The organism is Kitasatospora sp. NPDC048662 (assembly GCF_055587065.1).
Genome location: NZ_JBVJHA010000002.1, coordinates 629,567 through 685,943 on the forward strand (window position 1 = coordinate 629,567; position 56,377 = coordinate 685,943).

A 56,377-nucleotide genomic window follows, 5' to 3' on the forward strand; every position below is an offset into this window, starting at 1 on the left:
GCCTGACGGGCCAGCGCAGCGAACTTCGACGCGGACTCAGTGTTCTGAACACCCATGACAGGACTCCTTCGAGAGGGGGATGAATCGGGAGGTTTCGGGCAGCGCGGGGCATGGTCGTCCCCGGGTGCGGCCCGAGAGTGGGATCAGGTGGTCGGGATCCGTAGGGCCAGGGGTTCGGCGCCGGGGCGGCACTGGAGGTCGCAGCCGCAGCCGGGGGGCAGCAGCAGCCAGTGGCCGGGGAGGAGCCGGACGCCCTGGTGGGTTCCGGTGCCGGCGGGGTGGACCCGGCTTCCGCCGTGGTGCTGGAAGAGCAGCAGGCTGCTGTCCTCCGGGGCGGCGAGCCGCCGGACGGGCCGGCTCGGGGCGGGTTCGACGGGGCGGCCGAGGTGGTGACGCAGGGTGTCGGCCCAGCGGGCCGCGCCGCGGGTCGGGGAAGCGTCCGGCGGGGTGCCACCGGGAGCTTCGCTCTCGGTCCACAGGAGTGCCGGGCCGGTGCCGAGTCGGCGGTTCAGGAAGGCGACGACCTCGCGTTCCGGGTCGGTCGGACGGTCTTCGTCCTGTCCCCACTGCATGTCGTCACCTCCGTTTCCGCTGTCCGGCGGGGCCCGGTGTGCCCCGCTGACATCAATGTTGCGGCGTGGCGGCATTGACGGATAGTCACGGCTTGGCGGTCCCGGGCGGCCGGTAACGGGGCCACGTGACACCCGGGGGCAGTTGTCGGGTCAGTCGTCGAGCAGCCCGGCCCGGGCGGCGGCGACGCCGGCCTGGAAACGGCTTTCGGCGCCCAACTCGTCCATGATGTCGGCGATGTGGCGGCGCGCGGTGCGCAGTGACATGCCGAGGCGGCGGGCGATGGCCTCGTCCTTGAGGCCGGCGGCGAGCATCCGGACGATGGTGCGGTCGAGTTCCTGGGAGACCTGTTCGAGGCCGTCCTCGGCGGCGGCGGCGAACGGGCGGGCGAGCGACCAGGCCTGTTCGAAGATGCCGCAGAGGTAGGCGAGAAGAGCTTCCTGACGGACCACCAGCGCGCCCCACGTGCCGTCGCTGAGGGGTAGGAAGGCGAGTTCGCGGTCGAAGACGATGAGCCGCCCGAACAGCTCGTGCGCGGTGCGGTATTCGGCGCCGAGGGCGGTGGCGGCCTCCACGTAGGCCTGGCTGGGGCCGTTGAAGCGGGCGGTGTGGTGGTAGAGGGTGCGCATCCGGACGCCGCGGCCGAGCAGGGCGCGGTCGCGGCGCAGGGCCTCCTCCATCGCGGCGGGGACGCGGGAGCCGCCGCCGGGCTGGCTGGTGAGCACCTCGCTGCGGCAGTCGGCGGAGGCCCGGTCGAGGGCGGCGCGGACGTCCTGGAGGTCGGCGATCACCTCGATCTCGCCGGCGCCGCCGGTCTCCCTGACCTGCCGGTGGTAGGCCAGGAAGCCGGCCACCTGGGCCTGGCGATGGGCGAGTTCGGCGCGGCTGCGCTGGATCTCGGCCTCGACGGGGGCGGCGAGTGCGGCGATCGCGGTCTGCGGGGGCAGGGCCCGGCAGCGCCCGGGGTCGGCCGGGTCGGGCTGGAGCAGTTGCCAGGCCGTCAAGCGGTCCAGGGCGGTGGTGGCGGCGGCCGGGTCGAGCCCTTGGCGGGCGAGGTGCCCGGCCAGCGCGTCGGGGTCGAGGCGGCCGTGTTCCAGTACCCAGGAGTAGGCCGCTGCGTCGGCCGGATCGGGCGCGAACTCGGCTCCGGTGAACGGAGCTTGGGCCGATAGGTCCATTTTCGTCCCCCGGTCATCTTGCTGCCAGAGCAGTTGGTGAGGTGGCCGCGCGATGGTTCGGGCACCCGGCGCTCGCCATGCTAGTTCCCAGGCGCCGGACCCCGGTTCGGGGCCCGGACACCAAGATCCCCCGTCTCTTCCCGTCCTCAGGAGGACTCTGCCATGAAGCGGTTCGCTCGCACCGTCGCGTTCGCCGGTCTGCTGCTCGCGCTGGCCGGCGCGGCCCCGGCCGTGGTCGCGGCGACGCAGTCCGGGCCGACGGCGGCGGTGCGGGCCGGCGGCGCCGAACTGGACGGCGACACCTCCTGGGGCGGAAGCTGCGAACTGCCGCTGTGCCAGCCCGAGTTGTACTGAGCGGGAGCGGAGGCGACCCGGATCAGAGCGGGCGGACGTTCATCGGCAGCCAGTCGTCGGTGGTGTCGGTGAGTCCGATCCGGGCGGTGTCCCACGTCCCGTAGCGCGGGTTGACCTGGATGTGCAGCGCGGTGCCCGCGTCCACCAGGGCCTTGCGGATCGCGGCGTCGCCGGCGGCGCTGGTCGGGTCCTGTCCGCCGGCCAGCTTGGTGAGGCCCACTTGCTGGCGGTAGAAGTCGTCGATCCCCTCGGCCGGGACACCCCGCTTGACCCGCAGCAGCTCGGCCAGCTTGGCGTCACCGCCCGCGGTGCGGCTGTCCGCGGACCGGGCGGCGCCGATCTCGGCGGCGTCGACCTTCAGCCGGCGGTCCGCCAGGGCCCGGCCGATGACCTTGTCGAAAATCAGGTCGTTGACGGCGTGCCGGGCCAGCCCGGACTGTTCGTTCGCCGCCGGGGCGCCTGCCTGCACGGTGCCGCCCGCGCGAACCGCCGACATCCGCGCCTGCACCTGCGCGATGGTGATCCGCTCGTCGCCGACCACGGCGGCGGCCCCTTGGTGCGCCGGTGCCCCGCCGCAGGCGGAGAGCGCGGCGGCGGCGACCGTCACGCCCAGGGCGGCGCGAAGTCGGCGGACGGAGCTGGTGCGGGTCACTGGGGCCTCCTGGTCGATGGAGCGCGTTCCGGTGGTGCTTCGCGTACGTGGCTGGGACGAACAATAGGGAGCCCCGACCCCGGGTGCCAGACCCCGCGCGCACGGTCCCCCGTCCGAGATCGTCCGCTTCCCCCGCGCGTGGACGAACGTTCGCCCAGGATCTGCCGCGATTCGTCCTACTCGCCTGGGGGGAAAGGGACATGACGACACGACGGAACCTGCTGCGGGCGGCCGCCGCGAGGGCGGGAATCGGCGCGGCGACCGCGGCGGGCACCGGGACCCGCAGAACGGCAACTACCGGATCGCGAAGCCGCTGTTGGTGCCGACCGGCGTACGGATCCAGGGCAGCGGCTCCTCCTTGGTACTCGGGCGGCGGCAACGGCACCACCGGCCCCGGGTTCATCGCAGGCCGCAGGGCGCAGGTCGCAGGTCGCAGGTCGCAGTTCGGCAACGAGGAACGGGATTGACGGCGGGCGGGGTGTCGGGGGCCTGGCAGGCTTGGGATTCTTGACTAGCTGTCATGTCAGGCCGAGTCATGGGGGAAGCATGATGTGGGGACCGGGCACGGTACTGGGCGGGCGCTACACGCTGGGCGAGCGGCTGGGCAGTGGCGGCATGGGCGAGGTCTGGCGGGCCGAGGACGGGGTGCTGGGCCGGGCGGTCGCGATCAAGGTGATGCATCCGGGGCTGGGTGACGAGCAGGACTTCATCGAGCGGTTCCGGCGCGAGGCCCGGATCCTGGCGACGGTGCGGCATCCGGGCGTCGTCCAGGTGATCGACTACTGCGAGCCGGCCGAGACCGCGGACGTCCGGGCGACGTACATCGTGATGGAGCTGATCGAGGGCCGCCCGCTGCACCTGGTGCTGGCGCAGGACGGCCCCATGGTGCCGGCCCGGGCGCTGGGGCTGGTCGCGGAGGCACTGGACGCCTTGCACGCCGCACACGCGCGGGACATCGTGCACCGGGACCTGAAGCCGTCGAACCTGATGGTGCGGGACGACGGCGGCGTGGTGGTCACGGACTTCGGGATCGCCCGGGCGTTGGCGGGCACCAGGCTGACGACCACCCACTCGGTACTGGGCACGGCCCTGTACGCGGCGCCGGAGCAGGCCGGCGGCCAAGCCGTCACGCCCCGCTCCGACCTGTACTCGATCGGTGTGGTCTGCTTCGAACTGCTCACGGGACAACCGCCGTTCACGGGTGAAACGGTGCTGGAGGTGGTGGTCAAGCACCTCCAGCAGCCGCCGCCGGGACTGGCCGAGGCGTTCCCGGCGCCGGTGCGGGAGTTCGTCGCGCGGGCGCTCGCCAAGGACCCGGCGGACCGCTTCCCGGACGCGGCGGCGATGGCCGCGGCAGCGCGCGCGGCAGCCGAACTCCCCGCCTCGGCAAGGGCGGTGGCGGCGGACACCCTGCTGGCCACCGTGCCGGACACCCCGCCGCCGAGCACCGTCCCGGCCACCCCTCCGGCGGACACCGGCGGGCGGACCGAGGAGACCCCGCGCCCGGAAAGCCGGCGGCGCCGACTGCTGCTGCCGATCGTCGTACCGGTGGTGATCTCGCTGGGCACGGGCGGCGTGTTCCTGGTCCAGGCCGCGCCGTGGAAGTCCGACACCTCGCAGACGGGTTCCGGCCCGATCTCGGGACCCGGCGACGGATCGCCCCTCCCGGTGGCGTCGGCGTCGAGCAGCTCGCCCGGGTCCGCCTCACCGTCCGCTTCCGACTCCGCCTCGGCCCCGGCCTCCGACTCGCCCTCCCCCGGCCCGCAGCAGCCCTCGCCCGAGCAGCCGGGCACCACCGGCACGCACCCGTCCCAGGGTGGCGGTGGCGGAGGCGGCACCAGTGGCGGCAGCGGCGGTGGCAGTGGCGGCAGCAACGGCGGTGGCAGCAACGGTGGTGGCAATCAGCAGCCCGGCGGCACCACCACCCCGCCGAACACGCCACCCGCCGGCGGCGGCACCGGCGGCACGACCTCCGGGCCCCCGGCAGGCTGCGGGGGCGCCGGCTGGGGATACCTGACCTCGGTGGGCAGCGGGCAGCGCCTCGGCCTGGCGACGAACACTCTGGCGGGCGGCACGGCGGCGGTGATGGACCGCAACACCTCGTTCGGCTGGTACCGCTCCGGCCCGGACCCGGGCGGCTGGTACGCGCTGTACCCCTGCAACATGAGCAAGCCGATCCTGGTCCAGAACGACACCGGGACACCGGTCACCCTGCGCTCGGGATTCAACGTCCTGACCAGCTGGTCGGTGGTCCAGGCGCCCACGCAGGGCGCGTACTACCTCAAGGACTACATGGCCAGCCTCTGCCTGACCGACAACGGCTCCGGCAACGCGGCCACCATGGAGAAGTGCACCCCGGGCAACACCGCCCAGCAGTGGCGCATCCCCCCGGCGGGCTGACAGCCCCCGCCACGGCGACGGCGGATCGTCGTGGATCGACTGTCAGACCTGTCCGGCAGGCTCCGGCCATGGAGATGACCGTGCAGCTGACCATCGACTGCTCCGATCCGCAGAGGATGGTGGCCTTCTGGGCCCCGGCCTTGGGCTATGTGCCCGAGCCCGCGCCCGACGGGTACGCCACCTGGCGCGCCTATTGGGAGGCGATAGGGGTGCCTGCGGAGGAGTTGCCGGCCGGGGCCGGCGACATTCCGGAGTCGATCGTCGATCCGACGGGTCGTGGACCGCGCGTGTGGTTCCAGCAGGTTCCGGAGCCGAAGACCGCCAAGAACCGGTGGCACTTCGACCTCACGGTCGGCGGCGGTCGTGACGTCCCGCTGGACGTCCGCGCGCAGCGGGTCAGGGCCGCGGTGGAGCAACTGGTCGAGGCCGGCGCCACCGTGCTGAAGATCAAGGACGAGCCGAGCATGGGGCTGTACGCCGCGGCCATGCAGGACCCCGAGGGCAACGAGTTCGACGTCGTCTGACGGCTGTGAGATCCCCCGACCCGGGACCGCCGCTCGGTCAGGTCGCGTACGGGTTGGTGGTGGTGCGGTGGCTGCCGAGCTGCTCCAGGTGGCTGCGCAGGCGGCGGACGTCCGGATGGTGGGGGCCGTGGCGGCGCTCGGTCTCCAGCAGGAGTTCCAGCAGGCTCTGCCAGGCGGCCTCGACGTGGCCGGTGGCGGCGAGCAGGAGACCGATGCGTTCGCGCAGGTCGGGGGCGTGGGCGGAGCCGGGCGGGAGGGCCGCGAGGACGGCCTGGTATTCGGCGAGGGCCTCGCGGGTGAGGCCCAGTTGTTCCAGGCAGCGGGCCGCGTGGCGGCGGTGGTCGAGGGCGGCCGGGTCGTGCGGGCCGCGTTCGGCGGCCGCGGTGGCGGCCAGTAGGCGCAGTTCGGGCAGTGCTTCGCCCCACTGCCGTTCGGCGAGCAGGGTACGGGCCCGGATCGCGCGCACCGTGTGCACCAGCGGCGCGGCCTCGCCCTGCTCGGCGACGGCCCGGGGCAGCAGGCGGGCGGACAGGTCGAGCACCTCGGCGTGCCGGCCGGCCGCGACCAGGTCGGAGAGCCGGGCGCAGGCCCCGGCCAGGGTCTCCTGCTCGGGCCTGACGGGGGCGGGGGCATGGACGGGCGGCGCGAACACGGGCGGCGGTGCCGGTGTGTCGGCGGCGCCGGTGGGCTCCGGGTGGTGCGGGTAGCGGTACGGGTCCGCCGGGTCGGGGACGGCGGGCAGCCGGGTGCGCGGACGGCCGGCCGGGGCGGGCAGCAGCGGCAGCAACAGGGCGTGCACCTCGGCCGCGTCGGCGGGCCGCCGGTCGGGTTGCTTGGCGAGCAGCCGCAGCACCAACTCCTCCAGCATGGGCGGCACTTCGGCCCGCAGCGCGCGCAGCGGCTGGGGCGGGTCGTCGACCTGGCGGCGCAGCACGCCGAGCGCGGTGGGCGCCGGGAACGGCGGGCCGCCGGCCAGCATCTCGTGCAGCATGCAGCCGAGCGCGTACAGGTCGCTGCGCCGGTCGGTGTCGGTCGCCATGGCCTGCTCGGGGGCCATGTACGCGGGGCTGCCGATCGGGCTGCCGGTGAGGGTGAGGCGGGTGGCGGTGGGGTCGATGGCGGCGGCGATGCCGAGGTCGAGCAGGATCACCCGCCCGTCCGGACGGACCATCACATTGCTCGGCTTCAGGTCGCGGTGGACCACCCCCGCCCCGTGCACGGCGGCCAGCGCGGCGCACAACTGCCCGGCGACCGCGACGGCCCGATCGACGCCGAGCGGGCCCTCCTCGGCGATCAGGTCGGCCAGGCTCAGGCCGGGAACCCGCTGCATCACCAGGTAGAGCTCGTCCCCGTCGGCTCCCGCGTCGTACACGGTGACCAGACCGGGGTGGTCGAGGGAGGCGCCTATTCGGCACTCGCGCAGGAACCGCTGCCGCAGCAGGTCGCCCTGACTGTCACCACGACCGGCCGGGTACGGCACCGCGTCGGTGCGCAGCAGCTTCACCGCGACCGGCCGCCCCAGCTGCTGGTCCCGGGCGGCCCAGACCTGTCCCATCCCGCCGTGCCCGATCTTCTCGTCGAGCGCGTACCGTCCGCCGACGGTGCGGCTCACGGCTTCCCGTCCCCGGCCTGACGGCGCAGCAGCTCACCGAGCTCGCGCAGCTCGGCGGCGCCGGTCACACCACCCGGTGCGGCGGCGGGCGGCGGGGTGGTGACGGCGGGCGGTGCGACCGGGGGCGGGTACGGGGCGCCGGTGGGGTACGTGGTGGCCGAGGCCGGGTACCCGGGGTACGCCGGGTACGGGTACGGCGGCGGGGCGGCAACGGCGTCCGGCCAGAACCGGCGCTGGTTCATCAGCAGGAAGTGCACCGGCGTGCCGATCCACAGCGGGAGCAGCACCAGCACACCCACCAGGGTGTTGATCTTCCCGCCCGACGGGGTCAGCCCGGCGGCCACGTAGAGCCCCAGCTGCATCAGCCCGATGACGATCGCGCCGACGATGTCGGCCCGGCGCCGCCGCCCGACCGCCAGCACCAGCGAGGGCACCATGCCGAGGATCCCGAGGGTCAGCACCGGCACCGCGGCGCACAGCAGCGTCACCCAGATCCGGTACGGGCCGGACACGGCGCGGGCGGGCATGGAAGCTCCTCGGCGACGGGAATGTGCTGCGCACACGCTACCCCCACCCCCCGCGCCTTGGTCCGACGGTGCGTCAAGCCGGTCCGGAACTCCCGGCGGCGAGGGCGTCGGTGAGGGCCCGGGTCAGGGTGCGGGCCTCGGTGGTGGCGCGGGTCAGGGCTGCCTCGTACTCGGCGAGCCGGCGGAACGCCGCACCCAGGGCCCGCTGTTGCTCGACGGGGACGCGCGGCACCTCGACCCGGCGGATGTCCAGGCGGCTGGTGGTGGACGCGTAGCTGCTGGCCCGCCGGCCGGCGCCGGTGGCGCGCAGTTGGCCGGCCAGGAAGTCGGGGTCGAGCAGGGCCGGGTCGGGTCGCAGCAGGTGCAGCCGGGCCCCGAGGGCGGCGTCCGCGTACGGGCTGCCGGGGTGCACCGCCTGTGCGCCCTCGCCGCCCAACGCGGGTACCAGGACATCTCCGTGGCGGATCGTCAGCGCGTCGGTGGCGTCGGTGGCGGCGCTCGGCGGTGCGGCGGACTGGAGGTCCTGGTCGGTGAGCAGCGGGGTGCGGCCGCCGGGGCGGGCGGGGGCGCCCTGCCCGGAGGAGTGCACCTCCAGTGCGCCGGAGCGGGCGAGTTCGCCGATGCTGACCTGCGGGGGTGCGGCCGCGCCGGTGGCGGCGAGGGTGGGCAGGGCGGCGTCCAGGTCGGCCAGCCGGGCGAGTTCGGCGGCCAGGTGCTCGCGCAGGGCGGTGAGTGCGTCGGGGGCGGCCTCGGCGGGCAGTGCGGGCAGGTGGCGGGCCGGGGTGAGGTCGGTCTCCTCGTCCAGCAGGTCGAGCGCGGGCACCGCCCGGGAGCGGCCGGGCCGGTCGGCGGGCAGCGGGCCACCGGTGCGGGCGGCCGTGTCGAACGCCTGCCAGGCCGTCAGGACGTCCTGCTGGAGCGCGGCGCGGTCGATCCGTTCGCGGCCGCCGTCGGTGGCGGCGTCCAGCAGCAGCAGGTGCCGGAAGTCGTCGCCGGGCTCCGGGCCGCGCAGTACCCACACATGCAGCGGCACCCCGTACGGCGGGGCGACGCCGGCGGGCAGTGCGATCACGGCGCGCAGCGTGCCCGAGCGGACCAGTTCGGCCCGTACCCGGCGGCCGGCCCGGCGGGACGCGACGGTCGGCGGCAGCAGCAGGACGGCCGTCCCGCCGGGGCGGGTGTGCGCCAGGCAGTGCAGCACCCACGCCAGTTCGGACTCGCCGCGCGGCGGCACCACCCCGCCGGGCCAGCGGCTGTCGTACTGCAACTGGTCGTGGCCCCAGTCGCGTTCGTTGTACGGCGGCCGGCACAGCACCGCGTCGGCGGCCAGGCCCGGGAAGGCGTCGGCGCGCAGCGCGTCCCCGGCCCGGACGTCCACCGGCAGCGGGCCGGGCCGGTCGGCGGGGGCGGCCAGCGCGAGGCGCAGCAGCGCGACGCCGGCCAGGCCCGGGTCGGCGTCCTGACCGCGGCGGGCGGCGGGCGCGGCGGCCAGCAGCACCCCGCCGGTGCCGCACGCCGGGTCCAACACGGTCCGGTCGCCGCCCGGCGTTCCGGCGAGCGCGGCCAGCAGGGCGGCGGTCTGGGCCGGAATCGGCTGCTGGAGGCGGGGGTTGGCCTCGGTGTACCTGGTCAGCAGTTGCTCGTACGCGGCGGCCGGGGCGCTCTCCGCGGTCAGTCGGGCCAGCAGCCGGGCCAGGTCCAGGTGGGTGGCGCCGGCGATCAGCGGCAGGTCGAGCGTCGTCGTCGCGTCCGGCCCGAGCAGGGCGCCGACGGTGCGGCGCAGTGCCTTGGGCAGCGCGGTGGCCAGCCGGGTGTCCGGCTGCTCGGCGAGTTCGGCCCACGCGGACGGAGCGCGATGCAGCAGGAGCAGCAGCGAACCGGCCGTCACCAGCGGGGCGACGGCCGGGCCGGACGGGTCACGGAGCAACTCCAGCTGCTGCCAGACCCGCTCCAGCAGCGGCAGTTCGGCGAGCTTCCCCTGCGCGCGCAGCCACTGTTCGACCTGGTCCAGCCGGAACGTCGGACTGGTCTCGGTGCCGCCGGCGGGCCTCGGAAAGTCGGTGTGGCGACGGCGCCAGTTGGACACGGCGGCCCTGCCGACCCCGGCGAGCCGGGCGATCTCGGCGGCCGTGACCTCGGGACTTTCCGACATGCGCGGGCTCCTCAGCAGCGGGGTGTGGCCACACAGCATAGCCAGGCGGTCCTCCCCGCGTGTTCACACGTGAACAGAGAGGTTTCGTGGACTGGCATTGACACTGTTCACACCCGAGGCTTTACTGGAGTCATCGCCGGAACCCCGGCCCACCGCAGAATCCCTGGGGGAGAGCCCGTCATGTCTGTCCGCATCAGCACCCGCCGCACCGCCGCCGTCCTCCTCGGCGCCTGCCTGCTCGCCGCCGCGACGGCCTGCGGCCCCGACAAGAGCTCCGTCTCCACCAGCCCCAAGGCCGCCGACTCCGCCCCCGCCGCAAGCGCCTCCGGCGGCAGCGGCGACCAGGGCAAGGCGGCCGGCTCCTCCACCGCCAAGCTCGGCGACACCATCGGGCTGAAGGGCATGGAGAAGTCCAACACCGCGGACGTCACGCTGGTGAAGGTCGTCGACAACGCGGAGGGCGCGGACGAGTTCACCAAGCCCGCCGACGGCAAGCGCTTCGTCTCGGTCCAGTTCCGGATCAAGGCCACCGGCAGCGCGGCCTACGCCGACGCCCCGGCCAACAGCGCGAAGGTCCTCGACGACAAGGGCCAGGGCTACAGCTCCTCCCTCGACGAGACGAAGGCCGGCCCCGAGTTCCCCGTCCCCGCGAACATCGCCCCCGGCGAGAGCGCCCTCGGCTTCATCACCTTCGAGGTCCCGTCGGACGCCAAGCTCGACAAGATCCAGTTCGCCATGGACAGCGGCTTCGCCCAGCAGACGGGCCAGTGGAAGCTGTAAAGGTACGCAGGCGTCGCGAAACGCGGGTGGGTGCGAAACGCGGGTGGGTGCGAACACAGGGGCGCGGGGAGAGCTGCGCGAACGCAGGTGGGCGCGAAGACAGGGGCGCGGGGAACTGCGCGACAAGCGCACACCACGTCCGCAAGGTCGCGATCAAGTGCAAGTCAGTGCCCTGCATCGCGATCTTGCGGTCGGGTCCTTCCGCTGCGCGCAGTTCCCCGCGCCCCTGGTTGCGCTCTACCGCTTCAGGTCGTCGAACATGGTGCTCAGGAACTCCGTGGACCAGGACAACAGCTCCCGCCCCACCAGCGGCTTGCCGCCAATGCGTCCGCCCGAGCTGGGCCGGGGCACCAGCAGTTGCTGGGCGGCGGACTTGATCTGGGTGCGGGGGTAGAGCCGGTTCAGCCGGAGTTGCTGGGACTCCCGCAGATCGACCGGGCCGAAGCGGACGAAGTTGCCCTGCAGGGTGATGTCCCCGATGCCGCAGCGCCGCGCGAACAGTCGCAGGCCGGCCACCAGCAGGAGGTTCTCGACCGGCTCGGGGAGCTTGCCGTAGCGGTCGGTCAGTTCCTCGCGGACCTGCGCGATGTCCGCCTCCGAGTTGACGGCGGCGATCGACCGGTACGCCTGGAGTCGCAGCCGCTCGCCGGGGGCGTAGTCGTGCGGGACGTGCGCGTCGACCGGCAGCTCGATCTTGACTTCGAGCGGCTCCTCCTCCGGCTCGGCGCCCCCGGCCTCCAGGGACTGGCGGAAGTCGGCGACGGCCTCGCCGACCATCCGCATGTAGAGGTCGAAGCCGACGCCCGCGATGTGGCCGGACTGTTCGCCGCCGAGCAGGTTGCCCGCGCCGCGGATCTCCAGGTCCTTCATGGCGACGTACATGCCGGCGCCCATCTCGGTGTGCTGGGCGATGGTGGCGAGGCGCTCGTGCGCGGTCTCGGTGAGCGGCTTCTCCGGCGGGTACAGCATGTACGCGTAGCCGCGTTCGCGTCCTCGGCCCACTCGTCCCCGGAGCTGGTGGAGCTGCGAGAGCCCGAAGGTGTCGCCGCGTTCGACGATCAGGGTGTTGGCGTTGGAGATGTCGATGCCGGATTCGACGATGGTGGTGGAGACCAGGACGTCGAACTCCTTCTCCCAGAAGTCGACGACGACCTTTTCGAGCTGCGTCTCCCCCATCTGCCCGTGCGCGGTGGCGACCCGCGCCTCGGGCACCAGGTCCTTCAGTCGCGCCGCCGCCTTGTCGATCGACTCGACCCGGTTGTGGATGTAGAACACCTGGCCCTCGCGCAGCAGTTCGCGCCGGATGGCGGCGGAGATCTGCTTCTCGTCGTAGGGGCCGACGAAGGTGAGGACGGGGTGGCGCTCCTCCGGCGGGGTGGTGATGGTGGACATCTCGCGGATGCCGGTGACCGCCATCTCCAGGGTGCGCGGGATCGGGGTGGCGGACATGGTGAGCACGTCCACGTTGGCCCGCAGCTTCTTCAGCTGTTCCTTGTGCTCGACGCCGAAGCGCTGTTCCTCGTCCACGATGACCAGGCCGAGGTCCTTGAAGCGGGTCTCCGAGGAGAACAGCCGGTGCGTGCCGATGACGACGTCCACCGAGCCCTCGAACAGGCCCTCCAGCACGGTCTTCGCCTCGGTGTCGGTCTGGAAGCGGGACAGCGCCTTCACGTTGACCGGGAAGTTCGCGTACCGCTCGGCGAAGGTCGAGAAGTGCTGCTGCACCAGCAGCGTGGTCGGCACCAGGACCGCTACCTGCTTGCCGTCCTGCACGGCCTTGAAGGCCGCCCGGACGGCGATCTCGGTCTTGCCGTAGCCGACGTCGCCGCAGATCAACCGGTCCATCGGGACGGACTTCTCCATGTCCGTCTTGACCTCGGCGATGGTGGTCAGCTGGTCGGGGGTCTCGGCGTACGGGAAGGCGTCCTCCAGCTCCCGCTGCCAGGGGGTGTCCTGGCCGAAGGCGTGGCCGGGGGCGGCCATCCGGGCCGAGTACAGCTTGATCAGGTCGGCGGCGATCTCCTTGACGGCCTTCTTGGCGCGCTGCTTGGTCTTGGCCCAGTCGGCGCCGCCGAGGCGGTGCAGGGTCGGGGCCTCGCCGCCGACGTACTTGGTGACCTGGTCGAGCTGGTCGGTGGGCACGAACAGCCGGTCGCCGGGGTGGCCGCGCTTGGCGGGCGCGTACTCCAGCACCAGGTACTCGCGGGTGGCGCCCTGCACGGTGCGCTGCACCATCTCCACGTACCGGCCGACGCCGTGCTGCTCGTGCACCACGTAGTCGCCGGCGGCCAGCGCCAGCGGGTCGATGGCGTTGCGGCGGCGGGACGGCATCCGGCGCATGTCCTTGGTGGAGGACTTCTGGCCGGACAGGTCGGTCTCGGTGACGACGGTGAGCTTGAGGGTCTCGTCGACGAAGCCGTGCTCGATCGAGCCGCAGGAGACGTACACGACGTCCCGGGTCGGGGCCTCGCCGAGGTCGGCGACCAACCGGGCCGGGATGCCCTCGTTGCCGAGCACCTCCGCCAGCCGGGCGGCCGGGCCGTGGCCCTCCGTCACCAGCACCACGCGCCAGTCGGCGGCCAGCCGCTCCCGGGCGTCGGTGATCGCCCGCGCGGTGTCGCCCCGGTACGCCTCCACGGCGTGCATCCCGAGCATCAACGTGTCGGCGTCACCGTGCCAATCAGCGGCTCCGCCGCGGGCCAGGATCTCCGACACCGTGGAGTCACTGGTCGCGAACGGGCTGACCGACCACCAGGGCAGCCCGATCCCGGCGGCGTGCTCGCGCACGTCGGCCAGCGACCGGAGCGACGCGGCGGAGACGTCGATCGCCTCCAGGTCGATCGGCCGGTCGGCGCCCGCGGCGGCGGCCACCCAGGACGCGGCCAGGAACTCCTGACTGGTGGCGACCAGGTCCGCGGCCCGGGTGCGGACCCGCTCGGGGTCGCAGACCACCGCGATCGAGCCGGCCGGCAGCACGTCGAGCAGCAGCTCCATGTCGTCGACCAGTACGGGGGCCAGCGACTCCATGCCCTCGACCGCGACGCCCTGCGCGATCTTGTCCAGGATCTCGCCCAACTCGGGGTGCCGGGCGGCCAGTTCGGCGGCCTTGGCGCGCACCTCGTCGGTCAGCAGCAGCTCACGGCAGGGCGGCGCCCACAGGCCGTGCTCGGCGATCTCCAGCGACCGCTGGTCGGCGATCTTGAAGTAGCGGACCTCCTCGACGTCGTCGCCCCAGAACTCCACCCGCAGGGGGTGCTCCTCGGTCGGCGGGAAGACGTCCAGGATGCCGCCGCGGACGGCGAACTCGCCGCGCTTCTCGACCAGTTCGACCCGGGCGTAGGCGGCGGCCGCGAGCTTGCGGACGACCTCCTCCAGGTCGTGCTGCTCACCGCGCTGCAGGGCCACCGGCTCCAGTTCGGCCAGGCCCTTCACCTGCGGCTGGAGCACGCTGCGCACCGGGGCGACCACCACCTGCACCGGCCCGGCGGCCGGGTCGTCGGCACGCGGGTGGACGATCCGGCGCAGCACGGCGAGGCGGCGGCCGACGGTGTCCGAGCGCGGGGAGAGCCGCTCGTGCGGCAGGGTCTCCCAGGCCGGGAACTCGGCGACCGCGTCGGGCGGCAGCAGCGAACGCAGCGAAGCGGCGAGGTCCTCGGCCTCCCGGCCGGTGGCGGTGACCGCCAGCACCGGGCGGCCGCTCTCACCGGCCCGGGCGGCCAGCGAGCGGGCCAGCGCCGCGATCGCGAACGGCCGGGCGGCGGGCGGGCCGACCAGGTCGAGGTGCTGCCTGTGCCCCGTGGCCGCCGCCTCGATCGCCTCGGCGAGGGCGGCGTCCCGTACGACGACATCGAGCAGTCCGGACAGGCTCATACGTCAAGTTCTCCACGACGGGGACTTGGCCCGGCAACAGACGGCCGCCGGGCAGCGCGACAGTCCCGGAACGCGGTGCGCCCGGGGGTGTCCAGCCTACGCCGCGCGGGGGCCCCGCACGTGGCGTGGCGTCCCCGGCCGGCGGCGCCGGGCGACTTACCGGTATTCGTACGGGCTCGTCCAGAGATCATGCAGCCGACACACTCCTGTCACTGTCTGTCCATGGTGGACGCGCAGGATGGTGTGCAGCGCAGGCCGCATCCAACCGTGGGGGATGGCTGCGGAAGCGCGATCGCACCCCGATGGGGGTCGGGAGTGCGAAGGCCGGGCGGCCCTGGGTGGGGGCGCCCGCGCCACTCACGCCGGGACTCGCGGCGCCTGCCTGGGGCTGGCGCCGCGAGATCTCGGCGTCGGCGCCTTCCCTGTCTCCACCAGCCTTGTGCGGTGGCCGAGTTCGGCCACCCGCCCGTCACCGGCCAGTTCCCGCGAAGCCGCCCGCGCGGCGGTCGGGGCTCCGTACCCTCTTGTGAAGAAGGTGTGGGGACACCGGGGGATTTCCAGGGGGTTGGGTTCGCCATGCGCGTTGTCATCGCAGGTCAGGGCTACGTCGGTCTCCCGCTCGCGGTTCGCGCCGCCGAGGTGGGCCATCAGGTGGTCGGGTACGACGTGGACGAGCGCCGGATCAAGCGGCTCGCGGTCGGCGAGTCGTACGTCGAGGACATCCCCGGCGACCGGCTGCGCCCGCTGCTGGACTCCGGCCGCTATCTGCCGTCCGCCGATCCGGCCGACGTGGCGGGGTTCGACGTCGCGGTGATCACCGTCCCGACGCCGCTGCGCGACGGCGTCCCCGACCTCTCCTACATCGAGGCGTCCGCGAAACTGCTGGGCCGGCACCTGAAGCGCGGCGCGACGGTCGTACTGGAGTCCACCACCTACCCGGGCACCACCGAGGAGCTGCTCGCACCCTTGCTGGAGGCGGGCAGCGGGCTGCGGGCGGGCACGGACTTCCACCTCGGCTACAGCCCCGAGCGGATCGACCCGGGCAACCCGGTGTGGAGGCTGGAGAACACTCCGAAGGTGGTCTCCGGCACCACGCCGGACGGGCTCGCGGCCGTCGCCGGGTTCTACGGGCAGCTGGTGGAACGGACGGTGCCGGTCTCCTCCTGCAAGGAGGCCGAGCTGACCAAGCTGCTGGAGAACACCTTCCGGCACGTCAACATCGCGCTGGTCAACGAGCTGGCGATGTTCGCGCACGACCTCGGCATCGACGTCTGGGAGGCCATCGACGCGGCCTCCACCAAACCGTTCGGCTTCCTCCGCTTCACGCCCGGCCCGGGCGTCGGCGGGCACTGCCTGCCGATCGACCCCTCGTACCTGTCCTGGCGGGTGGAGCGGGCGCTCGGCCAGTCGTTCCGGTTCGTCGAGCTCGCCAACGACGTCAACAGCCACATGCCGGACTACGTGGTCCGCCGCCTCGCCGACGCGCTCAACCGGCGCCGCCGCAGCGTCAATGGCTCCCGGGTGCTGCTGCTCGGCCTGGCCTACAAGAAGAACACCGGCGACGCCCGCGAGACCCCGGCGGCCCGGATCGTCGAACTCCTCACCCGCCAGGGCGCCGAAGTCCGCGCCGCCGACCCCCATGTCGTCGCGGGCGTCCACGTCGCCGAACCCCAACTGCCGGGCCGGCCCACCCCCGACCACGACGCGGGCCCGCTCGCCACCGTCCACCGCGTCGAGGCCACTGCGGCCGAGCTCGCCGCCGCCGACGCGGTCGTCCTCCTCGCCGACCACGACGAGTTCGACTTCGACGCCGTCACCACCCACGCCCAGTACGTCCTGGACTGCCGCCACCGCCTGACGGGGGCGTCGGTCGAGGTGCTGTGAGCGTCGCCGGGCCGAGTCACTTACGGGCGGCGGGCCGGCGCACCAGCACGGCCACCACGGCCACCGCCACGACCGACAGCCCGCCGGCCGCCGCCCACCACTGCCAGTCGGCGCTGTCCTCGGCCTTGGCAGGGGGCGCTGCGGACGGCACCCCGGAAGCGGACGCCGACGCCGACGGTCGTGGCGGCGGCTGGGTGGGGGCGGCCTGGTCGTCGTTGGTGAAGCTGAAGCGTCCCTGGAGCGGCGCCCCGTCGGCCGCGACGGCCCGCCAGGTCACCTGGATGAGGCCCCTCGGCAGGCGGCCGACCTTCTGCTGCACCGTGCGGTCGGTCGCGGTCGGCGCGCCGTCGGTGAAGGGCGTCCCGTCGGTGCCGACGACGGCGATCGTGGTGTAGCCGGCCTGCACCGCGCTGTCGAAGGTCAGCGTGATCGAGGTCGGCGATTCGGTCACCACGGAGTCCGCGGCCGGGTTGGAGTCGAGCAGCTGCGCGTGCGCCGCCGCCCGGGGCGCGGAGACCAGGACGGACAGCGTGGCCAGCAGCAGTGCGGTGAGGAACGGCACCACCGCCGGGCGGGAGGGGACTCGGGGCTTCACGTGTCAGTCGTCGTCGCCGGCCTCCGGGAAGTTCCCGGCACTTCGTGGGAACTTCCCGCCCACCCGGTCCGACCACTGCGGTAACTGCGGCACGCAAGCACGCCCGCACCCGAGTCGAAAGCCGATGCTCCCCCATGCCGATCACCACCGCCCCGGCCCGTTCCCCCCGTCTGCGCCGCCTCGTCGCCGCCACGGCGGTCGGGGCGATATCCCTCACCGCCCTCGTCGCCTGTGGCAGCAGCGACTCGTCCTCCTCGGCCAAGAGTCCGGCGGCCAGCACCTCGCCCAGCGCCACCGCGAAGGCCGATTCGGCACCGGTCACCGTCAAGGACCCGTGGGTGAAGGCGTCCGACACCGAGATGACCGGCGTGTTCGCCACCCTGGTCAACACCACCGGCGCCAAGGTCACCGTCGTGTCCGGCACCTCGACCGTCTCGGCGAAGACCGAACTGCACGAGGTCGCGGACGTGGACGGCAAGCCCACCATGCGCCCGAAGGCAGGCGGCTTCGTCATCGAGGCGAACGCCAGCCACGAGCTCAAGCCGGGCGCCGACCACGTGATGCTGATGGGCCTGTCCAAGCCCGTGAAGCCGGGCGACGAGGTCACCGTGACGCTGACCCTCGACGACGGCCGGACGCTGAAGTTCACCGCCGTCGCCAAGGCGTTCGCGGGCGGCAAGGAGGACTACAACTCCGGCATGACGAAGGGCTGAGCTCCCGATGGACACCAGCCCCACCGAACCCGCTGCACCCGCCACCGCTGCGGTCGGCCGCCGCCGGCTGCTGACCGGCGGCGCGCTCGCCCTCGGCGGGGCGCTGGCCGGCGGCGGTATCGGTGCCGCCGTGGCCCACAGCCCGCACCGCTCCGGGGAGGACCGGCCGCAGCCGCCCGCGTACGGCGCCCAGAAGGTCCCCTTCCACGGGCCGCACCAGGCGGGCATCGACACCCCCGCCCAGGCCCACGGCGTGTTCCTCGGGTTCGACCTGGACGCCGGATCGGACCGCGCCGCCCTGGGCCGCATGATGCGGCTGCTCACCGACGACGCTGTACGGCTCACCCAGGGCGAACCGGCCCTGGCCGACACCGAGGCCCAACTCGCCGCACTACCGGCCCGGTTGACGGTCACCTTCGGGTTCGGCCCGGGCTTCTTCAAGGCCGCCGGGCTGGACGACCGGCGGCCCGCCTCGCTCGAACAGCTGCCGGTGTTCTCCATCGACCGGCTCCAGGACCACTGGTGCGGCGGCGACCTGCTGATCCAGATCTGCGCCGACGACCCGCTCACCGTGGCGCACGCCCAGCGGATGCTCATCAAGGACGCCCGCACCTTCGCCCGGCTTCGCTGGGCGCAGCGCGGGTTCCGCCGGGGCCGCGGCGTCCAGGACGACGGCGTCACCCAGCGCAACCTGATGGGCCAGATCGACGGCACCGTCAACCCGGCGCCCGGCAGCGACATCTTCACCCAGGCGGTGTGGACCGGCGACGGCCCGGACTGGCTGCGCGGCGGCACCACCATGGTGCTGCGGCGGATCCGGATGGAACTGGAGACCTGGGACGCCGCCGACACCAAGGCCAAGGAGTTCTCGATCGGCCGGACCCTCGACACCGGTGCCCCGCTCACCGGCACCGCCGAGCTGGACCCGCCCGACTTCGACGCCAAGGACAAGTTCGGCTTCCCGGTCATCTCCGAGTTCGCCCACGCCCGGCGCGCCCACGTGAGCGACCCCCGGCAGCGCATCTTCCGCCGCCCGTTCAACTACGACGACGCCCCGGCCGCCGATGGCACCCCTGACACCGGCCTGCTGTTCGCGTCCTTCCAGCGGGACATCGCCGGACAGTTCCTGCCCATCCAGCGCGCCCTCGCCACGTCCGACCTGCTCAACCAGTGGACCACCCCGATCGGGTCCGCCGTCTTCGCCATTCCCCCGGGCTGCGCACCCGGCGGCTGGATCGGCGAGACCCTGCTGGGCTGACAGCCGCGCCACCGCACTACCGCGCGAAACACCTCCGCCCCGTCCGACAGCTGCCTGCTGCCGGACGGGGCGGAGGTGTTTCGGGGCTCCGGCGCTCAGCCCCTGCGCTGGATGCGGTCGCGGCCCGGGCGGGTGTCGTGGTTCAGGCCGTCGTCCACGATGACGATCTTGGGCACGATCTTGGTCTCCGCCTCCGGAGCGGTCGCGGGCGCGGCGGACGCAGCGGGCACGGCGGTCGCGGCGGGCACGGCGGGCGCCGCCTGAGCGGGCGCGGCCGCAGCGGTCGCGGCGGGCGGGGTCGTGGGCTTGGGCGGCAGCGGGTCCTTGGCGAAGCTGGCGGGCTTGACGGGCGGCGCCGGGGGCTCGGCCACGGTCGGGGTGTAGGGCTTGCGGGGGTCGGCGGCCGCGGGCTTGGCGGCCGGCTCGCCCTTGACGGGGCCCAGGACGACGGCTGCGGGCTTGGCCGCCGGCTCGCCCTTGACGGGGGCCAGCACGGCGGTCGGCCGGTCGGCCGCGGACTGGGCGGCGACCGGCTTCTCGACGACCGGCTTGGCAGCGGCGGCCGTGGCGACGGGGCCCTTGGCGAGGTCGGCCTTCTTCGCGGGAGCGATCGGCGCCCCGTCCTCGGGGTCCTCGATCGCGCCGACGGCGGCGCCGGTGAGGGAGGCCAGGGTGCCCTTGATGTGGTCGAGGTGGGTCTGGACCTTGTCGAGGCGCTTGGTGAAGTCGGCCTGCTCGCGCTCGCTGGCGAGCTTGATCCGGGCGGCCTTCTCCTTGGCGGCGGCGATCTCCGCGTCGGCCTTGACCTGGGCCTGGGTGTCGAGGCGGCGGGCCTCGGCGAGCATCGCCTCGCGGTGCTGCTCGGCCTCCTTGACCTTGGCCTCGGCGGCGGCGGTGATCTTGGCGACGGCGGCGTCCGCGTCGGCCTCGGCGGTGGCGAACTCCTCGTCGGCCTTGCGGCGGCGCTCGGCGAGGGTGACCTCGGACTGCTCGGAGGCGCCGGCGGCGGAGACCCGGATCCGGGCGGCGTGGCCGGTCGCGGCGTGGATGACGGCGCGGGCCTCGGCGTCGGCCTGGGCGCGGATCCGCTCGGCCTCGGCGCGGCTGCGCTCGTCGGTGCTGCGGGCGAAACGGTCGGTGTCCTCGCGCTGCTTGGCGGCGTACTCCTTGGCGGACTTGGCGGCGGCCTCGCCGGCCTCGTGCGCGGCATCGCGGGCGTCCTCGCCGGAGCGCTTGGCCTTGCTGTGGATCGCCTCGGCCTCGTTCTGCGCGATCTTCAGCAGGGCGGCGGCCTGCTCGCTGAGTTCGCCGAAGTCGGGGTCGGGGGCGTCCTCGGCGGCATGCTGGATGTCGGCGAGGCGCTTCTCCATCTCGCGCAGTCCGGAGCCGAGCACGCTGAGACGTTCCCAGGCCTCGTCCCGTTCGCGGCTGAGCGCGGTGACGGCCGCGTCGACCTGGTCGGGCGCGTAACCGCGCCGGGAGACGGTGAAGCCGTACTGGGACACGGCGTCGCTCATTCGGCTGTTCTCCTCGTGCTCGCGGGCTGCGCAGCCCCGCCGGGTGCGCGGTTCGGTGGGCGGAAGTGTCCGTCCCATTGACCTATTTTGCGCAGATACGAACGCAAACCAAACAGGCCGCTGCCGCGCGGCCGGGCGAACCGGCCGCGCGGGAGGGGCTACAGCAGTCCGTCCCAGAGCTGTTCCACCAGGACGGCCCACCAGCTCTCGGGCGTGTGCACGGCGGCCGGATCGGCCGCCAGCAGCTGGGCCTGGAAGTCGGTGGTCCAGCGGCCGGCCTGCTCGGGCGTCAGGCCGTGACGCAGGTGCCACATCCGGGCCAGCACGGTCAGGCAGCGGACGAACTCGGGGACACCGGTGTTGACGAACCGCGGCGGCTCGGCCGGGTTCTCGATGTCCACCGCGACCACCGCGGCGGTGCCGTACTGGACGCACAGCTGGCGGCCGTAGTCGTTGCCGAGCACCAGGTAGCCGCCGAAGTCCGGGCCGGGCGGCAGTCCGCGCTCGGCGGCCAGCTCGGCCAGCGTCGGGATCGGCCGGCCCTCCTGGGCCTGCGCCCAGAAGAACGGCGGGAACTCGCGCGGCAGACCGACCCACATCAGGGTCTGGGCGACCGCGTCCGGCACGCCCTGCCGGGCCACCGCGCGCTGCTCGAAGCGGAACACGCCCGGACCGAACAGCTGGCCGAGCTCGGCGGCCAGCTGCTGGGGAACCATCGGCGGCAGCGGCGGCACCGAGCCGGGCGGCGGCAGCGGCACCCGCTGGGTACGGGGGCGCGGCGGCGCGGACACCAGCTGGTGCAGCTGCTCGACGTGCTCGCTCAGCACCGCCATGCCGGCCTGCCGGGCGGCGGTGTCCCGGCCGTACGGGGCGGTGTGGCTGATCCGCGCGTTCGGCCAGGACGCCTTCACCATCCGGGCGCAGTAGCCGCCGGGCAGGTCGCACAGCTCCAGGTCGGTGTGCACCTCCAGCACCTGGTCGGCGGGCACGCCGATCCGGCGCAGCTCCTGCAGCGCCTTCCACTCCGGGTGCGGGGTGCCGAGTTCGGACATCATCACCAGGCTCCGCTCGGAGCCGTCCGGCGCCCGGTAGTTGACCACCGCGGTGGTGCCGGGACCGGTGGTCGGCACACCGGGCGGCGGCACCGGGGCGGCCGGGACGGGGCCGGGGCCGGCGGCCGGGAAGCCCGGGCCCGGCTGCGGCGGGGGCACGGGGGCACCCGGGAACGGCTGTGGCGGCACCCCCTGCGGCGGGCCGGGGAACGGCGGCGGGGCCTGGAACGGGGCACCCTGCTGCGGCCCGGGCACGGGCGGGAACGGCGGCGTCGCCGGGCCGCCCGTCGGCGGCAGCTCGATCGCCGGGGCCAGCTGGGTCGCCTGGTACGCGACGGCGGCGGCCTCGGGCGCCGCGGCGGCCGGCGGCACGGCGGGCGCACCGGCGTCGCCGCGCAGCTCGGCGGGCGCGGGCGGCGGCGGGGCACCCGGGCCGGTACGGCCGCCGGGGCCCTGCGCGGGGCCGCCGGTCGGTGGCAGCAGGTCGTTCGGCGGGGGCGGCGGCGGGGCGGTCGGGCCGGTGCGGCCGAGGCCGACGGGCGCGGGGCCGGCGGTCGGCGGCAGCAGGTCGTTCGGCGGGGGCGGCGGCGGAGCCGTCGGGCCGGTGCGGCCGAGCGGCACCCCCTGGGCGGGCGTACCGGGCGCACCCGGCGCACCGGGCAGGCCCATCAGCCCGGGCGGGCCGTCGGTGGCCAGCATGGTCGGGGCGTAGTCGATCGACGGTGCGGGCGGAACGGGCGTACCGGGCACGGGAGTTGAGGGCCCCCCGAGCGGGAACGGCGGCGTCGCGCCGACCGGCGCGGGCACACCCGGCACCGGCGTCCCGTGAACGGGCGTCCCGGGCACCGGAGTCGGCGGACCGCCGACCGGGAACGGCGGGGCCGAGGCGAGCACGGTCGCGGCCTCCGAGCCCGGCGGGGGCGGGACGGGCGGGCCGGGGAGGGGCGCCCCGGACGCGTCGAAGTAGCTGGGGCCCTCCTCGCCCGGCACACCGGGCACACCTGGCACGGGCGGCACCGGCGGCGCGGCAGCCGCCACCGGCGCGGGCGGCACCGGCGCGGCAGGCGGCGTCACCCCAGGCACCGGCGTCGCGGGCGGCGTCACCCCAGGCACCGGCGTCGCGGGCGGCGTCACGCCAGGCACCGACGCGGCCGGCGCGGCCAGCTGCGCGGCCTCCGCGGCCACCGCCGCGGCACCGGCGTCCTGCAGCCACTGCGGGGGGCTGAGCAGGAAGGAGGTGGCCTCGACCGCCCCGCGCACCGGCTTGGCGGCGCCGGCCGGGTTGGGCTCGGCGGGCGTCCCGTACAGCTCCTCGTACTGCCGGACCACCTCGTTGACCGGCAGCGGCGGCCAGAGCATGCTGGCGCCGCTGTCGCGGGCGATCACCAGCCGCGGCGAGGTGCCGGTCCCGCCGCCGTGCTCGCTGCCGTCCACCGCCCAGCAGACGTAGCCGAGGTCGAACTCCCGGACCCGCACCTCGCGTTGGAGCGAGCGCGGCACGCCGGCGTTGATCCAGTCCTCGGCGGTCTCCTGCGCCTGCGCGTACGTGGTCACCACGTCTCGTCCCACCCCTGTCGTTCGGTCAGTTCACCGGGACGGCGCGCGCGAAGCCGCCGTCCACCATGAGTTCGGCGACGGTCTCCAGCTCCGGGGGGCTCCCCGCGAGCCGCAGCAGGAAGGCGTCGAAGCTGTCGCCGCAGGGCAGCAGCAGCCGGGCCAGCCGCTGCTCCGGCGGCTCGTCCGCGCCCTGGTCGCGGGCGTCGTCGTAGGGCAGGAACCAGACCGAACCGGTCTGCTCGCCACGGACCTTGAGGGCGAGCAGACCGCCCTGCTGGTAGGCGATGGCCAGATAGTCCTTGGTCAGGTGGTCGCGCAGGCACTTGTTGGCGTACACCAGGTCCTGGGTGCCGTACTCCTCGGTGAGGGTGAGGAACGGCTGGTCGACCAGCAGGCCGAGGTCGACGTCCAGTGCGGCTGCGGCCGGGGCGCGGCCGCCGGCCAGCTTCAGGAAGTCGCGGTAGACGGGCGGCAGCGGGTGGCCCAGGCGCTGCTCGGCGCGCTGCACCAGGTCCTCGGTGACGGCCAGCGGGTCGCCGCCGTCCTTCGCCAGCGGGAGGTGCACGGGGCGGCGCTCCTGGAGCGGGCGGGTGCCGCGCCGGGCGTGGTCGGCGGTGGAGACCGCCAGGCCGCCGTGGTGCCGCAGCAGGGCCTTCACCTCGACCGGGATCAGCTCCATCCGCCGCCAGCCCGCCGGGGCACGGCCGGCCACGTGGTGCCAGGTCCAGCCGTGCGGGGTGGCGACGGCGGTCTCCAGGTCGGCCCACAGTTCGTGGCCCTGGGTGTAGAGCGCGGCGTTCGCCGACACGTAGTCGGTGAGCCGCAGTTCGTCCACGCCGAAGCCCTCCGGCGGGTCGGCGACCTCGGCGGCGGCGACCGCGTACGGCGAGAAGTCCGGGTACCCGTGCTCGTCGATGCGAACGCCCTGGGGGTGCCGCTCGGCCCGGACCGGGTCCGGGAACTGCACCACCTGGCCCGCGTACGCCGCGTTGGGCACGGCAGCGGTGCCGGGCCGACCTGTCGTCATCTGGGGTCCCCCACAGCAGAAGCCGAAATCCTCGGGGACCAGCGTAGGGCAACGACCGGCCGCGTTCAGGGTCACGGGGGTACCCGACCGGGTATCGCCCGGCCGGGTACCGACACCGCGTCAGCTCCGGCGCACCGCCGCCGCCAGGGTCTCCGCCACCCGCACCTGCTGCCCCTCGGTGAGCTGCGGGAACAACGGCAGCGTGAGCAATTGCCCGGCGGCCCGCTCGGTGACCGGGAACGCGCCTTCCGCATGGCCCAGTTCACGGAACGCCGGCTGGAGGTGCACCGGCACCGGGTAGTGCACGCCCACCCCGACACCCGCCTGCTGCAACTCCGCGAGCACCCGGTCCCGGTCCCGCTCCACCCGGACCGCGTACAGGTGCCACACATGCTCGTTGCCGGGCAGCGTCCGGGGCAGCGTGACCCCCTCCAACCCGCCCAACAGCTTGTCGTACCGATCGGCCGCCGCCCGCCGGGCCTCGTTCCACGCCGGGAGCCTTCGCAGCTTGGCGCGCAGCACCACCGCCTGCAGGGTGTCCATCCGCGAGTTGAACCCGAACCGCTCGTGCACGTACTTGCGCGCCGACCCGTGATCCCCGATCAGCCGCACCGCCTCGGCGAGCTCCGCGTCGTCCGTCACCACCGCGCCCGCGTCCCCGTACGCGCCCAGGTTCTTCCCCGGATAGAAACTGGTCGCCGAGATCCGCCCCCAACTCCCCGACACCCGCCCGTACCGCGCCGCCCCCTGCGACTGCGCCCCGTCCTCCACCACCGGCAGCCCGCCCGCCGCCTCCAACACTGCTTCCATCGGCGCGAGTTGACCGTTCAGATGCACCGGCATCACCGCAACGGCATCCCCGACCCGCTCGGCCACCTGCTCCACGTCGATCAGCAGGCACTCCTCGTCCACATCCACCAACACCGGCCTCAGCCCGGCCCGCACCACAGCCTCCGCCGTCGCCACAAACGTGTTCGTCGGCAGCACCACCCCACCGCCGGGCTCCAACTCCAGTGCCCGCAACGCAAGTTCGAGCGCATCGGTCCCATTCGCCGTTCCCACGGCGTGCCCGACCCCGCAGAACGCCGCGAACTCCCGCTCGAACGCGGCAACCTCCGGGCCCTTGATGTACGCCCCACTCGCCAGCACCGCCTCGAAGCCCTCCCGGACCTCATCGGCAATCTCGGCGTGCGCGGCGTGCAGATCGACCAGCGGAATATCAGTCACAGAGGATCACCAACCAGGGGAACTGCGCAGACGTGCACCCAGGGGCGCGGGGAACTGCGCGAAGCGGAAGGAACTCGTCGGAAAGATCGCGTCAGAGTGAATGACCTGCACGTGCGGGCGCCACGCGGGGCCAGAGCGCTCCCTTCAGCGCCGCCACCACCCGCTCCTGCTGCTCCCCGCTCAGCGAGTGGTAGAGCGGCAGAATCAACGTCCTCGAAGTCAGCAACTCCGTCACCGGCAGCGGCACCCTCGCCGCCCCCTTGTACGGCGCCTCCAGATGCGCGGCCATGATCCCCCGCCGCGCCGAAACCCCCTCCGCCGCAAGCGCAGCAAGCACCTGCCCCCGCTCCGGCGCGCCCTCCGGCAGCAGCAGCCACAGCGACTGGAAGTTCGACGTCCCGTGCGCCGGATCGCCCACCAGCCGCCCGCCGAGCTCCTCCCCCAGCAACTCCCGGTACCGCCCAGCGAGTTCGCGCCGCCGCGCCACCATCGCCGGAAGCTTCCCGAGCTGCACCAGCCCGATCGCCGCCTGGACGTCCGTCATCCGGTGGTTGAACCCGATCTCGTCGTACGTCTCGAGAACGGCCGCCCCACCCGCCCCGGCGTGCCGGTCGGCGGCCGAGACGCTCATGCCGTGCTCCCGCAACCGCCGCAGCCGGGCGGCGAGTTCACCGTCCCGGCAGGTGACCATGCCGCCCTCGCCGGTGGTGAGCAGCTTGCGCGGGTGGAAGGAGAACGCGGCGAGGTCCGCACCCGCGCCGGCGGGGCGCCCCCGGTAGACGGAGCCGGCGGCGCACGCGGCGTCCTCGACGACGGCGATGCCTCGCGGCCGGAGCAACTCCTCGATCGCGTCCAGGTCCACGGGGACGCCCCCCTGATCGACGGCGATCACCGCCCGGGTCCGGTCGGTGAGCAGCGGCGCGACGGTCCCGGGCGTGAGGTTGCCGGTGGCCGGATCGACGTCCGCGAAGACGGGAGTCGCGCCGACGTAGGTGACGGCGTTGGCGGTGGCGATGAACGAGAACGACGGCACGACGACCTCGTCACCGGGACCGACGCCCGCCCCCACCAGCGCCAGGTGCAGCGCGGTGGTGCACGAGGAGACCGCGACGGCGTGCGGCACCCCCACGGCCTGGGCGAACGCCCGCTCGAACTCGGCGACGCGCGGGCCTTGGGCGACCCACCCGGAGCGGACGGCTGCCGCCGCGGCCTGGGCTTCTTCCTCGCCGAGCCACGGGATCATGACGGGGATGGTGGACATCGGGTTCTCCTCCGCTGGGTCGCACCCACGTGCAAGTCGTTGTCCCTGAGGCGATCTTTCCGGGGGCTCCCTCCGATTCGCGCGGTTCTCCCCCGGCCCCGGCGGGCCGGGAGGTGTCCGCACGCGCCCCCGGTTTCGCGCCGTCCGCTAAACCTGCTCCCGCCACCAGGCGACGAGCCTGCGCAGCCCGTCCGCCAGCCCCAGCTCGGGCTTCCACCCGAGGTCGCGTTCGGCGGCCGTGATGTCGGCGAGGCGCCGGACCACCCCGCCGGCGGTGTCACGCGCGGGCCCGTGTTCGACGCCGAGGTCCGACTCCATGGCTTCCAGCAGCGCGTCGGCGAGGCCGCGCAGCGACACCTCGGTGCCGGAGGCGATGTTGTAGACCCGGTCGGTGACGGGGGCGGTGGCGGCGAGCAGGTTGGCCCGGGCGATGTCCTCGGTGTAGACGAAGTCCATGGTCTGGGCCCCGTCGCCGAAGATCAGTGGTGGCTGTCCGGCGGTGATGCGTTCCATCCAGCGGATGAACACCTCGGTGTAGCGGCCGTGCACGTCCATCCGGGGGCCGTACACGTTGAAGTACCGCAGGGCGACGTAGTCCAGGCCGTACATGGCGTGGAAGCTGCGCAGCAGGCCCTCGTTGAAGACCTTCGCGGCCCCGTACAGGGTGTCGTTGTGGTAGGGGTGCTGGCTCTCCGGCGTCGGGAACACGTCCGCCAGCCCGTACACGGAGGCGGTCGAGGAGGCGATCACCTTCCCCACTCCGGTCTCCGCCGCGGCCTCCACCACGTCGAAGGTGCCGTCGACCATGACTTCCAGGGCGAGCCGGGGTTCGGCGGCGCACTGGGTGATGCGGATCGCGGCGAGGTGGAACAGCGCGTCGGTGCCGGGGGCGAGGAGTTCGCGCAGCAGCGCGCGGTCGCGGATGTCGCCGTCCACCACGGTCAGTTGGCCGGGGGCGGCGAGTTCGCGGGCGCGGGCCAGGTTCTCGGTGCGGCCGCGGACGAAGTTGTCGAGCACGACGACCTCGCGGGCGCCGGCCTCGATCAGTTGGTCGACGACGGTGGAGCCGATGGTTCCGGCGCCGCCGGTGACCACACAGCGGGAGCCTTCCAACACGACGGCGGCGTTCATCGGACGGTGGCCCTCTCCAACAAGGACGGCTGACGGGTGGTCTCCACGGGCACGGTCGCGCCGCCGAGTTCGAGGCTGCGGGAGGCGGCGTGCAGCAGGCGCAGCACCCGCAGGCCGGCCCGGCCGTCGGTGAGCGGGGCGCGGCCTTCGCCGATCGCGGCGGCGAATTCGGCCATCACGTTGCGGAGGGCTTCCTGTTCGACCAGGGCGGGGGCGACCATGTCGCCGACCCGGTAGGAGATCAGGGCGCGGTGCCGGATGGCGTCGGTGAGTTCGTCGGGCGGGGTGAGGTCGACGCCGCGGTCGTGGATCGCGAGCCGGGCCTGCGGGTTGAGGTCGTCCCAGACCAGGGTGCGGCGGGAGCCGCCGATCAGGGTGGTGCGGACCTTGGTCGGGGAGAGCCAGTTGACGTGGCAGTGGGCGAGCGCGCCGTTGGACAGGCGCAGCGTCAGGTAGGCGACGCAGGCGCGGCCGGCGCCGATCGGGTCGGCGGCCTGGGCGCTGACGCCGACGGGTTCGACGCCGGGCGGCAGGACGAAGTCGAGGATGGACAGGTCGTGCGGGGCGAGGTCCCACAGCACGTCCACGTCGGGCTGGACGAGTCCGAGGTTGATCCGGACCGAGTCGAAGAACTGGATGTCGCCGATCTCGCCGCCGTGCACCAACTCGCGGATGCGGCGCACCACGGGGGTGTAGCAGAAGGTGTGGTCGCACATCAGGACCAGGCCGCGCTCCTCGGCGAGGGCGACCAGGTCGGCGGCTTCCTCGGCGGTGGTGGTGATCGGCTTCTCGACCAGGACGTGCTTGCCGGCCTCCAGGGCGGCCCGGGCCAGGCGGTGGTGGGCGGCGGCGGGGGTGGCGATGGCGACGGCCTGCACCCGCTCGTCGGCGAGCACCTGGTCGTAGGAGGTGGTGGCGGTGACGGTGGAGTACTCGCCGAGGACCTTGCGGGAGCGCTGTTCGTCCAGGTCGCACAGCCAGTGCAGGTGCAGTGCGGCGGTCTGTTGGGCGTTGCGGACCAGGTTCGGACCCCAGTAGCCGGCGCCGACGACGGCCAGTCCGATGCGCCGGTCGGGTTCTCGTTCGGTACTGCCCGGTGTGGGCACGTGTTCCCCAGGCGCCTCGTGCGCCACGACGTTCGACCCCATCGCAAGACCCCCCTTGCCGCCGCGTCGCTCGAACGGTACCGGCCCGGCCGGGCCGGTCGAGGCACAATCGGAAAACCCGGTGAACGCCACCGGGGGCGCGCGGTACGGGAGTTGGTCCCTCCGTACACCTCTGTGCGCCCCCGTGTCGCACCCCGGCGCGGCGGAAGTCGGATCCGTTTGGCAGGCTGGACACATCGGGGTGAGGATTCACCGTCCGTCAGCAGACCCCCGGCAGCGGAGAACTGCCGGTGCGCCGTACAACGTCGAGGAGCAGTCATGGACCAGTCGGGCCCGCCGCCCGTGTTGCGGCACCAGCGCGACAGCCTGCTGCCCGCGGTGGCGGCGGCGCTGATGCTGCGCGGCGGCGAGGTGCACACGCTGGCCGGGGAGAAGTCCGATCTGTCGCCGATGCTGCACCCGCTGGTCGGCGAGTTCCTGGCGGCGCTGCCGGTCGACAAGCGCGAGCGCTTCCTCGGCCGCTGCCCGGAGCCGGCGCTGCTGTCGCAGTTCCTGGGGCAGGTCGACGCGTCCCGCTCGAAGCGGGCCTCGCGCAAGCCGATGACGGTGCAGGAGGCCCGCAAGGCGCTGAAGGGCGCCCGGATGACCACGGTACGGATCCGCGAGGAGGGCGATCCGGCGCACGGCACGCACGCGCCGCCGTGCCGTTCCTGCGCTCCGCTGCTGGATCATCTGAACGTGGCCAGCGTCGCGGTCGGGCCGCCCGGCCGCCGCTGACCCTCCATTCCCCGTCCCCGAACCACCGGAGCACGTCCTGAACGCCAGCACCGTCCGTACCCAGCCCCGCTTCCCGGCCGACGTGGCCGCCGCCCTCAAGCAGGCCGGCTGGCACCCGGGCCGGTGGGAGATCCGCCAGGCCGAACAGTGGGCCGATGCGATGGTCGCGTACGGCGGTCCGCTGGATCCGCAGCACTCGGTGTTCCCCGCCGCGATCGAGGCCTGGGCCGAGTTCGGCGGCCTGGCCTTCGACGTCCCCGGCCCCGGGCGGACGATGGCCCGCACTCCGTTCCTGCTCGACCCGCGCTGCGGCCTGCACGCCCCGCGCACCCTCACCGACCTCGGCCGCGCCCTGGACACCCGGCTCGCCCCGCTCGGCGAGGAGCTGCACGGGCAGGCGCTGCTGGCCATCGACGAGCAGGGCCGGGTCTACAGCCTCGACCACACCGGCGAGTGGTTCCTCGGCCACAGCGTCGACCAGGCGCTGGCCACCCTGGTCCTCGGCCTGACCCCGCACCGGCTGCGCACGGCCACCGGGAGCTGACGGGTCAGGCCAGCGGTTCGACGGCCAGCCGCAGCCGGGACGGCAGCACCGCCTCGACCCGGAAGCCGCCGTTCTCCGGCCCGGCGTGGAACATCCCGCCCAGCGCCATCACCCGCTCGCGCATCCCGACCAGGCCGTTGCCGCCGCTCGGCAGCGCCACCGGCATGGCCGCACCGCCGGGGCAGTCGTTGACCACCGACACCCGCACCCCGTTCGGCACGTACGCCAGCAGCACCGTCACCCGCGCCCCGCCGGCGTGCTTGTGGGCGTTCGTCAGGCCCTCCTGCACCACCCGGAACGCGGTCTGCTCGGCCTCCGCGACGTACGCCAGGTGCTCGCCGCTGACGGTCAGCGAGACGGCCATGCCGGCCGCCCGGGACTGCTCCACCAGCTCCGCCAGCTCCCCGAGGCCGCCGACCGGCGCCTCCACCTGGTCCTGCGGCTCGGTCATCCGCAGCACGCCGAGGATCTCCCGCAGTTCGTCCAGCGCCTGCCGGCCGACCTCGCCGATCAGTGCCGCCGACTGCTGGGCCTTCGCCGGGTCCTTGGGGATGATCCGCTCCACCGCCGCCGCGTGCACCACCATCAGGCTGACCCGGTGCGCGACCACGTCGTGCATCTCCCGGGCGATCCGGGTGCGTTCCTCGGCGCGGGCCCGCCAGGCCCGCTCCCTGGCCTGTTCGGCGAGCAGCGTCAGCTCGGTGGCCAGGCCCTCCGCCCGGTCCTTCAGCGACTCCACCAGGCGGCGCCGCGCCCCGATGTACAGGCCGGTCACCACCGGGGCGGTCGCCGTACCGACCGCGACGGCCGCGGCCACCAGCACCAGCGCCCAGCTGGGCGGCACCACATCCCGGGGCGGCGGCGGCTGGCTCGGCGCGAACATCGCGAGCATCGCCATGCCGAAGGTCTCCAGCATCGCGACGCCCGACAGCACGATCACCCGGGCCCGCCGGGTCGGCCACTCCCAGGTCGCCGTCAGCGTGTACAGCGACACCACCAGCAGCGTCACGCCGAACAGGCCCGGCACGAACACCAGCGCCACCACCACCGGCAGCGCGGGCCACCTGCGCCGCACCAGCAGCGAACCGCCGGCCAGCGCTCCCAGGACCACCCCGACCACCACGACCGGCGTGTCCAGCTGCATCCGGCCCCGCAGCAAGGAGAACGCCCCGACGGCGCACTCCAGCCCGGCCGCCAGCGCCAGAGCCACGTCCAGCGCCGCACTGCGCCTTCGCGTCCACCACCACACGCCGTCCCCCGCCGGCTGTTCACTCATAACGGACACCTTACGCAGTGCCCTCCGCCCGCCCCGGCACCCGTCCCTCCCCAGGTGTCCGCCATCCGGCCACCTCTCCGATCTGGCACCGGGTGCCACCTATGCTGTTGCCCGTCGGACAGCGCGGTCCGCACCCGTCACCCGCACTGCGGTGATGGCAGAGCCGTTGCCGAACACCCCCACCACCACAGGGAGCCAGCCGTGACCGCTCCGATCCCCACGCCCACCGAGCACGCGGACAACGCCGCGCTGCGGGCGGACATCCGCCGCCTCGGCGACCTCCTCGGCGAGACCCTCGTGCGTCAGGAGGGCCCGGAACTGCTGGGCCTGGTCGAGCAGGTGCGCCTGCTGAGCCGTACCGACGGCGAGGCGACGGCCCAGTTGCTGGCGTCGATCGATCTGGAGACCGCCGCGAAGCTGGTACGCGCCTTCTCCACCTACTTCCATCTCGCGAACGTCACCGAACAGGTGCACCGCGGACGGGAGTTCGCCTCCCGCCGGGCCCGCGAGGGCTCGGTGCTGGCGCAGACCGCCGACCAGCTGAAGGAGGCGGACCCGAAGCACCTGGCCGACACGCTGGCCCACCTCGCGGTGCGTCCGGTGTTCACCGCGCACCCGACCGAGGCGGCCCGCCGCAGCGTGCTGAACAAGCTGCGCCGGGTCGGTGAGCTGCTGGAGCGGATCCACCGCGAGCAGGCGGCGACCGGCCAGGCCGACTCCGCCCGGCAGACCTCCGCGCGGAGGCAGGCCGACCGCCGCCTCGCCGAGGTGATCGACCTGCTGTGGCAGACCGACGAGTTGCGGATCGCCCGCCCGGAGCCGACCGACGAGGCCCGCAACGCCGTCTACTACCTGGACGAGCTGTACCGCGAGGCGGTGCCCGCGGTGCTGGAGGAGCTGCACGAGGAACTCGCCCGGGTCGGCCTGACCCTGCCGGAGGGGGTGCGCCCGCTGACCTTCGGCACCTGGATCGGCGGCGACCGCGACGGCAACCCGAACGTCACCCCGCAGGTCACCTGGGACGTGCTCAACCTCCAGCACGAGTACGGCATCAAGGACGCGCTGGCGGCGATCGACGACCTGCGCGCCTCGCTGTCCACCTCGGTGCGCCTGGCGGGCGCCTCCGAGGAGCTGCTGACCTCGCTGGACGCCGACCTGACGCACCTTCCGGAGCTGAGCCCGCGCTACAAGCGGATGAACGCCGAGGAGCCGTACCGGCTGAAGGCCACCTGCATCCGGATCAAGCTCGACAACACCCGCGACCGGCTGGCCGCGGGCACCCCGCACGTCCCCGGCCGCGACTACGTCGGCACCCGGGACCTGATCGCCGACCTGAAGCTGATCCAGGACTCGCTGCGCGCCCACCGCGGCGGCCTGATCGCCGACGGCCGGCTCGCCCGGGCGATCCGCACCATCGAGGCGTTCGGCCTCCAGCTCGCCACCATGGACGTCCGCGAGCACGCCGAGGCGCACCACCACGCGCTGGGCCAGCTGTTCGACCGGCTCGGCGAGGAGGCGTGGCGCTACACCGACATGCCGCGCGAGTACCGCCAGCGCCTGCTGTCGAAGGAGATGCGCTCGCGCCGCCCGCTGGCCCCGACCCCGGCCCCGCTGGACCCGGCGGGCGCCAAGACGCTCGGCGTGTTCAGGACCATCCGGCAGGGCTTCGAGCGGTTCGGCGACGAGATCGTCGAGTCGTACATCATCTCGATGTGCCAGGGCGCGGACGACGTCTTCGCGGCCGTGGTGCTGGCCCGCGAGGCGGGGCTGATCGACCTGCACGCGGGCATCGCCAAGATCGGCATCGTGCCGCTGCTGGAGACCACCGACGAACTCCAGCAGGCCGACCGGATCCTGGAGGAGATGCTCGCCGACCCCTCGTACCGGCTGCTGGTGTCGCTGCGCGGCGACATCCAGGAGGTCATGCTCGGCTACTCGGACTCCTCGAAGTTCGGCGGCATCACCACCTCGCAGTGGGAGATCCACCGCGCCCAGCGCCGGCTGCGCGACGTGGCGCACCGGTACGGGATCCGGCTGCGGCTGTTCCACGGCCGCGGCGGCACCGTGGGCCGCGGCGGCGGCCCCTCGCACGAGGCGATCCTCGCCCAGCCCTGGGGCACCCTGGAGGGCGAGATCAAGGTCACCGAGCAGGGCGAGGTGATCTCCGACAAGTACCTGCTGCCGTCGCTGGCCCGGGAGAACCTGGAGCTGACCCTCTCCGCCACGCTGGCCGCGTCCGCGCTGCACACCGCCCCGCGTCAGGCCCCGGAGGAGCTGGCCCGCTGGGACGCCGCGATGGACCGGGTCTCGGAGGCCGCGCACACCTCCTACCGGGCGCTGGTGGAGCAGGAGGACCTGCCGAAGTACTTCTTCGCCTCCACCCCGGTCGACCAGCTGGCCTCCCTGCACCTGGGCTCCCGCCCGTCCCGCCGCCCCGACAGCGGCGCCGGCCTGGACGGCCTGCGGGCCATCCCGTGGGTGTTCGGCTGGACGCAGTCCCGGCAGATCGTCCCGGGCTGGTACGGCGTCGGCTCCGGCCTGGCGGCGGCCCGCGCGGCCGGCCTGTCGGACGTGCTCGACGAGATGTACGGGAACTGGCACTTCTTCCGCAACTTCCTGTCCAACGTCGCCATGACGCTGGCCAAGACCGACCTGCGGATCGCCCGCCACTACGTCGAGCAGCTGGTGCCCGCCGAACTGCGGCACGTCTTCGACCAGATCACCGCCGAGCACGAACTGACGCTGCGCGAGGTGCTGCGGCTGACCGGCGAGTCCGAGCTGCTGGAGCACAACGAGGTCCTGAAGCAGACCTTCACCGTCCGCGACGCCTACCTCGACCCGATCTCCTACCTCCAGGTGGCGCTGCTGCGCCGCCAGCGCGAGGAGGTCGCACTCGGCCGCCCCGAGGACCCGCTGCGGGCCCGCGCCCTGCTGCTGACCGTCAACGGCATCGCGGCCGGCCTGCGCAACACCGGCTGACCGGACGCGACGAGGTCCGCTCCCCGGGGAGCGGACCTCGTTCGTCTGCCTAGGCCTTCTTGCGCTTGCGCAGCCAGGTCGCCGCACCGCCGGCCACCACCACCAGGCCGCCGCCGACGGCGTACACGCCGGCCGAGCCGACGGAGCCGGTGGGCGGGGCGAGCTTGGCCGCGGCCGGCTCGGGGGTGACGGTGCTGACGGGTTCGGCGGCCAGCGCGGGCGTGCCGGCCCATCCTCCGGCGGCCAGGCACAGCACGGTGCCACCGACGACCTTGCCCACACGCTTCGAGCGGATCACGCTCCATACCCCCAGTGACGGCACTTCAATCCTTGCACCGGGTCCGACGGTATCCGATTCCTGGCGTGTTCTGACCACCAGTCAGCTTCCACGAGGCAAGCGTTGCATGAATGTTGTGTACGGAGGGTGGTCGGCGCCGGTCAGGAGTTGTAGTTCTGCTGTGCGCGTTCCAGGCCGTCGGCGAGCAGTGCCTCGACGGCGTCCGCGGAGCGGTCGACGAACCAGTCGAGGTCCTTGCGCTCGGTGGACGAGAAGTCCTTGAGCACGAAGTCGGCGACCTCCATCCGGCCGGGCGGACGGCCGATGCCGCAGCGCACCCGGTGGTAGTCGGGGCCGAGCGACTTGGTGATCGACTTCAGGCCGTTGTGGCCGTTGTCGCCGCCGCCGAGCTTGATCCGCAGGCCCGCGTAGTCGAGGTCGAGTTCGTCGTGGACGGCGATGATCGCCGAGGCGGGCACCTTGTAGAAGTCGCGCAGCGCGGTGACCGGACCGCCCGAGAGGTTCATGAAGCTCATCGGCTTGGCGAGGATCGCCCGCTTGCCCGACAGGCGCCCTTCGGCGACCTGGGCGCGGCTCTTGTGGGCCTTGAACCTGGCGCCCATCCGCTGGGCCAGCAGGTCGACCACCATGAAGCCGATGTTGTGCCGGTTGCGGGCGTAGCCCTCGCCGGGGTTGCCGAGGCCCACCACCAGCCAGGGGCCGTCGTACTCGCTCATGCCGCTCCTCACGCGGGTGTCGTTGCGTCGTCCATCATCCCGGACATGCCGCTGCCCCGGCCGCCCGCGCGGAAGCGGGACGGCCGGGGCAGCGGCGGAGAAGATCGCGAGGATCAGGCCTCGACAGCGGCCTCTTCGCCCTCGGCGGCCTCGGCGGCCTCGGCCTCTTCTTCCTCGGTGGCCTCGGGGGCCTGGGCGCCGATGACCTGCAGGACGACGGCGTCGGCCTCGACGGCCAGCGCGACGCCGGCCGGCAGGGCGATGTCGCCGGCGGTGATGGAGGCGCCGGCCTCCAGGCCCTCGATCGAGACGGTGACGGACTCGGGCAGGTGGGTGGCCTCGGCCTCGATCGGGAGGGCGTTCAGCACGTGCTCGATCAGGTTGCCGCCGGGGGCCAGCTCGCCCTCGGTGTGGACCGGGATCTCGACGGTGACCTTCTCGCCGCGCTTGACCAGCAGCAGGTCGACGTGCTCGATGGAGCGCTTGATGGCCTCGCGCTGCACGGCCTTCGGCAGCACGTACTCGTCCTTGCCGTCGATCGGGACGACCAGCAGGGCGTTCGGGGTCTTCAGGGCCATCATCAGGTCGTGGCCGGGCAGGTTCAGGTGAACCGGGGCGTGGCCGTGGCCGTAGACGACACCGGGGACGAAGCCGGCGCGGCGGGCGCGACGGGCGGCACCCTTGCCGAACTCGGTGCGGGACTCAGCGGCGATGCGGATCTCGGACACGACTGCACTCCTCGGAAATGCGAAGGGGTGCAGGAACGACAGAACCGCCGGGCCACACCCTCAGTTGCGTTTGGGGGGACACTCGGCGGTTCGATCAAAGCGCATCGTTCTCGCGCGTCGATCACGGAGCACCGAAATGGGCATCCCTCGCCGAGCAGTCTCCCCAGACTAACCGGGGGGTGGCGCGGACGTGAAATCGGCCCCCGGTTCCAGACGGAACCGGGGGCCGAATCAAGGATCCGACGGGGGGTCAGCTCCCGTGAGGGATCAGTGCACGCCCTCGAACAGGCTGGTGACCGAGCCGTCCTCGAACACCTCGCGCACGGCGGCGGCGATCGACGGGGCGATCGACAGCGTGGTGATCTTGTCCAGCTGGAGCTGGGCCGGGGTCGGCAGGGTGTTGGTGAACACGAACTCGCTGACCCGGGAGTTCTTCAGCCGGTCCGCGGCGGGGCCGGAGAGCACGCCGTGGGTGGCGGCCACGATGACGTCGGCGGCGCCGGCGTCGAACAGCGCGTCAGCGGCGGCGCAGATGGTGCCGGCGGTGTCGATCATGTCGTCGACCAGGACGCAGGTGCGGCCCCTGACGTCACCGACCACCTCGGCGGAGAGGATGGTGTTGGCCTGCGTCATGTCGCGGCGCTTGTGGATGATCGCCAGCGGGGCGTCCAGGCGGTCGCACCACTGGTCGGCGACCTTCACCCGGCCGGCGTCCGGCGAGACGATGGTCAGCTTGGACCGGTCGGCGACCCGGTCACCGACGTAGTCGGCGAGCATCGGCAGCGCGAACAGGTGGTCGACCGGGCCGTCGAAGAAGCCCTGGATCTGCGCGGTGTGCAGGTCCACGGCCATCAGGCGGTCGGCACCGGCCTGGCGCAGCAGGTCGGCGATCAGGCGGGCCGAGATGGGCTCGCGGCCGAGGTGCTTCTTGTCCTGCCGGGCGTAGCCGTAGAACGGGAGGATCGCGGTGATGCTGCGGGCCGACGCGCGCTTCAGCGCGTCGATCATGATCAGCTGCTCCATGATCCACTGGTTGATCGGAGCCGTGTGGCTCTGGATCACGAAGCAGTCGGCGCCGCGCGCGGAGTCCAGGAATCGGACGTAGATCTCGCCGTTGGCGAAGTCCAGGGCCTTGGTCGGGACGAGTTCGGTGCCCAGTACGCGGGCGACCTCCTCGGCAAGTTCCGGGTGGGCTCGACCGGAGAAGAGTTTGAGCTTCTTCTCGCCGGAGGTCGTGATCCCGCTCACTGCACCGTCTCCTCGTGTTATTGCCACTCAGGGTGAGTACGCCGAGGCACGGCCCAGCAGGCCCGATGGCGCACGTATGTACTTCAGGTTACGCGCCCCGGACCGCGGCCGACGGCCGGGGACCTGTCCTCAGGATTCCCCGGCCGCCGCGTCCGGCTACTCCGCGGAGGATGCCGCGGCAGCCGCGCGGGCGGACGCCGAACCGGGCCGCTTCCGCTCAACCCAGCCCGCGATGTTGCGCTGCTGGGCCCGCGCGACGCCCAGCGAACCGGCCGGAACGTCGTTGGTGATCACGGATCCGGCGGCGGTGTACGCGCCGTCACCGACCGTGACCGGGGCGATGAACATGTTGTCGGAACCCGTGCGGCAGTGGGCCCCGATGACCGTGCGGTGCTTGTTCACGCCGTCGTAGTTCACTGTGACCGACGCCGCACCCACATTGGTGCCCTCACCGATCGAGGCGTCCCCGATGTACGACAGGTGCGGCACCTTCGCGCCCTCGCCCAGCTCGGAGTTCTTGATCTCCACGTAGGTGCCGGCCTTCGCCTTCCGGGCCAGCTTGGTGCCCGGCCGCAGGTACGCGTACGGGCCGACCGAGGCCTCCGGGCCGATCTCGGCGCGCTCCGCCGTGGTGTTGCTCACACGGGCGCCCGCGCCGACCGAGGTGTCGGTCAGCGTGGTGTGCGGGCCGACCTCGCAGCCCTCGCCCAGGTGGGTCGCGCCGAGCAGCTGGGTGCCGGGATGCACCAGGGCGTCCGGCTCGTAGGTGACCTGGACGTCCAGCCAGGTGGAGGCCGGGTCGACCACCGTCACGCCGGCCCGCATCGCCCGCTCCAGCAGCCGGTCGTTGAGCAGGCGGCGGGCCTCGGCCAGCTGCACCCGGTCGTTGATGCCGACGATCTCCCGGTGGTCGGCGGCCACCACCGCGCCCACCCGGTGGCCCTCGCGGCGCAGGATCTCCAAGGTGTCGGTCAGGTACTCCTCGCCCTGCGAGTTGTCGGTGCCGACCAGCGACAGCGCGTGCGCCAGCAGCTTGGCGTCGAACGCGAACACCCCGGAGTTGATCTCGTTGACCGCCAGCTGCTCGGGGCTCGCGTCCTTGTGCTCGACGATCGCGGCGACGGCGCCGTCCGCCTCGCGCAGGATCCGCCCGTAGCCGGTGGCGTCGGGGACCAGGGCGGTCAGCACGGTGACGCCGTTGCCCTGCTCGGCGTGCGCGGCGGCCAGCGCGGACAGCGTGCCGCCGGTCAGCAGCGGCGCGTCGCCGGTGGTGACCAGCACGGTGCCGTCCAGCTCCACGCCGTCGGCGGTCAGCGCCCGCAGGGCGGTGCGCACCGCGTGGCCGGTGCCGAGCTGCTCGGTCTGCACGACGGGGCGGGCCGCCGGGTAGTGCTCGGCCAGGTGCGCCTGCACCAGCTCGCGCAGGTGGCCGACCACCACCAGCAGCTGACCGGGCGTCAACTCCTGGGCGGCGGACACGGCGTGGCCCACCAGGGAACGGCCGCAGATCTCGTGCAGCACCTTCGGCAGGGCCTTGGACTTCATCCGCGTACCGCCCCCGGCGGCGAGCACGATCACGGCAGCGGGCTGGTTGGCACTCACGCGGGAAGACTCCTCGGTCGATGCGGGGTGAGGGTGCACCGAGAATACCGAGACGAGACGGACGGAAAACGACCGAAACAGTCGCAAAGGGCTCCGCCGCTAGGATTCGAACCCAGACAAAGGCCTCCAAAGGGCCCTGTGCTGCCATTACACCACGGCGGAAAAGCGCGGTTACCGCGCCCCGCACAGCCTACGGGTTGACGGCCCGTAGCTCCACCACCTTCCGCCAAGCACACGAACGACGCACCCGCCACGGACCGGCGTCCGGCACGAATCCCGCCGACGAACACCGCGACACGCCCGCGCGCGAGCCTTCCGCTTACCGCCGTCCGATACCTACGATGCCGTAGGTTACGGAAACGTAGGTATCCGCTGGCACCACCCTCCTCCCCGGGACGCGCCATGACCATCCAGGCCGGGCAGGCGCCGCCGAGCGCCGCCGAGGACCTTCTCCCCCGCATGTCCGCCACCAGGGGCGGCGAGAAACAGGGCCCCCTGGAACGAGCCACCCTCGCCCTGTTCATCGCCGTGCCGTTCCTGGCCCTGCTGGCCGCCGTCCCGGTCGCCTGGGGCTGGGGGCTGTCCTGGCTGGACGCCGGCATCGCCGTCGCCATGTACTTCCTCACCTGCCACGGCATCACCGTCGGCTACCACCGCTACTTCACCCACAGCGCGTTCAAGGCCAAGCGGCCGCTGCGCATCGGCCTCGCCGTGCTCGGCTCGTTCGCCGTCGAGGGCCCGCTGGTGCGCTGGGTCGCCGACCACCGCAGACACCACCGCTTCTCCGACAAGGAGGGCGACCCGCACTCCCCGTGGCGCTACGGCGAGAGCGTGCCCGCCCTGCTGAAGGGCCTGTGGTGGGCGCACATGGGCTGGATGTTCGACGAGGAGCAGACCCCGCAGCTCAAGTACGCGCCCGACCTGGTCCGCGACCCGGCCATGCGGCGCATCTCCCGGCTGTTCTGGCTGTGGACGACGCTCTCGCTGGCGCTGCCCGCGGTGATCGGCGGCCTGGCCACCTGGAGCTGGCAGGGCGCGCTGTCCGCCTTCTTCTGGGGCTCGCTGGTCCGGGTCGCCCTGCTGCACCACGTCACCTGGTCGATCAACTCGATCTGCCACGCGGTCGGTTCACGCCCCTTCAGGTCCCGCGACAAGTCCGGCAACGTGTGGTGGCTGGCCGTGCTGTCCTGCGGCGAGTCCTGGCACAACCTGCACCACGCCGACCCGACCTCGGCCCGGCACGGCGTGCTCCGCGGCCAGGTCGACTCCTCGGCGCGGGTCATCCGCTGGTTCGAGAAGGCGGGCTGGGCCGCCGACGTCCGCTGGCCGGGTGCGGAGCGGATCGCCGCCCGCCGCGCCGCATGAGGCAGCGCCTGCAGCATGATGGAGGGGTGAACGGGACCAACGGAGACAGCGCCGGCCATCAGCAGCCTTCGCGGCGCGGCGGGGCCCGCGGCGCCGCCGCGAAGACAGGCGGCCGGGTGCGGATGACCGGCAAGCAGCGCCGCGAGCAGCTGCTGGAGATCGGCCGGACGGTCTTCGCCGAGCGCGGCTACGACGGCACCTCGGTGGAGGAGATCGCCGAACGCGCCGGGGTCTCCAAGCCGGTCGTCTACGAGCACTTCGGCGGCAAGGAGGGCCTGTACGCGGTGGTCGTCGACCGCGAGATGCAGCTCCTGCTGGACATGGTCACCGGCGCGCTCACCGGCGGACACTCCCGGGAGCTGCTCGAACAGGCCGCGTTCGCGTTGATGGACTACATCGACACCTCCACCGACGGCTTCAAGATCCTGGTCCGGGACTCGCCGGTGGCCCAGTCCACCGGCTCGTTCGCCTCGCTGATCAGCGACATCGCCACCCAGGTCGAGGACATCCTCGGCCTGGAGTTCAAGTCCCGGGGTTTCGACGCCAGGCTGGCACCGATGTACTCGCAGATGCTGGTCGGCATGGTGGCGCTGACCGGCCAGTGGTGGCTGGAAGTGCGCAAGCCCGCCAAGGCGGAGGTCGCCGCCCACCTGGTCAACCTGGCCTGGCACGGCCTGGAGGGCCTGGAACGGCACCCCAAGCTGGTCGGGGACCGCAAGAACTGACCGGCCCGGCCCCGCCACCGGGGCCACCGGGCCGACCCGCACGACAGGAGAACCCGTTGGCGGTCTTCCTGCTGGCCCTCGGCGCGGCCTGCTGCCTCGGACTCGGCTTCGTCCTGCAGCAGCACGCCGCCCAGCGCGCCCCCAGCGGCGACCTGCTGCGCTGGCGGCTGCTGCTCGACCTGATGAGGATGCCCGACTGGCTGCTCGGCATCGGCTTCATGATCGCCGGCCAGGTGCTGTCCGCGCTGGCGCTCAGCCAGGGCGAGGTCACCCTGGTCGAGCCGCTGCTGGCCACCAACCTGGTCTGGGCGATGCTGCTGGCCCGCCGGATCACCGGCACCCGGCTGGGCCGCTCCGGGTGGATCGGCGTGGCGCTGATCGCACTCGGCGTCACCGCGTTCATCGCCGCCGGCCAGCCCCAGGGCGGCGGCCCCGGCGTCGGGCCGCTGCGGCAGTGGCTGGTCATCGGCACCGTCTCCGGCCTCGCCGTGCTGCTGGTCTCGGTGGCCCGCCACCTCCCGCTGTTCGAGGAGGCCACCCTGCTCGCACTGGCCGCCGGCCTGCTCTACGGCCTCCAGGACGCGCTCACCCGGGCCACCTTCGACCTGATCGACCGGCACGGCGTCACCGCCGCGTTCGCCTCCTGGCAGCCGTACAGCGTGGTCTGCATCGGCGTGGTCGGCCTGCTGCTGGTGCAGTCCGCGTTCGAGGCCGCACCGCTGCGGATGTCCCTGCCCGCGCTCACCGCCGCCCAGCCGCTGGCCGGCATCGCCTGCGCGGTCGGCTTCCTCGGCGACCGGGTCCGGATCACTCCCGCCGCGCTGGCCTGGCAGAGCGCCGGGATGGCCGCGATCGTGGTCGGCGTGGTGGTGCTGGGCCGCCACCCGGCCCTGCCCAGCGCGAAGCGATGATCAGTCAATTCACCTGCGCGGTCGGCTGGTTCTTCAGGGCCACCGCGAACACCCGGCGGAACGGGAACACCGTGCCGTGGTCGGTCGCCGGGTAGGCCTCGCGCAGCAGCGCGCCGTACTCCGCCAGGAACTCCTGCCGCTCGGCCGGGTCGGGCAGCCGCTCCAGCACCGGGCGCAGCGTGGTGCCCTTGACCCACTCCAGCACCGGGTCCGGCCCCTGGAGCACCGTCAGGTACGTGGTTTCCCAGACGTCGGCCGTGCAGCCCGCGGCCAGCAGCGCCTCCAGGTAGCGCGCCGGGGCGTGGCAGGACGCGTCCGGGCGGACGGTGCCCAGCCGCTCGCGCCAGCGGGCGCTGCCGCGCAGCTCGGCGAGCAGGGTGTGGCTGGGGGCGGCGAAGTTGCCGGGCAGCTGGAAGGCGATCACCCCGCCGGGGCGCAGCGCGGCCGCCCAGCGGGGCAGCAGGGTGAGGTGGTCGGCGGTCGGGGTGTCCATCCAGTGCAGGGCGGCGTTGGACGCGATCAGGTCGGGCCGCTCGGGCGCCGGGTCGTACGCGGTGACGTCCTGCAGCCGGTACTCGGCACTGGGCTCGCCCGTGGTGCGGGCGGCCTCCAGCAGGGCGGGCGAGGTGTCCAGGCCGAGCAGGCGGGCCCCGGGCCAGCGGCGGCGCAGCACGGCGGTGGAGTTGCCGGGGCCGCAGCCGAGGTCCAGCACGGTGGGGCGGGGCGGGAGTTCGGGGACCCGGGCGAGCAGTTCGCCCAGCGGCCGGATGCGTTCCTCCGCGTAGCGCAGGTACTGGTGGGCGTCCCAGTCGGCGGGCATGGCGAACCTCCAGAAGTATCTCGACGTCAAGATATCTTTCGAGCGCCGAGCGTTCCTTTGTTATCTCTTGATGTCAAGAGACTTCACATCGACACATCCGCCGATACACTGATCCTCATGGAGGACGAGGTCGACCGCCTGGTCGCAGCATGGCGCCGAGAGCGCCCCGACCTCGACGTGGAACCCCTTGAGGTCCTCAGTCGGGTGAGCCGACTCGCCCGCCACCTGGACCGCGCCCGCCGCACCGCCTTCGCCGAGCACGGCCTCGAACCCTGGGAATTCGACGTCCTCACCGCGCTGCGCCGGGCCGGCGACCCCTACCAGCTCTCCCCCGGCCAGCTCCTCACCCAGACCCTGGTCACCTCCGGCACCATGACCAACCGGATCGACCGCCTCACCACCAAGGGCCTGGTCGTCCGCCTCCCCGACCCCGACGACCGCCGCGGCGTCCTGGTCCGCCTCACCGACGCCGGCCGCGACAAGGCCGACCAGGCCCTGGCCGGCCTCCTCACCCACGAACGCGAGATCCTGGCCCGGCTGGCACCCACCCAGCGCGCCGAACTCGCTTCCCTGCTGCGCCAGTTGGTCATCCCCTTCGACCGCGCAGGTTAGGGCTCCTCAGGAGGCCCCGCAGGGGCCCGGGGAACGGCGGGGCCGAGTCTGCGGTTGATCAACAGGGCGCTGAGCGTGCATACGTTTTTGGTCTCCCGGTACCTCAAGACACCCGAAGCAGCACGACCGCATCGCAGGGTTCGACCATCCGCAGTCCCGGCCTCGCCGTTCCCCGAGCCCCCAAAAACTAAAACCCGTCCGGGTACAGGGCCGAAAGCGCCGGAGGCTTGTCCGGGGCACTCTTGTAGCCGGGGAGCAGCGCCGCCAGGCAGTTGCGGACGACAGGGTCCTCGTTGCCCGTCGCGGCCCCGTACAACGCGGTGAGACCCCCGGCCAGATCCTCGACGCCAGTCGCATTCGCCGCCGTCGCGAAGATCCGCGGGTGCGCGGTGGGAAGCCGTTCCTCGGTGTCCGAGAACAGTGCCTCGTTGAGCTTCTCCCCCGCCCGCAGCCCGGTGTAGCGGATCTCGACCTCGTCCGCGTCCAGCTGGACCTGTTCCGCGAAGTTGTGGACCAGATCCACAATCCGCACCGGCTCGCCCATGTCGAGCACGAAGACCTCGCCGCCTTCGGCCATCCGTCCGGCTTCCAGCACCAGGCCGACGGCCTCCTCGATGGTCATGAAGAACCGGGTGACGTCGGGGTGGGTGACCGTCACGGGCCCGCCGCTGCGCAGTTGTTCCTCCAGGACGGACAGCAGCGAGCCGCGCGAGCCGAGCACGTTGCCGAAGCGGACGGCGGCGAACACGCCGGTGCCGAGGTTGCGGGCGTCCCGCGCGTTGGCCTGGACGATCAGCTCGGCGAGGCGCTTGCTCGCGCCGAGGACGGACGTCGGGTCGGCGGCCTTGTCGGTGGAGATCAGGACGAAACGTTCGACGCCGGTGGCGAGCGCGGCCTCGACCAGGTGGTCGGTGCCGAGCACATTGGACTTGACGGCCTCGCTGGGGTGGCGTTCCAGCAGCGGCAGGTGTTTGTGCGCGGCGGCGTGGAAGACCACCTCGGGGCGCAGGTCGCGGAAGATCTGCTGGATCCGCGGGCGGTCCCGGATGTCGGCGATCACCAGGGATTCGTCGGTGAGCAGCGCCTCGCCCCAGATGTCGAGCTGGAGCCGGTGCAGGTTGGATTCGTCGTGGTCGAGCATGTAGAGCGCGGCCGGGCCGAACGCCTGGACCTGGCGGCAGAGTTCGCTGCCGATGGAGCCGCCCGCGCCGGTCACCAGGACCCGGCGGCCCTCGATGACGGTGCGCACGTCGGGCGAGACCACGTGCACCTCGTGGCGGCCGATCAGCCGGTTGACGTCCAGGGTGCGCAGGTCGGAGCCGACCACGGCGCGGCGCAGCGCGGACAGGAAGGACGGCAGGTAGCGGACGGCCGCGCCGGCCGCGGCCGCGGCGGTGGCGAGTTCGCGGACGCGCTGGTGCGGCAGGCCGGGGATGGCGAGGACGACCACCTGGGCGCGGTGGGCGAGGGCGTGGCGGGTGAGGTCGGCGAGCGGGCCGAGGACGGGGCGGCCGCAGACGTGCCGGCCGGCCTTGGCGGGGTCGTCGTCCAGTACCCCGACGGGGGTGAGGCCGAACTCCGGGGTCCGGTCCAGGTCGCGGACCAGTGCCGTGCCGGCCGCGCCGGCCCCGACGACCAGGGTGCGCAGGCCGGCCGCGCCGAAGCGCTGCTCGGGACTGCGGGTGCGGGTGCGGGCTGCGTGCGGGCGTGCGGAAGCGCGGTGCGGCAACATCTGACCTCCGGTCTCGCTGATCACGGAGTGGAACCTGCTCGGAAGGCGGGGCTCGTTCAGCCCGCGCCGGGGCCTGCGGTCGAGGCGACGGTCGGCGGTGGGACGGGGGCTGGCGCGGCGGGCGGCGAGGGCGGCTCGGAGGGGGCGATCCCGGCGCGGCGGGCGACGGCGACCGCCGCGAGCGTGGAGTGCACCCCCAGCTTGCCCAGGACGTTCTGCATGTGGGTGCGGACGGTGTGCGGGGACAGGAACAGCCGCTCGGCCACCGCCTGTCTGCCCAGGCCCGCCACCATGCAGCGCAGCACCTCCTCCTCGCGGGGGGTGAGCGCGGCGACCAGGCGTTCGCTCTCGGAGCGGTCCCGCCGGGCGGAGGTGAGTTCGCGGACCACCCCGGTCAGCAGGGCGGGCGGCAGGTGGGTCTCCTCGCGCAGCACGCCGCGGATCACCGCCATCAGCGCGCCCAGCGAGCTTTCTCGCGCCACCCAGCCGTTGGCCCCGGCCTGCAGGGCGCGGACGGCCCGCTGCGGGTCGTCGGTGACGGCCAGCATCACGGCCCGCAGCGCCGGGTGGGCCCGGCAGGCCCGGCCGACCAGGGCGATCCCGTCGCCCGGCGGCCGCGCCCCGTCGGCGGGCGGCCGCGCGGCGGCCGGTGGGTGCGTCAACTGCCCGGCAACGGGCCGGTGTTGGGGCACTCCCGGGAGGTGGCGGGGCTGCGGCACGGAGCCGCGCTGCGGTGGTGGCGCGACGGCGCCGAGGTCGGCGTCGACCAGCAACACGTCGTACGGGCGGCGTTCGACCGCCGCCCGTTCCAGCGCGCGTTCGGCCGCGGCGGCACTGCCGGCCGCCCCGACGTCCACGTCGGGCTCGGCGGCGAGTGCCGTGGCGAGTGCCTCGGCGAAAATGCGGTGGCCGTCGACCACCAGGACGCGAATCCGCCCCATCGTCCTGCCCCCCTGCTCCTGGCCCGACCCCCACCGGTGCCTGAATCAGCGTACGGGCGGCCACCCGTACGGCGTGGGGATTTGGTGAAGTTCCGGTACGCAGGGACTTCGGGGGTCGGAGTCGGGCCGGGAGCGGGGCTGGTCAGGCGCGGTGGGCCAGGGTGAACTCCCAGGCGTCGGCGACGATCCGGTCGAGTTCGGAGTGCTTCGGCGTCCAGCCGAGGGTCTCCCGGGCCCGGTCCGCGGCGGCCACCAGCACCGCCGGGTCGCCCGGACGGCGGTCGGCGAACTGCACCGGGATCTCCCGGCCGGTGACCCGCTTGACCGACTCGATCACCTCGCGCACCGAGAAGCCGGTGCCGTTGCCGAGGTTGCAGATCAGGTGCTCGCCGGACTTGGCGGCGTCCAGCGCCAGCAGGTGCGCCTCGGCCAGGTCGGCGATGTGGATGTAGTCGCGGATGCAGGTGCCGTCCGGGGTCGGGTAGTCCTCGCCGAACACCGCGATGTGCGGGCGCTGCCCGAGCGCGGCCTGGAACACCAGCGGGATCAGGTGCGACTCCGGCTCGTGCCGCTCGCCGTAACGGCCGTACGCCCCGGCCACGTTGAAGTACCGCAGGCTGACGGCGGCGAGGCCGTGGGCGATCGCCTCGGAGGTGATCAGGTGGTCCACGGCGAGCTTGGTGGCGCCGTAGGCGTTGGTCGGCGAGGTGCGCGCGGTCTCCTTGATCGGCACCTCCTCCGGCTCGCCGTACACCGCCGCGGTGGAGGAGAACACCAGCTTGCCGACGCCGGCCTTGCGCATCGCCGACACCAGCTCCAGCGAGCCGGCCACGTTGTTGCGCCAGTACTTCTCCGGGTCCGCCACCGACTCGCCGACCTGCGAGGACGCGGCGAAGTGCAGCACCCCGTCGAAGGACGGGTCGAGCACCTCGGCAGCGTCCTGGATCCGGCCGCGGACGAACTCCGCACCGTCCGGCACGGCCTCCGCGAAACCGGTCGACAGGTCGTCCAGCACCGTCACCCGGTGCCCCGCCTCCAGCAGGTGCGCCGCCACCACGCTGCCCACGTAGCCGGCTCCGCCCGTGACCAGGTACTTGCTCATGCCCTCGACCTCCGCAACACTCGGTGTTCCTCGCTCGGAGCATATGGCACTTGACCAAACGGCCGGTCCGACCGCCCAGTTCTGACGGTGCGCGCTCTGCAACGCCGGTTCGCCGCCCGGGTGGGCGTCCCCCCGAAGTGGGTGATCCCGCGCCACCGGATCCACGAGGCCCTGGAGGCGGCGCAGCGCCCGGGTGCCCCGGACTGGTCCCGGCTCGCCGCCGAGCTCGGCCACCGCGACCACGCACACCCGACCCGCGAGTTCACCCGCACCGCCGGCGTCCCGCCCTCCGCCTTCGCGCGCCGCGCTGAACACCCTTGGGTTTCAAGTCAGTTGATCCAGCATCCCGGTGCGGGCGGCCAGCGCGGCGGCCTCCAGCCGGGAGCGGGCGCCGAGCTTGGTCAGCACCCGCTGGACGTGCGTGCGCGCCGTGGACGGGGCGATCCGCATCGCGGCGGCGATCGCCGCGGTGTCCTCGCCGTCGGCGATCCTGGCCAGCACCTGCACCTCGCGGCGGGTCAGCAGGCGCAGCAGCCGCACCGCCTCGTCGTCGGGTTCGACGACCGGCCACAGCAGGTGCTCGAACGCGGCGCGCAGCACCTCGACGGCGACGGCCGCCTCCCCCGCCCGCACCCGGGCGATCGCCCGGTCCACCACGTCGATCCGCTCGTCGCTGCGCACATAGCCCGCCGCACCGGCGGCGAACGCGGCGGCGACCCGGCCGGGCGCGCTCAGCGGCCCCAGCACCACCACGGCGATCTCCGGACGGTCGCGGCGCAGCCGGCGCAGCGTGTCGAACGGGTCGTCGGGGCCGGCGGCCGTGCCCAATAAGCAGACCTCGGGGCGCCGCCCGACGACCAGGTCCAGCACCGCACCGCACGGCGAGCCCACCCCGAGCACCCGGTGGCCGCGCTGTTGCAGGGCGGTGCCCAGGGCTTCGGCCATCAGTCGGTGATCGTCCGCCACCACGAGCCGCACGCTCATGCCGCCCCCTCCCCGGTTCGGCAAGACAGACGCACCATCACAGCGCATTCGTGCGCGGGCCGCCAGGGGACGTACCGGGCAGGGCCCGTGGTTTGGCGAAGACTTGAGGGAGCGCGGAAACGCGCAAACGCCAAAGGCCCCGCCGAACGGCGGGGCCTTTGTCTGCTGAGCCCCCATGCGGAATCGAACCGCAGACCTTCTCCTTACCATGGAGACGCTCTACCGACTGAGCTATAGGGGCTTGTTGCTCCGGGTTCCTCTCGGTTCCCCTTGCGACGAGGGAGACATTACATGGTCGGCGGACCGGTTGGGAAATCCGCTTCGACCAGGTGGGCGGGCTAAACTGCCCGAGAAGACCCGATCTGCCGTGCAATGTCGCCCAGCAGCCGCGAACTCCCGTTCGGCGAAAGCGCGTGATCCTGTGTCAGCCCCCGGCCGCAGTCGTCCTTCCCCCGACCGTTCCGCCTGGTGGGCGCTGGCGTTGCGGCCGGCCCGGCCGCCGGTGCCGTGGCGGCCGATGGTGCGGGCGGCGCTCGGGATGGCGGTGCCGCTGCTGGCGGGCCTGCTGTTCGGCCGGCTGGATCTCGGGGTCTTCGCGGGGCTGGGCGCGATGCACGCCACCATGAACGACCGGGTGGAGCCGCTGCGGCTGCGCGCCCCGCGGATCGCGCTGGCGCTGACCGCCTCCACCACCGGCATGCTGATCGGCGCGGCGCTCCAGCACCACGGCGCGAGCGGGCTGCTGGTCGGCCTCGCCCTGACCCTGATCGGCTTCGCCGGCGGCGCCCTGTCCGCGACCGGCCCGCGCGGTTCGGCGGCCGGGATGCTGCTGCTGGTGTCGGCCTCCCTCGGCGGCGGCATGGCGCTGCCGCACCCGTGGTGGGCGGCGCCCGCGATGATGCCGTGCGGCGCGGCGCTGGTGCTGCTGCTGGGCGTGCGCTACCGCACCGACGTACGGACCGACCCGCGCACCGTCGCGCTGGCGGACGTCTACCGGGCGCTCGGCGGCCTGCTGGCCGCGCTCGGCACCCCGGACGGGGCGGCGGCCCGCCGGGTGCTGACCGGGCGCCTCAACCAGATGCAGGACCTGCTGCCACCGTCCCGCCCGGGCCGCCAGGAGTCGGAGCGGCTGCGCCGGCTGCGCCGCTCGTACGAGGCCGCGCTGGGCGCCACCGAGGCCGCCGCCGGGCTGCTCTGGGCGTGGCGGCCGGTGCCGCCGGAGCTGGCCCGGTTCCCGGCGGCGCTGGCCCGGCAGATCACCGGCGGCCCCGAGCCCGCGTACCCCGACTGGCAGCCGGACACCCCGTCCAGGACGGCGTTCGACACCGCGCTGCGGGCCGCTGCCGACACCGTCGCGGGCCGCTGGGCCCCGCTGGACACCGCTGCCCCGCCGCCGCCCGACCCGTGGCGGCTGCGCGCCCGCCTGCTCTCGCGCGGCTCGGTGCGGTACGGCCTGCGGGTCGCGCTGTGCGTGGCGGTCGCCGAGGCGGCCGTCAACGCGCTGACGCTGAGCCGCAGTTACTGGGTGCCGCTGACGGTGGCGTTCGTCCTGAAGCCGGATCTGGGCTCGGTGTTCCAGCGGGCCGTCAGCCGGGTGCTGGGCACCGTGCTCGGCATCGCGGCGACGGCGGCGTTGCTGGCGCTGACCACCGACGAGTGGGCGCTGGGCGTCGCGGTGTCGCTGTGCGTGGCGCTGCTGCCGTACTCGACGGCCGCGCACTACGGGCTGAACACCGCCGTGATGACGCCGGTGGCGCTGATCCTGGTGCAGCTCGGCGGGGAGAGCGGCGCCGCCGAGTTCTGGCCGCGGGTGCTGGACACCACGCTCGCCAGCGCGATCGTGCTGGTCTTCGGCTACCTGTTGTGGCCCGAACGCACCCCGCACCGGATCGAGCCCGGCATCGTCACGGCCGCCGCCACCGTCCGCGAATACCTGGCCGCCGTGGCCCGGGGCGAGCCCGTCGCCGAGGTGTGGCTGCGCCGCACCGTCTACCGGGCCCTGGCCGACGCCCGTCGGCAGGTCGACCTGGGCCTGGCCGAACCCCCGCCCGCCGGACGCCTCGCCGAACAGTGGCTGCCCGCCACCGCCGCGCTGGAGCGGCTGTCCGGCGCGGTCGCCGCGTACGCCGCCCAACTCCGGTACGGCGGACGGGAACCCGAGCCGGAGGTGATCGAGCGGGTGCTGCACTCGCTCGACCGCCTCACCGACGCCGCCCGCGCCCACCACCCGCCGTCCGGCCGCGCCGCCCGCCCGACCGGGCCGCACGACCCGACGCGCAGCGCGCTGGCCCGCGCCGCGGACGAACTGGACCAGCTGCTGGTCGGCTGACGGCCCGCACGAGCTTCGGCGGATCAGACCTGCTCGGCCAGCTCCAGCCAGCCCATCTCCAGCTCCTCCTTCTCCTCGCGGACCTTGCGCAGCTGCGCGTCCAGCTCGGCGACCTTGGAGAAGTCGGCGGCGTGCTCGGCCAGTTGGGCGTGCAGCTTGGACTCCTGCTGGTCCAGCTTGGCGATCTGCCGCTCCAGCTTCTGCATCTCCTTCTTCGCCGCCCGCAGGTCGCCCGCCGACAGGCCGGAGCTCTCCGCGCCGACGGCCGGGACCTGCGCGGCCGCGGCCGCGGCGGCGGCCTCCGCCATCGCGGTGCGGCGCTCCAGGTACTCGTCCACGCCGTTCGGCAGCATCCGCATCCGGCGGTCGCCGAGCAGCGCGTACGAGGTGTCGGTGGTCCGCTCGATGAAGAACCGGTCGTGGCTGATCACGATCATCGAGCCGGGCCAGCCGTCGAGCAGGTCCTCCAGCTGGTTGAGGGTCTCGATGTCCAGGTCGTTGGTCGGCTCGTCCAGGAACAGCACGTTCGGCTCGTCCATCAGCAGCCGCAGCAGCTGGAGCCGGCGGCGCTCACCACCGGACAGGTCGCCGACCGGCGTCCACTGCTTGTCCTTGCCGAAACCGAACTGCTCGCACAGCTGCCCGGCGCTCATCTCCCGGCCCTTGCCGAGATCCACCCGGCCACGGACCTGCTCGACCGCCTGCAGCACCCGGGTCTCCGGGTCCAGCTCGGCCACCTCCTGCGAGAGGTACGCCAGGCGGACGGTCTTGCCGACCTTGATCACGCCACCGGCCGGCTGCACGTCCCCGTCGGTCGCGTACGCGGCCTGCATCGCCCGCAGCAGCGAGGTCTTGCCGGCGCCGTTCACACCCAGCAGACCGATCCGGTCGCCCGGGCCGAGCTGCCAGGTCAGCCGCTCCAGCAGCAGCTTCTCGCCCGCCTTGACGGTCACGTCCTCCAGATCGAAGACCGTCCGGCCCAGGCGCGCGTTGGCGAACTTCATCAGCTCGGACTTGTCGCGGGGCTCCGGCACGTCCGCGATCAGCGCGTTCGCCGCCTCGATCCGGTAGCGCGGCTTGGACGTCCGGGCCGGGGCGCCGCGACGCAGCCACGCCAGCTCCTTGCGGGCCAGGTTCTGCCGCTTCTGCTCCTCCGTCGCCTCGATCCGGGAGCGCTCGGCACGGGCGAACACATAATCCGAGTAGCCGCCCTCGTACTCGCGGACCTCACCACGCTGAACGTCCCACATCCGGGTGCAGACCTGGTCCAGGAACCACCGGTCGTGGGTGACGCAGACCAGCGCGGAACGGCGGTTCTGCAAGTGCTTCGCCAGCCAGGCGATGCCCTCGACGTCCAGGTGGTTGGTCGGCTCGTCCAGCACGATCAGGTCCGGCTCGCCGAGCAGCAGCTTCGCCAGCGCGATGCGCCTGCGCTCACCACCCGACAGCGGCCCGATCACGGTGTCCAGGCCGTTCGCGAACCCCGGCAGGTCCAGCCCACCGAACAGCCCCTGGATGATGTCCCGGATCCGGGCATCGCCCAGCCACTCGTGGTCGGCCCGGTCCGCGATCACCTCGTGCCGGATCGTCGCCTTCGGGTCCAGCGAGTCGTGCTGCGTCAGCACCGCCATCTGCAGACCGCCCGAGTGGGTGATCCGCCCGCCGTCCGGCTCCTCCAGCTTCGCCAGCATCCGGATCAGCGTCGTCTTGCCGTCCCCGTTCCGGCCCACCACCCCGATCCGGTCGCCCTCACTGACGCCAAGACTCACCCCGTCCAGCAGGGCCCTGGTGCCGTACACCTTGGTGACGGACTCGATGGTGGCGAGGTTGACGGCCACGAAGCTGCACTCCTGTGAGGAAGGGGGGTGGAACGAACCCCAGCCTAGTGCGCAGCGGGAGCGAAATCGGGGGCGCGGGGGGAGCTGCGAACGCAGGTGGGCGCGAAACAGGGGCGCGGGGAACTGCGCGAAGCGAAAGGCCCCAACCGCAAGATCGCGACGCGGGCCAATGACTTGCACTTGATCGCGACTTTGCGGTGGGGGCCTTGCGCTTGTCGCGCAGTTCCCCACACCCCTCAACTACCTGGCCCCGTCCAACAAGTCCCGCTGCTCGCCCGTCAGTTCCAGGTCCAGCGCCCCCAGGCTCTCCTCCAGCTGCGCCACCGAGGACGCCCCCACCAGCGGAATCACCGGCAGCTCGCCGCCGAGCAGCCAGGCCAGCACCACCTGGTTGCGGGTCGCCCCGCTCTCGCGGGCCACCGCGTCGAGCGCCGCGAGGCGGGCCGGCGTTCCCGCATGGTCGAAGGACGGGCCGAGCGGCTTGTCCTCGCGGACGTAGCCGCCGCCGAGCAGCGGGGAGTACGCGACCAGGGTGAGTTCGGGGCTCTCCTTGAGGTAACTGATCAGGTCGCCCTGGACGGCGGCCTGGTCGCCGTCCTGGCTGAGCAGGCCGGGCCAGTCGCCGCGCCGGCGCAGGTAGGTGTGGCCGTACTGGAGCACCTCGTAGCCGGGCAGCCCGGCCCGCGCAGCGAGGTTGCGGGCCCGCTCGACCCGCCAGGACCAGTGGTTGGAGACGCCGAGCAGCCCGACCGTCCCCTCGTTCACCAGCTCCCCGAAGGCGTGCACGGTCTCGGCGAGCGGCACCCGGGTGTCCTCGACGTGCGCGTACAGCAGGTCGAGCTTCTCCACCCCGAGACGCTTCCTACTTGCCTCGGCGGACGCCCGGATCACCTCGGCGGACAGCCCCTCGCCGTTCTCGATGAACCCGGTGCCGGGGGCCTTCGGACGGGCTCCGAGCTTGGTCGCGATCACCACCTCGTCGGTGATGCCGCGGCTGGCCCGCCACCGGCCCAGCACCTCTTCGCTGATGCCGCCCTGGCTGCCGTCCTGCCAGTACGCGTAGTTGTTCGAGGTGTCGATGAACGTGCCGCCCGCCTCGACGTACCGGTCCAGCAGGGCGAAGGAGGTGGCCTCGTCGGTGAGCGTGCCGAACAGCATCGCGCCGAGGCTGAGCACACTGACCTCACGACGGGTGTGCGGGTCGGATCCGATGGTGCGCTTGCGCATCCGGGTTCCCCTCGTCTCCGCAGCCCGCCCGGTGCGGGCCGCGACGACGAGTCTCGAACCCGGAGCGCGCTCCAGGTCAAGCAGACGCCCGAACCACCTGCGCGCCCGGCACCGGGCCGTAGCGGGCGCGCGAGGCTCAGGACGCGCCGGTGGTCGCCCGGCCCGCTCCCGCTGCGCGGTACCGTGCGAAGAGCACAACATCGAGCCGGAGAGCGGGAGGTGTGCGATGACGGCAGTGGAGGACCGGCCGCAGATGTTGGTCGAGGAATTCGAACGCATCGCCCTGGCAGCTGAACGCGAGGATGTGCGGATGGAATTCATCCACGGGCGGATCGGGGTCAAGGCAGTGCCCGACGGCGACCACGACGAGATCATCCGCTGGGTGATGAAGCAGTGCATGCAGCAGCGCCCCGATCTGTGGCTCTACCCCGAGCGCGGACTGCGGGTGGAGACCTACCGCAAGGGCAATGCCAGGCCGGACGGCGTGCTCGCCCCGGAGGGCAGCTTCGCCGGCCAGGGCGAGTGGGCCGACGCCGACCAGGTCGTCATGGTGGTCGAGGTGACCTCGTACGACACCGACACCGACCGCCGTGACCGGGACCAGAAGCCGCGGGCCTACGCGGAGACCGGCATCCCGGTCTATCTCCTCATCGACCGGGACAGCTGCGAGGTCCTGGTCCACAGCGAGCCCGAGGACGGCCAGTACGTGAGCCTGGTGCGGCGGCCCTTCGGCAAGGCCGCGATACTGCCCGACCCGGTCGGGATCAGGCTGGACACCGAGCCGTTCAAGGCCTGGGTGCGCTGACCACCTGCGCACCCGGCACCGGCCCGTGGGTGGCGTGGGCGGTGCGGCAGGTGCCGGAGGCGCGCAGGGCGGTGGCGATGTGGGCGGCGGCGTCGGCGTCCTTGGCGAGGAAGGCGCAGGTGGGGCCGGAGCCGGAGACCAGGGCGGCCAGGGCGCCGGCCTCGGTGCCGGCGTGCAGGGTGTCGGCGAGCGAGGGGCGCAGCGAGATCGCGGCGGCCTGCAGGTCGTTGCTGAGGGCGGCGGCCAGCGCGACGGGGTCGCCGTCGGCGAGGGCGGCGAGCAGCGCGGGGTCGGCGTCGGGGGTGGGGACGTCCTCGATGCCGGCGCCGGTGCCGGACTCCTCGCGGATCCGGTCGCACTCGCGGAACACCGCCGGGGTGGAGAGTCCGCCGTCGGCGACCGCGAACACCCAGTGGAAGGTGCCGGAGACCGGCAGCGCCTCCAGGATCTCGCCGCGGCCGCGGCCCAGGGCGACGCCGCCGAGCAGCGCGAACGGGACGTCGGAGCCGAGCTCGGCGGCGAGCTCCAGCAAGGTCTCCAGCGGGGTGTCCAGGCCCCACAGCGCGTCGCAGGCGACCAGCGCGGCCGCACCGTCGGCGCTGCCGCCGGCCATGCCGCCGGCCACCGGAATGGCCTTGGCGATGTGCAGGTGGACGCCGGGGTCGGCGAGGCCGTGGTGCGCGGCGAGCAGGCGCGCGGCGCGGGCGGCCAGGTTGGTGCCGTCCAGCGGGACGGCGTCCGCGCCGGGGCCGGTGCAGCTCAGGGTGACGCCGTCGCCGGGGGTGGCGGTGACCTCGTCGCCGAGGGCGACCGCGAAGAACACGTTGGCCAGGTCGTGGTAGCCGTCGGGCCGGACGCCGCCGACGCCGAGCTGGACGTTGACCTTGGCGGGTACGCGGACGGTGACCATCACTGCTCCGGAGTCTTCGGCTTGTGCTCGGCGATCGCCGCGAACTGCTCCACCGTCAGCATCTCGCCGCGCAGCGTGTGGTCGATGCCCGCTCCCCGCAGCGCCTCCTCGGCGGCGGCGGGCGAGCCGGCCCACCCGGCCAGCGCGGCCCGCAGGGTCTTGCGGCGCTGTGCGAACGCGGCGTCCACCACGGCGAACACCTCGCGGCGGGAGGCGGTGGTGGACGGCGGGTCGCGGCGGATCAGCGAGACCAGGCCGGAGTCGACGTTCGGCGCGGGCCAGAACACGTTCCGCCCGATCGCGCCGGCCCGCTTCACGTCCGCGTACCAGTTGGCCTTCACGGACGGCACGCCGTACACCTTGTTGCCGGGCTTGGCGGCGAGCCGGTCGGCGACCTCGCTCTGCACCATCACCAGCGTGCGCTCGATGCTGGGGAAGGTCTCCAGCATGTGCAGCAGCACCGGCACGGCCACGTTGTACGGCAGGTTCGCCACCAGCGCGGTCGGCTCGGGGCCGGGCAGCTCGGTGACGTCCATCGCGTCGCTCAGCACCAGGTCGAAGTTGTCGGCCTTGCCCGGCATCCGGCCCTTGACGGTGTCCGGCAGGTGCCGCGCCAGCAGCGGGTCGATCTCCACCGCCGTCACATGCCGCGCCACCTCCAGCAGCGCCAGCGTCAACGACCCGAGCCCCGGCCCGACCTCGACCACCGCGTCCTGCTCCGTCACCTCCGCCGCCCGCACGATCCGCCGCACGGTGTTCCCGTCGATCACGAAGTTCTGCCCGCGCTGCTTGGTCGGCTTCACGCCGAACGCCTCGGCCAGCGCACGAATGTCGGCAGCCCCCAGCAGGTGGCCGTCAGAGGTGGGTTCGGTGGTGCTCACCCGCCAAGGATACGGCTCAACGTAGGACGAGCCGCTTGAGATCGATCTCGACGGGGAACGGCAGGTCGGTGCGCAGCAGT

At 73.4% G+C, this 56,377-nt stretch carries 47 protein-coding genes, 2 tRNA genes and 1 pseudogene (1 of these 50 only partly in view); 17 read left to right on the top strand and 33 right to left on the bottom strand.

Features of this window, described 5'->3' with window-relative positions; all coding sequences use genetic code 11:
* Positions 1-143: 143 nt before the first annotated feature.
* Both ACZ6R9_RS08810 and ACZ6R9_RS08815 read right to left on the bottom strand, forming a co-directional pair.
* Entirely contained in the window at positions 144-572 is a 429-nt protein-coding gene (locus ACZ6R9_RS08810; protein ID WP_465537304.1) for a hypothetical protein, read from the bottom strand.
* 150 nt (positions 573-722) lie between these two features.
* Positions 723-1,748, bottom strand: coding sequence for a helix-turn-helix transcriptional regulator (locus tag ACZ6R9_RS08815; protein WP_465537306.1), 1,026 nt, complete (start codon positions 1,746-1,748; stop codon positions 723-725).
* A 162-nt stretch (positions 1,749-1,910) separates the two neighbouring features.
* On the opposite strand from ACZ6R9_RS08815, the gene ACZ6R9_RS08820 reads away from it, so the two are divergent.
* Positions 1,911-2,102 carry a hypothetical protein gene (locus ACZ6R9_RS08820; RefSeq protein WP_380479754.1) on the top strand — a complete coding sequence of 64 codons (192 nt, stop codon included), beginning with the start codon at positions 1,911-1,913 and terminating at the stop codon, positions 2,100-2,102.
* A 22-nt stretch (positions 2,103-2,124) separates the two neighbouring features.
* Here ACZ6R9_RS08820 and ACZ6R9_RS08825 read toward each other — a convergent pair whose 3' ends face one another.
* Positions 2,125-2,754 (bottom strand): SurA N-terminal domain-containing protein, encoded by a 630-nt coding sequence (locus tag ACZ6R9_RS08825; protein WP_465537308.1) that lies wholly within the window; start codon positions 2,752-2,754, stop codon positions 2,125-2,127.
* Positions 2,755-3,300: 546 nt separating this feature from the next.
* Here ACZ6R9_RS08825 and ACZ6R9_RS08830 point away from each other — a divergent pair.
* Both ACZ6R9_RS08830 and ACZ6R9_RS08835 read left to right on the top strand, forming a co-directional pair.
* A complete protein-coding gene (locus tag ACZ6R9_RS08830; protein ID WP_380479750.1) occupies positions 3,301-5,154 on the top strand; it encodes a serine/threonine-protein kinase in 1,854 nt (617 codons plus the stop codon).
* A 68-nt stretch (positions 5,155-5,222) separates the two neighbouring features.
* Complete coding sequence (locus tag ACZ6R9_RS08835; protein WP_465537311.1) at positions 5,223-5,678, top strand: VOC family protein; 456 nt, start codon at positions 5,223-5,225, stop codon at positions 5,676-5,678.
* A gap of 37 nt (positions 5,679-5,715) precedes the next feature.
* Here the strand turns inward: ACZ6R9_RS08835 and ACZ6R9_RS08840 are convergent, their stop codons facing one another.
* The 3 genes from ACZ6R9_RS08840 to ACZ6R9_RS08850 form a co-directional block, all read right to left on the bottom strand.
* Positions 5,716-7,290 (bottom strand): serine/threonine-protein kinase, encoded by a 1,575-nt coding sequence (locus tag ACZ6R9_RS08840; protein WP_465537313.1) that lies wholly within the window; start codon positions 7,288-7,290, stop codon positions 5,716-5,718.
* The gene (locus tag ACZ6R9_RS08845; RefSeq protein ID WP_380479744.1) at positions 7,287-7,817 is read right to left on the bottom strand and encodes a hypothetical protein; all 531 of its coding nucleotides are present in this window, start codon (positions 7,815-7,817) and stop codon (positions 7,287-7,289) included. The genes ACZ6R9_RS08840 and ACZ6R9_RS08845 overlap by 4 nt, the downstream gene beginning before the upstream one ends.
* A 73-nt stretch (positions 7,818-7,890) precedes the next feature.
* Complete coding sequence (locus tag ACZ6R9_RS08850; RefSeq protein ID WP_465537315.1) at positions 7,891-9,969, bottom strand: N-6 DNA methylase; 2,079 nt, start codon at positions 9,967-9,969, stop codon at positions 7,891-7,893.
* A 180-nt stretch (positions 9,970-10,149) separates the two neighbouring features.
* On the opposite strand from ACZ6R9_RS08850, the gene ACZ6R9_RS08855 reads away from it, so the two are divergent.
* Positions 10,150-10,749, top strand: coding sequence for a DUF4352 domain-containing protein (locus ACZ6R9_RS08855; protein ID WP_465537318.1), 600 nt, complete (start codon positions 10,150-10,152; stop codon positions 10,747-10,749).
* A gap of 237 nt (positions 10,750-10,986) precedes the next feature.
* Here the strand turns inward: ACZ6R9_RS08855 and mfd are convergent, their stop codons facing one another.
* Positions 10,987-14,619 carry a transcription-repair coupling factor gene (gene mfd, locus ACZ6R9_RS08860; RefSeq protein ID WP_380479738.1) on the bottom strand — a complete coding sequence of 1,211 codons (3,633 nt, stop codon included), beginning with the start codon at positions 14,617-14,619 and terminating at the stop codon, positions 10,987-10,989.
* Between the two features lie 576 nt (positions 14,620-15,195).
* Here mfd and ACZ6R9_RS08865 point away from each other — a divergent pair.
* The gene (locus tag ACZ6R9_RS08865) at positions 15,196-16,503 is read left to right on the top strand and encodes a nucleotide sugar dehydrogenase (RefSeq protein WP_465537320.1); all 1,308 of its coding nucleotides are present in this window, start codon (positions 15,196-15,198) and stop codon (positions 16,501-16,503) included.
* Between the two features lie 16 nt (positions 16,504-16,519).
* On the opposite strand, the gene ACZ6R9_RS08870 is transcribed toward ACZ6R9_RS08865, so the two are convergent.
* Positions 16,520-17,098, bottom strand: coding sequence for a copper resistance CopC family protein (locus ACZ6R9_RS08870; RefSeq protein ID WP_465537322.1), 579 nt, complete (start codon positions 17,096-17,098; stop codon positions 16,520-16,522).
* 134 nt (positions 17,099-17,232) lie between these two features.
* On the opposite strand from ACZ6R9_RS08870, the gene ACZ6R9_RS08875 reads away from it, so the two are divergent.
* Positions 17,233-17,811 carry a copper chaperone PCu(A)C gene (locus tag ACZ6R9_RS08875; protein WP_380479732.1) on the top strand — a complete coding sequence of 193 codons (579 nt, stop codon included), beginning with the start codon at positions 17,233-17,235 and terminating at the stop codon, positions 17,809-17,811.
* 7 nt (positions 17,812-17,818) lie between these two features.
* Positions 17,819-19,069 (top strand): Dyp-type peroxidase, encoded by a 1,251-nt coding sequence (locus tag ACZ6R9_RS08880; protein ID WP_465537325.1) that lies wholly within the window; start codon positions 17,819-17,821, stop codon positions 19,067-19,069.
* A gap of 95 nt (positions 19,070-19,164) precedes the next feature.
* Here ACZ6R9_RS08880 and ACZ6R9_RS08885 read toward each other — a convergent pair whose 3' ends face one another.
* The 7 genes from ACZ6R9_RS08885 to ACZ6R9_RS08915 form a co-directional block, all read right to left on the bottom strand.
* Positions 19,165-20,586 (bottom strand): hypothetical protein, encoded by a 1,422-nt coding sequence (locus tag ACZ6R9_RS08885; RefSeq protein WP_465537327.1) that lies wholly within the window; start codon positions 20,584-20,586, stop codon positions 19,165-19,167.
* Between the two features lie 158 nt (positions 20,587-20,744).
* Complete coding sequence (locus tag ACZ6R9_RS08890; protein WP_465537329.1) at positions 20,745-23,195, bottom strand: SUKH-4 family immunity protein; 2,451 nt, start codon at positions 23,193-23,195, stop codon at positions 20,745-20,747.
* 25 nt (positions 23,196-23,220) lie between these two features.
* A complete protein-coding gene (locus ACZ6R9_RS08895; RefSeq protein ID WP_380479724.1) occupies positions 23,221-24,222 on the bottom strand; it encodes an SMI1/KNR4 family protein in 1,002 nt (333 codons plus the stop codon).
* 120 nt (positions 24,223-24,342) lie between these two features.
* On the bottom strand, positions 24,343-25,449 hold the full coding sequence (locus tag ACZ6R9_RS08900) for a DegT/DnrJ/EryC1/StrS family aminotransferase (protein WP_465537330.1): 1,107 nt from the start codon (positions 25,447-25,449) through the stop codon (positions 24,343-24,345).
* Positions 25,450-25,540: 91 nt separating this feature from the next.
* Complete coding sequence (locus tag ACZ6R9_RS08905) at positions 25,541-26,710, bottom strand: DegT/DnrJ/EryC1/StrS family aminotransferase (RefSeq protein WP_465537332.1); 1,170 nt, start codon at positions 26,708-26,710, stop codon at positions 25,541-25,543.
* 147 nt (positions 26,711-26,857) lie between these two features.
* Entirely contained in the window at positions 26,858-27,841 is a 984-nt protein-coding gene (locus tag ACZ6R9_RS08910) for an NAD-dependent epimerase/dehydratase family protein (protein ID WP_465537334.1), read from the bottom strand.
* Positions 27,838-28,989 (bottom strand): Gfo/Idh/MocA family protein, encoded by a 1,152-nt coding sequence (locus tag ACZ6R9_RS08915; RefSeq protein ID WP_380479716.1) that lies wholly within the window; start codon positions 28,987-28,989, stop codon positions 27,838-27,840. Before ACZ6R9_RS08915 ends, ACZ6R9_RS08910 begins: the two co-directional genes overlap by 4 nt.
* Positions 28,990-29,265: 276 nt before the next feature.
* On the opposite strand from ACZ6R9_RS08915, the gene ACZ6R9_RS08920 reads away from it, so the two are divergent.
* Positions 29,266-29,724, top strand: a complete 459-nt coding sequence (locus ACZ6R9_RS08920) for a YwqJ-related putative deaminase (protein ID WP_380479714.1) — start codon at positions 29,266-29,268, stop codon at positions 29,722-29,724.
* Between the two features lie 82 nt (positions 29,725-29,806).
* Positions 29,807-30,268: an SUKH-3 domain-containing protein gene (locus ACZ6R9_RS08925; RefSeq protein WP_380479712.1), complete on the top strand. Its 462-nt coding sequence runs from the start codon at positions 29,807-29,809 to the stop codon at positions 30,266-30,268.
* Positions 30,269-30,272: 4 nt separating this feature from the next.
* Here the strand turns inward: ACZ6R9_RS08925 and ACZ6R9_RS08930 are convergent, their stop codons facing one another.
* On the bottom strand, positions 30,273-31,544 hold the full coding sequence (locus tag ACZ6R9_RS08930) for a sensor histidine kinase (RefSeq protein ID WP_380479710.1): 1,272 nt from the start codon (positions 31,542-31,544) through the stop codon (positions 30,273-30,275).
* 201 nt (positions 31,545-31,745) lie between these two features.
* Here ACZ6R9_RS08930 and ppc point away from each other — a divergent pair, with 201 nt between their 5' ends.
* A complete protein-coding gene (gene ppc / locus ACZ6R9_RS08935) occupies positions 31,746-34,523 on the top strand; it encodes a phosphoenolpyruvate carboxylase (RefSeq protein ID WP_465537337.1) in 2,778 nt (925 codons plus the stop codon).
* 49 nt (positions 34,524-34,572) lie between these two features.
* Here ppc and ACZ6R9_RS08940 read toward each other — a convergent pair whose 3' ends face one another.
* From ACZ6R9_RS08940 to ACZ6R9_RS08965, 6 genes are all read right to left on the bottom strand, one after another.
* A complete protein-coding gene (locus ACZ6R9_RS08940; RefSeq protein WP_465537339.1) occupies positions 34,573-34,803 on the bottom strand; it encodes a hypothetical protein in 231 nt (76 codons plus the stop codon).
* 158 nt (positions 34,804-34,961) lie between these two features.
* Positions 34,962-35,537, bottom strand: coding sequence for an aminoacyl-tRNA hydrolase (gene pth / locus ACZ6R9_RS08945; RefSeq protein ID WP_380479704.1), 576 nt, complete (start codon positions 35,535-35,537; stop codon positions 34,962-34,964).
* A gap of 113 nt (positions 35,538-35,650) precedes the next feature.
* A complete protein-coding gene (locus ACZ6R9_RS08950; protein ID WP_380479702.1) occupies positions 35,651-36,265 on the bottom strand; it encodes a 50S ribosomal protein L25/general stress protein Ctc in 615 nt (204 codons plus the stop codon).
* Between the two features lie 267 nt (positions 36,266-36,532).
* Positions 36,533-37,513: a ribose-phosphate diphosphokinase gene (locus tag ACZ6R9_RS08955; RefSeq protein WP_363480300.1), complete on the bottom strand. Its 981-nt coding sequence runs from the start codon at positions 37,511-37,513 to the stop codon at positions 36,533-36,535.
* A 156-nt stretch (positions 37,514-37,669) separates the two neighbouring features.
* Positions 37,670-39,115: a bifunctional UDP-N-acetylglucosamine diphosphorylase/glucosamine-1-phosphate N-acetyltransferase GlmU gene (gene glmU, locus ACZ6R9_RS08960; protein ID WP_465537342.1), complete on the bottom strand. Its 1,446-nt coding sequence runs from the start codon at positions 39,113-39,115 to the stop codon at positions 37,670-37,672.
* 91 nt (positions 39,116-39,206) lie between these two features.
* A tRNA-Gln gene (locus tag ACZ6R9_RS08965) sits at positions 39,207-39,277 on the bottom strand.
* Positions 39,278-39,517: 240 nt separating this feature from the next.
* On the opposite strand from ACZ6R9_RS08965, the gene ACZ6R9_RS08970 reads away from it, so the two are divergent.
* From ACZ6R9_RS08970 to ACZ6R9_RS08980, 3 genes are all read left to right on the top strand, one after another.
* On the top strand, positions 39,518-40,480 hold the full coding sequence (locus ACZ6R9_RS08970) for an acyl-CoA desaturase (protein ID WP_380479698.1): 963 nt from the start codon (positions 39,518-39,520) through the stop codon (positions 40,478-40,480).
* Positions 40,481-40,602: 122 nt separating this feature from the next.
* On the top strand, positions 40,603-41,205 hold the full coding sequence (locus ACZ6R9_RS08975; RefSeq protein WP_380479879.1) for a TetR family transcriptional regulator: 603 nt from the start codon (positions 40,603-40,605) through the stop codon (positions 41,203-41,205).
* Positions 41,206-41,261: 56 nt separating this feature from the next.
* Positions 41,262-42,116, top strand: coding sequence for a DMT family transporter (locus ACZ6R9_RS08980; protein ID WP_380479696.1), 855 nt, complete (start codon positions 41,262-41,264; stop codon positions 42,114-42,116).
* A 4-nt stretch (positions 42,117-42,120) separates the two neighbouring features.
* Here the strand turns inward: ACZ6R9_RS08980 and ACZ6R9_RS08985 are convergent, their stop codons facing one another.
* Complete coding sequence (locus ACZ6R9_RS08985) at positions 42,121-42,936, bottom strand: methyltransferase domain-containing protein (protein WP_465537345.1); 816 nt, start codon at positions 42,934-42,936, stop codon at positions 42,121-42,123.
* 117 nt (positions 42,937-43,053) lie between these two features.
* Here ACZ6R9_RS08985 and ACZ6R9_RS08990 point away from each other — a divergent pair, with 117 nt between their 5' ends.
* Positions 43,054-43,548, top strand: coding sequence for a MarR family winged helix-turn-helix transcriptional regulator (locus ACZ6R9_RS08990; protein ID WP_380479693.1), 495 nt, complete (start codon positions 43,054-43,056; stop codon positions 43,546-43,548).
* A 187-nt stretch (positions 43,549-43,735) separates the two neighbouring features.
* On the opposite strand, the gene ACZ6R9_RS08995 is transcribed toward ACZ6R9_RS08990, so the two are convergent.
* The 3 genes from ACZ6R9_RS08995 to galE form a co-directional block, all read right to left on the bottom strand.
* A complete protein-coding gene (locus tag ACZ6R9_RS08995; RefSeq protein ID WP_465537347.1) occupies positions 43,736-45,280 on the bottom strand; it encodes a polysaccharide biosynthesis protein in 1,545 nt (514 codons plus the stop codon).
* A 56-nt stretch (positions 45,281-45,336) separates the two neighbouring features.
* On the bottom strand, positions 45,337-46,221 hold the full coding sequence (locus ACZ6R9_RS09000; protein ID WP_465537349.1) for a LuxR C-terminal-related transcriptional regulator: 885 nt from the start codon (positions 46,219-46,221) through the stop codon (positions 45,337-45,339).
* A 142-nt stretch (positions 46,222-46,363) separates the two neighbouring features.
* On the bottom strand, positions 46,364-47,323 hold the full coding sequence (gene galE / locus ACZ6R9_RS09005; RefSeq protein WP_465537351.1) for a UDP-glucose 4-epimerase GalE: 960 nt from the start codon (positions 47,321-47,323) through the stop codon (positions 46,364-46,366).
* Between the two features lie 87 nt (positions 47,324-47,410).
* Here galE and ACZ6R9_RS09010 point away from each other — a divergent pair.
* Positions 47,411-47,617 (top strand): annotated as a pseudogene (locus ACZ6R9_RS09010) (helix-turn-helix domain-containing protein); the annotation flags it as partial.
* 30 nt (positions 47,618-47,647) lie between these two features.
* Here ACZ6R9_RS09010 and ACZ6R9_RS09015 read toward each other — a convergent pair.
* Together ACZ6R9_RS09015 and ACZ6R9_RS09020 are read right to left on the bottom strand one after the other, a co-directional pair.
* Positions 47,648-48,307: a LuxR C-terminal-related transcriptional regulator gene (locus ACZ6R9_RS09015; RefSeq protein ID WP_465537353.1), complete on the bottom strand. Its 660-nt coding sequence runs from the start codon at positions 48,305-48,307 to the stop codon at positions 47,648-47,650.
* Positions 48,308-48,475: 168 nt separating this feature from the next.
* Positions 48,476-48,548 (bottom strand) — tRNA-Thr (locus ACZ6R9_RS09020).
* A 180-nt stretch (positions 48,549-48,728) separates the two neighbouring features.
* Between ACZ6R9_RS09020 and ACZ6R9_RS09025 the strand changes: the two genes are divergently transcribed.
* On the top strand, positions 48,729-50,636 hold the full coding sequence (locus ACZ6R9_RS09025; RefSeq protein ID WP_465537355.1) for an FUSC family protein: 1,908 nt from the start codon (positions 48,729-48,731) through the stop codon (positions 50,634-50,636).
* 23 nt (positions 50,637-50,659) lie between these two features.
* Here ACZ6R9_RS09025 and ACZ6R9_RS09030 read toward each other — a convergent pair whose 3' ends face one another.
* Entirely contained in the window at positions 50,660-52,474 is a 1,815-nt protein-coding gene (locus tag ACZ6R9_RS09030; RefSeq protein ID WP_380479683.1) for an ABC-F family ATP-binding cassette domain-containing protein, read from the bottom strand.
* A 240-nt stretch (positions 52,475-52,714) separates the two neighbouring features.
* Entirely contained in the window at positions 52,715-53,701 is a 987-nt protein-coding gene (locus ACZ6R9_RS09035; protein WP_465537357.1) for an aldo/keto reductase, read from the bottom strand.
* 226 nt (positions 53,702-53,927) lie between these two features.
* Here ACZ6R9_RS09035 and ACZ6R9_RS09040 point away from each other — a divergent pair, with 226 nt between their 5' ends.
* Positions 53,928-54,506, top strand: coding sequence for a Uma2 family endonuclease (locus ACZ6R9_RS09040; protein WP_465537359.1), 579 nt, complete (start codon positions 53,928-53,930; stop codon positions 54,504-54,506).
* On the opposite strand, the gene ACZ6R9_RS09045 is transcribed toward ACZ6R9_RS09040, so the two are convergent.
* The 3 genes in view from ACZ6R9_RS09045 to ACZ6R9_RS09055 are tightly spaced (at most 16 nt apart) and all read right to left on the bottom strand, a layout consistent with a single transcriptional unit that may run on beyond the window.
* Entirely contained in the window at positions 54,487-55,416 is a 930-nt protein-coding gene (locus ACZ6R9_RS09045) for a 4-(cytidine 5'-diphospho)-2-C-methyl-D-erythritol kinase (RefSeq protein WP_380479677.1), read from the bottom strand. The genes ACZ6R9_RS09040 and ACZ6R9_RS09045 overlap by 20 nt on opposite strands.
* The gene (gene rsmA, locus ACZ6R9_RS09050) at positions 55,416-56,297 is read right to left on the bottom strand and encodes a 16S rRNA (adenine(1518)-N(6)/adenine(1519)-N(6))-dimethyltransferase RsmA (protein WP_380479676.1); all 882 of its coding nucleotides are present in this window, start codon (positions 56,295-56,297) and stop codon (positions 55,416-55,418) included. Before rsmA ends, ACZ6R9_RS09045 begins: the two co-directional genes overlap by 1 nt.
* Positions 56,298-56,313: 16 nt before the next feature.
* Positions 56,314-56,377, bottom strand: the 3' portion of a protein-coding gene (locus tag ACZ6R9_RS09055) for a Uma2 family endonuclease (RefSeq protein WP_380479674.1). It continues 512 nt past the right edge of the window; 64 of the gene's 576 nt are visible here — the last part of the coding sequence; its start codon lies off the right edge, out of view; the stop codon is at positions 56,314-56,316.

Excerpts from the sequence above, each read along its gene's own strand:
- ACZ6R9_RS08810 (WP_465537304.1), bottom strand. The coding sequence starts at position 572 with ATGCAGTGGGGACAGGACGAAGACCGTCCGACCGACCCGGAACGCGAG.
- ACZ6R9_RS08815 (WP_465537306.1), bottom strand. The coding sequence starts at position 1,748 with ATGGACCTATCGGCCCAAGCTCCGTTCACCGGAGCCGAGTTCGCGCCC.
- ACZ6R9_RS08820 (WP_380479754.1), top strand. The coding sequence starts at position 1,911 with ATGAAGCGGTTCGCTCGCACCGTCGCGTTCGCCGGTCTGCTGCTCGCG.
- ACZ6R9_RS08830 (WP_380479750.1), top strand. The coding sequence starts at position 3,301 with ATGATGTGGGGACCGGGCACGGTACTGGGCGGGCGCTACACGCTGGGC.
- ACZ6R9_RS08835 (WP_465537311.1), top strand. The coding sequence starts at position 5,223 with ATGGAGATGACCGTGCAGCTGACCATCGACTGCTCCGATCCGCAGAGG.
- ACZ6R9_RS08845 (WP_380479744.1), bottom strand. The coding sequence starts at position 7,817 with ATGCCCGCCCGCGCCGTGTCCGGCCCGTACCGGATCTGGGTGACGCTG.
- ACZ6R9_RS08850 (WP_465537315.1), bottom strand. The coding sequence starts at position 9,969 with ATGTCGGAAAGTCCCGAGGTCACGGCCGCCGAGATCGCCCGGCTCGCC.
- ACZ6R9_RS08855 (WP_465537318.1), top strand. The coding sequence starts at position 10,150 with ATGTCTGTCCGCATCAGCACCCGCCGCACCGCCGCCGTCCTCCTCGGC.
- mfd (WP_380479738.1), bottom strand. The coding sequence starts at position 14,619 with ATGAGCCTGTCCGGACTGCTCGATGTCGTCGTACGGGACGCCGCCCTC.
- ACZ6R9_RS08865 (WP_465537320.1), top strand. The coding sequence starts at position 15,196 with ATGCGCGTTGTCATCGCAGGTCAGGGCTACGTCGGTCTCCCGCTCGCG.
- ACZ6R9_RS08875 (WP_380479732.1), top strand. The coding sequence starts at position 17,233 with ATGCCGATCACCACCGCCCCGGCCCGTTCCCCCCGTCTGCGCCGCCTC.
- ACZ6R9_RS08880 (WP_465537325.1), top strand. The coding sequence starts at position 17,819 with ATGGACACCAGCCCCACCGAACCCGCTGCACCCGCCACCGCTGCGGTC.
- ACZ6R9_RS08885 (WP_465537327.1), bottom strand. The coding sequence starts at position 20,586 with ATGAGCGACGCCGTGTCCCAGTACGGCTTCACCGTCTCCCGGCGCGGT.
- ACZ6R9_RS08895 (WP_380479724.1), bottom strand. The coding sequence starts at position 24,222 with ATGACGACAGGTCGGCCCGGCACCGCTGCCGTGCCCAACGCGGCGTAC.
- ACZ6R9_RS08905 (WP_465537332.1), bottom strand. The coding sequence starts at position 26,710 with ATGTCCACCATCCCCGTCATGATCCCGTGGCTCGGCGAGGAAGAAGCC.
- ACZ6R9_RS08910 (WP_465537334.1), bottom strand. The coding sequence starts at position 27,841 with ATGAACGCCGCCGTCGTGTTGGAAGGCTCCCGCTGTGTGGTCACCGGC.
- ACZ6R9_RS08915 (WP_380479716.1), bottom strand. The coding sequence starts at position 28,989 with ATGGGGTCGAACGTCGTGGCGCACGAGGCGCCTGGGGAACACGTGCCC.
- ACZ6R9_RS08920 (WP_380479714.1), top strand. The coding sequence starts at position 29,266 with ATGGACCAGTCGGGCCCGCCGCCCGTGTTGCGGCACCAGCGCGACAGC.
- ACZ6R9_RS08930 (WP_380479710.1), bottom strand. The coding sequence starts at position 31,544 with ATGAGTGAACAGCCGGCGGGGGACGGCGTGTGGTGGTGGACGCGAAGG.
- pth (WP_380479704.1), bottom strand. The coding sequence starts at position 35,537 with ATGAGCGAGTACGACGGCCCCTGGCTGGTGGTGGGCCTCGGCAACCCC.
- ACZ6R9_RS08970 (WP_380479698.1), top strand. The coding sequence starts at position 39,518 with ATGACCATCCAGGCCGGGCAGGCGCCGCCGAGCGCCGCCGAGGACCTT.
- ACZ6R9_RS08975 (WP_380479879.1), top strand. The coding sequence starts at position 40,603 with ATGACCGGCAAGCAGCGCCGCGAGCAGCTGCTGGAGATCGGCCGGACG.
- ACZ6R9_RS08985 (WP_465537345.1), bottom strand. The coding sequence starts at position 42,936 with ATGCCCGCCGACTGGGACGCCCACCAGTACCTGCGCTACGCGGAGGAA.
- ACZ6R9_RS08990 (WP_380479693.1), top strand. The coding sequence starts at position 43,054 with ATGGAGGACGAGGTCGACCGCCTGGTCGCAGCATGGCGCCGAGAGCGC.
- ACZ6R9_RS08995 (WP_465537347.1), bottom strand. The coding sequence starts at position 45,280 with ATGTTGCCGCACCGCGCTTCCGCACGCCCGCACGCAGCCCGCACCCGC.
- ACZ6R9_RS09000 (WP_465537349.1), bottom strand. The coding sequence starts at position 46,221 with ATGGGGCGGATTCGCGTCCTGGTGGTCGACGGCCACCGCATTTTCGCC.
- galE (WP_465537351.1), bottom strand. The coding sequence starts at position 47,323 with ATGAGCAAGTACCTGGTCACGGGCGGAGCCGGCTACGTGGGCAGCGTG.
- ACZ6R9_RS09015 (WP_465537353.1), bottom strand. The coding sequence starts at position 48,307 with ATGAGCGTGCGGCTCGTGGTGGCGGACGATCACCGACTGATGGCCGAA.
- ACZ6R9_RS09035 (WP_465537357.1), bottom strand. The coding sequence starts at position 53,701 with ATGCGCAAGCGCACCATCGGATCCGACCCGCACACCCGTCGTGAGGTC.
- ACZ6R9_RS09040 (WP_465537359.1), top strand. The coding sequence starts at position 53,928 with ATGACGGCAGTGGAGGACCGGCCGCAGATGTTGGTCGAGGAATTCGAA.
- ACZ6R9_RS09045 (WP_380479677.1), bottom strand. The coding sequence starts at position 55,416 with ATGGTCACCGTCCGCGTACCCGCCAAGGTCAACGTCCAGCTCGGCGTC.